This window comes from Phycisphaerae bacterium (assembly GCA_035275405.1).
Lineage (GTDB): Bacteria > Planctomycetota > Phycisphaerae > UBA1845 > UTPLA1 > DATEMU01.
Genome location: DATEMU010000015.1, coordinates 170,692 through 228,362, shown reverse-complemented (window position 1 = coordinate 228,362; position 57,671 = coordinate 170,692). Strand labels below are relative to the sequence as shown.

The window sequence follows — 57,671 nt, the reverse complement described above, 5'->3', positions numbered from 1 at the left end:
AATGGCTCCTTTTCACGGGACTCATCGCCTGCAACTGGTATGTCGCAATAAACGGTTTTCCGCTCCCCCAAGCCGCCTCATTCAATCCAAAGGACCCCCTCCACCTCTTTCTCGGAGCTTCGTGCGTGTTTTGGCTAGGGACGGTCGTAGTTGGGAGTTTCGATGCGATCGGGGCGCTTCTCACTGGGAACGCGTTTGTCGATATGGAGAAGAAGGGCCAGGCGCGCCCTGGTCGCGCGGTCAGGGGTCTGACGCTGTTAATCGGGATTTTCGCCATTGCTGCGGCGGCCATCTTTGTCAAAGAGAATAAGCCCGCCTCGGTAGGCGAGGCCATCGCCATGCTCAAATTCGGCAACTACCAACTCACGTTCGAGAATATCCAACAACTCGATCTCGCAGAGATTGCATCCGAGGGCAGCGCGCAACTTGTGGGCGTGGCGGTTCCGGCGGACATCATCCGACAGGTCCTGCCGACCACCGAACACAAGGTGGTGCTGGGTCGTCTGGTGTCGCACGGCGACGTCATGGGTATCTACAATTACCCGTATTATCTCCTGCTTACAACTGCGAGCGTGCCCGAAACCGAGCGGTTCGTTATTCGTCATGGGAAGACGCATGGTTACATCCTTGTCGACCACTCAGGCGGCGTTCGGTTCGAACCCTACCGTGTCCGCGATCCCAATTGGTCCTCGCCAAATCCCGTCGATTATGCGCTCGCGGTGGAGGTCATGCAGTGGGACGAGGAGTGGAAGGCTGGCGGCTCGCGTTCTACGGCGCGCGAGCTGTACTCAAGAACACAACAGGATTAAAAAGGAGACTCTCATGGCCGATTACATCCCTTGTTCGGACACCGAGTCCCACGCCCGGCAGTAGAGCTGTATGTCGAGAGGTTGTTAGCTCTGGGCGGGAGAGGTGCCGGAGAGGGCGGCAGCCCTCTCTGGCAAAAAGCTACCCTTTCTCCATAGGAATTCTACGTGGATGCTTCGCGCATTCGGCGGGGTCCAGGGGCAGCGGGCCCCTGGTGGCGCCCCAGAAAAGATAGGGGCCTTTCACCTCTTACACACTTTTGTCCCGCGCAGCGGAAGCCTACGGAATAACCGGCAGCGACGTCCCGCCCTCTGGGGGCGCGGTTGGCGGCGGCGCTCAGTCCACGTCGGGCGTTAGGCTGAGTTAACCCCTCGGCCCCTCAATCCCTTAATCCCTTCTCAAGAATCCGCGTGAAGGTCCCCGGCGAAACATCGTCCCAAGGGCATAAGACGGGCTGCCGCCCGCCGTAGTCAATTGGAGTTCCACGATGACGCTCGCCCATCATTTCCGCCCCATTGTGCTCCTCGCATTATTCGTATGTCTGACAGGGACCACGCCGGCCCGGGCGCAGTGTGCCGACTGGCGAGCCGGCCCGCTCGATGACGGGATCGCCCCCAATGGTACGGATGATGGTGTCACGGCCCTTTTGACCTTGCCGTCGGATGGGGTCGGCACGCCGGCGTTGGTTGCCGCTGGCTATTTCACCAGCATCCAGGGGGTTCCAGCCAACGGGATCGCCATCCGCGACGGCTCCAGCGGCCAATGGAACGCCTTGGGCAACGGTTTTGGGGATGGTGGGGTCACGTCGCTCACCGTCTACAACGGCGACCTCGTCGCTGCGGGCTACACGTTCGGCGGAGTGGGTGTCTCGAATGTGGTTAAGCGCTGGGTTCCTGCCTCGCAGGCATGGCAGACCCTCGCGTTCGCCGACGCCGGCATCCACGCCATCACCGTCTACGATGGTGACCTCATCGCCGCCGGCGGCTTTACCAGCATCGGGGGCGTCGCCGCGCGCCAAGTCGCCCGCCGGAACGGTTCAACGTGGCAGCAATTGGGCGCCGGACTCTCCAGCCCCGGCCAGCCGAACGTCCACGTCAAGACACTTGCCGTGTACTTGGGCGAGCTGGTCGCCGGCGGCAACATGTGGAGCAACCAGGCGGGCCACCTCGCCCCGATCGCCCGCTGGAACGGCATCACCTGGTCGTATCCCTGGGGCGGCCCCTACTCCGCCGCGTGGGGCGCATTCACCGAGTATGTGGATTTCACCGTCGATGCACTCGGCGTCAACCACAACCATCTCTACGTCGCCGGCGCCAACCGGATGGCCTTCTGGGACGGCTCGGCCTGGAGTGATTTCCCGTACGTGTCCGGCAGCGTCGGCGCCTTCACGCTCTACGGCGACGACGTGATCATGGGCGGCAGCTTCACCGACGCCGGCGGGGTAGCGGCAAATAACATCGTTGCGTGGAACGGTTCAGCGTTTTTCGCCCTCGGCGCCGGAATCGGAAACCCCGGCGGAGTCTCCGCCCTCACCGCGTACTACGACGGACTGAATTACGACCTCATCACCGGGGGGTTGTTTACCACCGCAGGCGGCAAATCGGCTAACCATTTGGCCCGTTGGAACGGCAGCGCGTGGATCAACTTCGGTGGAGGCACAGTCAGCGCGGTCAACGCGTTTGCCACGCTGGGGTCGCGCATCATCGCGGCAGGCGATATTTTCCAATCCACCAATGTTGCACAAGTGGCCAACAACGTCGTTGAGTATGATGGCGCGGAGCTTTCACCGTTGGGGTCCGGCCTGAACAGCGGCGCCTATGCGCTCAAAGGCTATTCTCCATCCGCCGACAATCACGAGCTGGTGGCCGAGGGGCGATTCACCATGGCCGGGGGCGTCTCCGCCAACTACATCGCCCGGTGGCTGGAAAGCTCGTTTATCGGATCTCCTCCCCCGCATTGGGAGGCCATGGGCAGCGGCTTCAATAATTGGGTGCTCGCGGTTGAAAGAATGACCAATTCGTACGTCGCCGGCGGGCTGTTTACGCAGTCCGGAGCGACAACGGCCAATCGCGTCGCCGTCTGGAATGAATCGACCGACACGTGGACCCAAATACAAGGCGGAACCAACGGCACGGTGCGGGCACTTAAGTCCTACCTTCAAACTCAACCTTTTCTGCAATACGTGCTGATCGCCGGCGGCGATTTCAGCACGGCCGGCGGCGCGACTGCGAACCGTATCGCCGTCTGCACCCAAAGCGCCTTCGGGGGCAGCTTCAGTGCGTGGAGCCCCATGGGCTCTGGGTTCTCGGGCGGAATCGTCTATGCCATCGAACGCCACGCCGGTAGCACTTATGCTGGCGGCTCCTTCACCACCTCCGGCGGCACGACGCTGAATCGAATCGGTCGCTGGACCGGTAGCGCGTGGGTACCGGTCGGCACCGGCGTCGGTTTCAATCAGCCCGTTTTTGTCCTGAAGTCGTCCGGCCCAAATCTCTACGCCGCGGGGGCGTTCACCTCCGTGGATGGAATCGCCGTGAACCGAATTGCCCGCTGGAATGGAACGAATTGGTCGGCGGTGCCCGCCGGGACTGAAAGCTCCATCATCGCACTGCACCTGTACAACGGGGAACTGCAAGTGGGTGGGTACTTCGACACGGTGAACAACGGCGCCCTTGTTTCTCCTTCCTGGGGACGTTACCTGGAAACCGGCACGCCCTGGATCGTCAGCCAGCCCATAGCGCAGTCTACCGACTGCGGCGGCACCGCGAACTTCTACGTCGAGCCGGCCCAGGGATACGACGCATTGAATTATCAGTGGCGCAAGGACGGTACGCCCGTGGTGCTCGGTGCGACGGCGACGGGTTCGGTGATTGCCTCGGATGGACCGACGCTGACCATTGCCGACGTGTCACACGCGGACGAAGGTACCTACGACTGCGTGATCTCAAACGTTTGCGGGGACGCTACCAGTACCGGCGCCAGTCTCACCGTATCCCTCGTCGCCGCCGACGGTGATGGGGACGGCAACGGCGCGGCCGACGGCAACGACATCGCCGGGTATATCCTGACCGTCCAGGGACTGACCTTCGGCCGCGGTCGCTGCGCCTACGACATGAACGTGGACGGCGTCATCGACCTCGATGACTTGCCGCTGTTTGCCGATCTGCTCGTGAACGACGACACGAACTGAACGCTATGACTTCCGGTTATGACGCGAGGTGCCGCCAAGTCGAGTCTAATGGTGAACGCAGGTCACATGAGCCTACGGAATGACCGGCAACGATGTGCCCCCTTCTGGGGCCGTCGGCGGCGCGGCGGCAGTTTCTTCGGCGGGCAGATCCTCGAAATACACGTCCTCGACATCGGTCAGATCCACCTCGCGCCGCAAGAGCAGGTAGATCACGGTACTCGCGGAGTAGAAGAAGCTGATGGCGAAGGCCGCCACGAGGGCCCAGAGCAGATAAACCCAACCTCGAACCAGGAGCTGCGCGAACCAGCTGATGTTCGCCAACTTCACTTCATCGAAGCTCCCCCAGAAAGAACCCTCGCCCGATAGAGTTGGCGCCTGCCAGATCGCATGAAGCTTGGAGACGTCCGTCGGCTGACCTTTTTCCACCGCGGCCGTGCCCCAGTTCATCGAAAAGCCCAGGAACAAACTCGCGGCCCAGAGCATGAGCCGCACGAAGAACTTCACAAACAGCAGACAAATCGCCCCGTAGCCGATCGCGACGAGCATATACAGGGCGGTCCGCCACGGCTTCGCATAGATGTAGCTGTACGTGCGGCTGAAGGCGTCGAAGGCGTCCGAGCCTTCCACCGCCACCGTGGGGAATGTCAGCGAACCACCGGCCGCCGCCCCGATGATCACAAACGCCAGGGCGAAGCCCGCCAGGAGCACCAGGAAAAAGAGCAGACCGACGATCACCTCTCCCACCCACGGAATCCACCCGATCAATCCGCCCAGGAACAGGAACAGCCCAATCCCCAGGATGACCATCAAGGGCATGAGCGGGGCGAAGAAGAAGTTGAGGAATCGGCCCTTGGCAAATGTCAGCGCCTCGCCCATACCGATCCGTTCGTCGCGCGTCGCGCGCAACGCCGCCACGCGGCAACACGCCCCGCCGAAGAGCGACCAGATCGCCAGCACCAGTATCCCGAAAAGGACGGCATATCCGAAGTGCATGGCGAACAGCCAGGCCGGCGCCAGGAACAGGGCGCTGACTCCGGCAATGACCCCCGTGAGGCTGAGGCCAACGACCGCCGCCAGGATGTGATTGACCGAAGTTCGCATTTGCTTCAGGAACATCTCGAAGACGCCGGACCGGTTGATCTTCTCAGGTTCCCCGAGCCCCTTGGTCCATTCCTTCACCGCCTGCCGGCCTCCGCCGGCAAAAACCTCGACCTCCAAAATGCTTCCGTCGGTGGAAACCGCCGGACTGCACGAGTTCGCCCACATCGCGTCCAGCAGCCGGCCGGAGCCGTAAGTCAAGACGACGCCGAAAAACGCGAGACACAGCGCCGGCCAGTGAATGGCCATCTTGAACGACCGAAACAGCCGGGTAAAACCGCAACACTCGGACCAGTCAATTCGTTTCAGTTCGTTGCTCGTCGCCTCGGACATGCACGGATCCCTTTTTGTCGGAGCGGCTTCGCGACCGTAGGACTCGAACCGGCGTCGGCCGTTCGAGCGTCTACTTCGCCTCGATACAAATCGCCCTCTGGAGGTCTGGGCCGCATTATAGAAAGGGGAAAATGTCCATCAAGTGCGGTTTCGCCGCCGTCCGGAAGTGGCCGCGGCATCGGTGAAAAACGCGTCGATCCGCAAATGGGTCTGGGGTGCCATGGTCTGACTGCGAAGCGGGCAGGCCGTGTGGGAAATGCACGCCACGGCCTCGCTGCTGCGAGACCTTGCCACCCGAACTGTCAATTGAGACGGACTATTAGTCCCCGACCCCCGTCGTGAACGACCAGACCCGACCCGGCACCACATGAGTTCCGTCGTCCGCAACGACCTGCCAGAAGTATGTCGTCTGCGGTGCAAGGGTCGGCGGTTGGCAGAAAGTCTCCGCAATGTCACTGCAGATCGGCGTGTTCGGCGGAGAACTGGTTCCGAACAACACGTCGAAGGTCAGGGGGCATGTCACCACCCACTCTTTCGTGACGATGTTGGACAGGCGAGTCTGTTCCTGTGAGTCCACGAACGACGCCTGGATCTGATCGATGCCGGGCCCGCCCGCGTCCGAATACGTGAAGCTCGCCTGGCCGCTTCCGTTCGTGTCCACCGTGCCACTGACGCCTTGATTCGGCCCGGCAATGACGCTGAACGTCACCGTTCGCTCGGCCACGGGCTGTCCCTGCTCATTCGTCACGGTGGCAGTTACCGTGTGCTCGGTCCCGACCGGATTCGTCGCGCCGGTCGGCCCGAGGACGATGCCCTCTCCGAGTACCGCCGCGCCGGAAAGGCCGAACGCACCGAAGAAGATATTGTCGTCGTTGGAAGGGTTGCCCGTGTGGACAGCGATTTGCGTATCTGCGCTGGTGATGAAGGGAAGGAGCGAATAAAGCTCGTCGTCCGTGCGGCAGTCTGCTGCGCCACCCATCGGATCGACGGGATTGTCGATATCGTCATCCAGCCCGCCGACCGTAACGAGTTCGCCATCAAGCCCGCTGCAGCCGGGCGGGCCGTCGTCCTGCCCGCCGGCTGATGAGGTCAATCGCTGGGAGTTAACGTCGACCAGGCTCACCTGGTTCGTCGGCTGAAATCCAAAGGAGATTCCCAGGCTCATGACCGCCACGGCCCCTGCCGACTCCGGGTTGATTGGCTCGGCCAGCGTGATCCCGAAGTCATCGCCTGCGAGAGCTTGCGCGCCGAAGAGAAGGATGACCGTGCGATCGGCCGGTTGCGCGGGATCGTTGAACACCACCGCCAGCACTTCGCCATCGATGGAGGTGGGGCCGACCTCCGAAAACGAGAACGCCATCCGGCCCGCCGGCGCGCCGTCGATGATCGGGGCCAGGAGCGTCGTCACATCGGCGAGATGATTGAAACTACTGATCGCGGAGGGAACAGAATCGCTCCACGTCACGCCCGCGTCCGGTGGAGTGATCCGAACGTCGCCGTCCACAAGCTGCCGACCGGAAAAGCCCGCCGACGCGGCCAATACAAAGGCCTTGCGAACCGTGGCCAGCGCACTGGGCTTTTGCACTTCGATGGTATGGGAAGTCGAATTGGATCCGCCGCCGTCAACGGACAGAAACACCCGCCCGACGGCGGAATAAAACTCCGACAGTGACGCGCTGGGCTCGCCACCGCGGGGGGTGACGTTTTCCACGACGGTGTAAACGGGTGACTCCAGCGTGGCGCGCAGACGCGCCGCAGTGTTCCACGACAATACGACATCCAGCGGGATGTCCGTGGCGCCGTCCATTGGATCGGGGTTGTCCACCGCATCCGGCGGAGAATCGCACTCATCCGGCACGCCGTTAATATTGCAATCCTGGCTGGTCCCTTCGGAAATGTCCTCGCCGTCCAGGATTCCGTTCGAGTTGCAATCCAGCTGCCCGGGACCCGGCGGCTCTGCCGGCGGCCCTGGTCGCGGGATGACAAAGACGACCGTTTCCCCTTCGGCGAAATCCTCCTGCCAGACAAACTCCCCCTGAGCCAGGACCGTCCCCGGCTGGACAAGAGCACTGTCCAGCGAGAAAACGGCTTGGCTCACGACTGCGACGACCGTTAACACCCGTGTCCGAGTCGGCAGTGCCTCGGCATTGGCTTCGGGCCCCTCCGCCGCGAGTCGGCGAACCGTCTCGCGGACATCGTTATCGTTGATGACATAGCGCGCGGTGACGACAACCGGCAGACCGGATTGGTTCTCCACCCGCAGGACGACGTTCCCGCCGGGGCCTACCAGCTCCAGTGTCTCCGCGAAGAATGGGCAACCCGCCGCACAAGCGATGAGCGCCGCGGACAGCACCGCGGCCGAAGTCCTTCCCCAACCGGATAGACGCATGGTAGACGCCCCTCAAACTCCGCGATCACCCTGAAACGTTGAATTGATTGACAATGCCGCCAAACCGGCCTGTCCCCCTTCGCTTACCCTTAATGGTAGACCGAGTATCGCCCAATGGCAAACGCGAGGGTCCGCCAACCGGCACGGTATGCGGACCATCAGACGCCGTTCAAATGGATCGGCCGGGCTTATTCGAAAAGGAGGGGTTGTTCGGGGATTTCGCCCGCGAGTTCGGCCCCGTTCAGGCGCTGCAAATAATCCGCTAACTCACTTTCGGTGAAGGCGATGAGAAATTCCGGACGTGCGGAGCGGTTTACTTCGCGGATCCGGCCGATCAACTCCTGTTTCGACATCACTTCATACTCCAGCGTCCCGGATGCGTGCATGGACTGTTTCCCAGGCGATGATTTTTGTGAAACCCGCGGCCGAGGGACCGTCCGCGAACTTCGGCGTCTGTCGTATCGACCCGCTTTCAGGGCGCCCTTTAGGGTCGCCTCCACGCGCTCGTGGCGACGAAACAAGAAACGGCCCGCCGGTCTTGCGCGTTGCCCGCGCAGGTTCCTCCACCAGCAATCGGCGGGCCTTGGTTCAAGGCCGATTTGAAATGAAGGGTCTTCGGCAACATTTACGGGGCGGGAGAGCCGGCCGCGGCCGGCGCCCTCAAAAAAAGAGTTGCCGTCTCGTCACAATGCAGCACAGTCCAAGCCTCGCTCGTGGTCAGATATTGGGCCATACGCGAACCCGTTCTGACCATGGCCAGGTCGATCTTGCGCGCCGGCGCCTCCCCTTCGATCTTGGAAGGGTTTCTTAGAAGGTCCACGAAGTGCAGGAGGAATTCGTCGCCGTACAACTCGCACCGATCGTCGATGTACACCTTCGCGGGAACCCGCTGGTAGATAAGGTAGCCCGCGAATAGCATATCGTTGAAAATCCGCGCTTCAGTCCCTCGGTCACGTAGATAGACTTTGGCCGCCCGCGTCGCCGCGATCGGCCAGTAGTCCGCATCGAGCCGCGCCCAGCCCGCCCCGATCAAAGGGATCCGCCACCCGGCCATTTGGATCAGGAGACTGGCGACAATGGGCAGCCCGCAAACGACAACACACGGCCACGATGCGCGACGCGTAGCAAGCGCCTCGCCAAGAAACCGCCGCCTCAGCGTCGGCCGCTGCATCCAACGGCAAACCGGCGCCATTTCCGCAATCACCACCGCTGCGGTCACGACAAAAAGCGGGCCATGCCGCACTCGCAGAAACGCCAACGGCAGCCAAAGGAGCGGAACCAGCCAAGTCACCCGGACGTCCGAGCGGTTGCAGCCCAATAGCATCGCCAGATAGATGCCCGCCAGCGCCCCGAGAATCAGACTCTCCGGACTCCCGAGAGCAACGCGACCGTGTTCGCTGATGATTGTCGGCAGGACTTTCGATGTGCTCAGCGCAGTCCAAACCCGGACCATCTCGACGCCGTACGGATTGACAAGTATGGAAGCCCCGCAAAGCGCGGCAATGACCACACAGACCGCCGGTCTGATTCCTGTTGCGCCGACTTTGTCCTTGGCCTGACTTCGTAGCGACAAGATAGCCCACGCCGTCAACACGACGATCGTCGTGAGAACGCCCGCCAAAGCCCCGCCGTGTACGTTCGTCCACAAAACCATGATTGGCGGCAATGCATACAACCATCGCGCGGAGCGCCCCCCCGACTCGATGTCCACCAGCAGCCCCAGCGTCCACGCTGTCAGTGCGATGGTCACTAGATGCGGTCGCACATGAAAGTGATAGCTGCAGCCCGCCAGGAACAGGGCCAGAAGCAACGCAGCCGCGGGCGCACGAAACCCCCCGCGGCGCAGGCGACCGTAGAGCCAGGCAAACGTCGCGGCGATCAGCATAGCCCCGACGAGCAGGAGCCCGTCCAGCCCCGCCGCGCGATGGACTACCGCCATCACACACTCGCCCAACCACTGCTGGGCGATCCACGGCCGCCCTTCAAAAGTAAAGCTGAACGGATCCGTCGTGATCAGCCTATGGCGCTCGAGAATCCGTTCGCCGACGACCGTATGCCAGAACGTCCCCGGATCGCGGAGCAATCGCTCAAAACCAAGGGCCAACAGGGTGACCCAGAGGATCAGAAAGCACGACAGCGCGGGTGTCCAACCGCGGAGGCGATTTCGGCTGACTTCATCCATGTTACAGTCGTATCGGCCATCGGACGGACCGAGTTTGCGAAACGGACATAATCGTAAATCGAACGAGGATTCGAAACCCGCCGTGCCGACGCCCGCTAAAGCGAGACGTGCTCAGGCTCTCGAGGCGACGGCCATTCGCTTCAGCCCATTGCCCAGCGCAATGCCCAGCGAATCAAACACCAGCCCGGTATGCGCGTTGCGCCCAATTTGGTACTCCGCCGTTCCCGCGGCCCGGATCGCTGCAATCATCGAGCGTGGGTCGACTCCCGCGGCCAATTCGCGGATGACCCCCTCGTCCGGGAGCGCCGCCGGCTCGTATCCGACCGCGACGCGCTGAATGTCGCGGAGTATCGTCGCCGTCATCGCGATGACCAGAAGTCGCGCCTGCCGCGCGACGTTGGCGTCCGCGTCCACCATCACTTCTTCCTCGTCCTCCTCTTCGACATCCTCCTCCACCGTCTCCACGACGGTGCGCTCTTCGAGGTCCTCGCTCAACCCCTTCGCCAACTCCGCCAGCGCCTTGCCGCAGCCCAGGGGATCACGTGCGGCCGAGCCGATCGCCTCGAGGACCGGTGGGACCCGCTCGAACACCTTGGCTTCAACGTAGCGACCCGCCGGCCCCAGGCTTCCCTGACACAGTTCCGCCAGAAATCGCGCCGCTTCCGGGCTCGCGCCATGTCGCTCAAGAACCTGCGCCACCACGAAGTCGAGTGGCAATCCCCGGAACGAAATGTGCTGGCAACGTGACCGAGTTGTCGGCAGGAGGGCGTCAGGAGAGGCCGCCAGAAGGATGAGATATCCGGGACCGGGCGGTTCTTCCAGCGTCTTGAGCAGGGCATTCTGTGCCTGAGCGCTCATTCGCTCCGCCTCCACCACGACGAACACCTTTGCCCGCCCGCGCGACGGTCGTTTGGCGATCTCGTTGATGACGAAATGCCGGACCACATCGACACTCAGATCAAGCGCCTTACGCTTTTGGACTTTGGTATCGGGATGAAACCGATTGAGCCGCCGGTAGATGCGATGAAAGTCCGGATGATTGCCGGCGGCAAGTAACGTGCAGTCCGTACAAGCGCCGCACGCGTCCGTCCACGATTCCGCCCCGCCATCTAGCGAAGCAATCTCTACCGGCGATGCGCAAAGCAGCCGCGCCGCGAACCGCGAGGCGAGCATCTCCTTGCCCACCCCGGGCGGGCCGCTGAACAGGTACGCGTGCGGGACACGCCCGGACGCCAGCGCCCGTTGCAGGCGCTTCTGGGCAGACTCCTGGTGCAGTACGTCAGAGAGCGGCATGCGCGATGGCTTCCATTACGCGGGCCTGAACCTCATCGACCGAGCCCACGCCGTCCACAATGGCCACCGGCGCGGGATAATATTTCGGCAGCTCCAAAAACAACTCCCGCACTCGCTGGTGAAAATCCATCGGCCGGGACTCCATCGCGTCCGGATGCACGTCGTGAAAGAGCGTTGGGTGCCGATCGCCGGTCGCCTCGCTTTTCTTGTTGTTGACGGGCCGCTTGGTCCGCTCCAACCCCGCCGCCAGCGGGACATCCAGCACGATCGTCAAGTGCGGCCACTGGTCCCCGATGGCAAACTTCGCCAGTTCTACTACTCTCCGCGGGTCAAACCCCGCCGCGCCCTGATAGGCACACGTCGCCGACACAAATCGATCGCCCAGGCACGTCTTCCCCGCCGACAGCGCCGGCCCGATCACTTGCGTGACCAGTTGCGCCCGCGACGCCATGAACAAGAACGCCTCGCAGCGAACATCCATCGCCGACAGGTCGAAATCTAATAGCACGTGCCGAATCCGATCGCCGATCGGCGTTCCGCCGGGATCGCGCGCCAATATCGTCTCGATGCCGGCATCGGCAAGTTGCTGGGTGAGTCGCGCGAGCTGCGCCCCCTTGCCGGCGCCATCGATGCCGTCGAAGACGATGTATTTGCCGCGCAGCCGAACCAGCGCCTTATCCGCCATGCTCGCCCCCCCGCCTCAGGCCGATCGCCTGATACACGTCCGCCGCGTTGTAGCTCGAACGCACAAACGGTCCCGACGCCACCGACCGGAACCCCAACGCGCGCGCCTCCTCCGCAATCTCGTCGAACTCCTCCGGCGGATAGAAACGCGCCACGGGCGCATGGTCCTCCGACGGTCGCAAGTACTGCCCGACGGTCAGAATGTCCACGTCCGCCTCGCGCAGGTCGCGCATCGTCCGCGACAACTCCACCCGCGTCTCCCCCAGTCCGACCATCAACCCGCTCTTGGTGAAAATCTCCGGCCGCATCGATTTAACCTTGCGCAGCACGTCCAGGGTCCGGCGGTATTTCGCCTGCGGTCGGATGGAAGGCGACAGCCGTTCCACCGTCTCCTGATTGTGGTTGTAAATGTCCGGACCCGCTTCGCAAAGCGTCGCCAGCAGCTCATCCCGCGCGTGAAAATCCGCCGGCAGTACTTCGATCGCACAGTCCGGGACGGCGCCGCGAATCTCCCGCACGCACTCCGCAAAATGCCCCGCCCCTTCGTCCGCCAGATCGTCCCGCGCGACCGCCGTAATGACCACGTGTCGAAGGTCCAGCTTCGCGACGGCATCGGCCAGTCGCTTGGGCTCCGTCGCGCTCGGTGGGTCGGGCCGCGCCGTCGCGACCGCGCAAAAGTGGCACCGTCGCGTACATTTATCGCCCAGAATCATGAACGTGGCATGTCGGTGCGACCAGCATTCGCTCAAATTCGGGCACCGCGCCTCCTCGCACACCGTCGCCACGCCGCTGTCCGCCACGATCCGCCGCGTTTGCAACAGCACATCGCCCGTCGGCAGCGGCCGCTTCAGCCAGGAGGGCAATCTCCGCTCGCGTGGCGCTGAACTGGGTTGCACGACCGTAAGTTGCATAGAATCCTTGTGGTCCCGGCTGCGAGCCGTTGGAAACCCCCCAAAGGGGATAACAGCTCAGTATAGCCGGTTTACGCCGATCATCGAACCGCGTAGGGTAAGATGCGGAGGCTCGGTTCGTACGGCCCGCTCACAACTGCGAGGTGTGCCATGATTCAGCTCCGCCGAATCCTGTTTCCCACGGACTTCTCCGAACTCTCCCTCCACGCCCTGACCTACGCGCGCTCCTTTGCGGAGGCGTACAAGGCCGAGCTACACGTCTTGCACGTCGTGGACGAGGCCTATCAATACTGGATGGCTACGGCCCCCAACGCCATGCCGATCGGCCCGTCGCCCGCCGACATCGCCAGGGATGCCAAGGCGGAACTGGACAAGTTCGTCAAGAAAAACCTCTCCGGCGTCACGACACCTCTATCCTCGACGATGATCGTTGGCCGGCCGTTCCTGGAGATCATCCGCTACGCCCGCGACAAGGAAATCGATCTCATCGTCCTCGGAACACATGGCCGCGGCGGCCTCAGCCACGTCCTGCTCGGCTCCGTCGCGGAAAAAATCGTCCGCAAGTCCCCCTGCCCGGTCTTGACGATCCGCCACCCCGAGCACGAATTCGTGATGCCGTAGAGGTAGAGCTGGCTCAGCCCGCCGCCGTGCCACGACCACGTAAGTGCCCGTTATGGCACCATCATCGCGGCCAAATCCGGCGGCTTGAAGGCCTCGGCCCCGCACAGCGACCCCTGGTGAATCTCGATCGGTCGATTCGTGGACTCTCCCGCTTCCTGAATCGCCTCGGCCAATGCCGCTCGCGCCCGCTCGTCGTTGCGCATCAGCACGACCACTTCGCCTCCGGCCCCCCCCCCGGTCACCTTGGCCCCAAAGAGCCCTGCTTCCGCCCCGCGCCGTCGAACGCACTGCGTAATCCGATCCGCTTCCGCCCCGCCAATTCCACAGCGCTGGCTGTAGCTCCAATGGGAGGCATACATCCGCTCACCCGCCTCAATCAACGCACTGGCTGCCCCGGTCCGCCGGGCCAGGGCGATGAACGACACGAATTCCTGTACGCGCTGGTTTTCGTAGATGTGGTGTTCCAGCCGCGAGCGTACCTTGTAAACGGCTTTGCCATTCGCCTCCCCGTCCAACCCGCGAAAGTCCCCGAACGACGCCGTGAAGGCCTTTCCGGAGATCTTCAATGGCAGGCGGTTGCGATAGTTCTCAACATAGTCGACCGGCGAAATCGCCGCCAGGAGCGCCTGGGCCTTCTCCGGAGACATCCCGTCGCGCGCGCGGAGCTGGTGGATCATCCGCTCGCCCATCTCCGCGCACAACTTCGTTTCCAGCAAACGTTCGCGTTTGGTCGGCCGGTCTAATTGGGTTCGTACGACCGCCATCGTCACGCCATTGGGAAGGGTGAGCGGTTCGCACTCGGGTTGGGGACGGAAGCGCATCTGCATCAGCGCGCCGTCTCCCTTTCCGCAAAACGCCGTCATGGCCGCTCGAACCCGGCGCAGTCCTGTGAGCGGCATGGCCGCTTCGGAAGCCATCGTCGCCCGCTTCCAAGGCTCAACGGTCTTGCCATAAAGTTTGCAGAGCCCGTCGAGCACAGCCGTCGCCGTCGCACACGGCCGGCCCAGGTCGGCGTCCGCCGGAAAATCGGATTGCAACAGAATTGTGAGGCCGGCGGATGGTTGGGGGAGGGTCTTTTCAGAAAACGCTCGATGCATCACCAGGCAGGCCGGAGCCGCCCACTCTGCTCCGGCAAGCCGGCAACGCTCGCTGAGACTCCCCGAATCCGCATCAGGAGCGGCGAAAGCAGAAACGCCAAACTTGATTTCGCTGGCGGTATCCCCATTCCCAGGAGAATCCAACCGGAGGCGAACCTCAGACCCGCCCGACTCCCACACAACCGCCCGGATCGCCAGGGCCAGCGTGGTCGTCAGGACCAGCGACCCCCGGTCTTCACAAAGCCCCCCCATGACATCCACGGCGCCCGGCGCCTGGGCCATCTCGATGCGGCCCTTCGGCTGACCGTGCGCGGCGAACGCGGCTCGCAGAGCCTCGCTCAGTCGATGCAGCGACGCACCCTCGTCCATCGTTTGACCCATGCGACCGACCAGTTCTGATGCGTCCGCTGAAGCGCCGGCCCTATTCAGGCTCGGCCGACTTCGCGCAGGACGTGTTCGTTGACGAAAATCGGAGTCTCGCTCGCCACGCCCAGCGCAATCGCGTCCGAGGGGCGACTATCCACCTCGATCACTTCACCCTGGGCCCGAATGACCAGTTTCGCGTAGAACGTATGTTCCTTCAAGTCGTTGATAACGATTTTTTCCAGCTCGCCGTGCAGCCGCTCGATGATGTCCGCCATCAAGTCGTGCGTCATCGGCCGCGGTCGCTTGTAGCCTTTGAGCCGCCGATCGATCGCGCACGCCTCTGAGTCCCCGATGACGATGGGAAATTCTCGCTCGCCGCCACGCTCTCTCAAAAAAATGATCTGCTGGTCGTGCGCATCCTGAATCACGATCCTCGCGAGATCCATCCGCACTTCCATGACCGCCTCCGCCCAAGTTCGAACTAGAGCGTACCCAACTGCGCCGGAGTTTGCAACATGCCCGAATGTGAATCGCCGAATCAACGAGACAACGACGTCTCATTGGCGAGCCTCTATGGGCCTAAGGGATTTCCGCTATGTGGCTTTCAATCAAGCGAATTTGTCCGGCAAGGTCGGTGACGCGCTGCCGGGCCTGCTCGACAACCGCGGGATCGGCCCGTTTCACAAAGTCCTCGCTCCCTAAGCGGGCCTCCTCGCGTGACTTGGCGGCGCGCAGCGATTCCAGCTTCACTTGCTCCGAACGTTTCACCTCTCCGAGGTCGACGAGAGTTCCGACCGGCGCGTAAACCTGGATCGAGCCCTCGATTCGGCTCATCGCCCCTGCCGGTTTGGCAGCGTTTGGCCCGACTTCCAACAAATCACAGCCCGCCAGCGGTCGAATAAATTCCCGATAGCGATCCACCAATTGGCAAACCACCTCATCCGCCCGGATCGTCGCGCTCGGCAAGCTTCGAATAGACGGGGCCTTAGCCTTGCCCCGATAGTCGTTCACGTCGCTGCGGATGTCGCGCAGACTGCGGATGATGGCCTGGAGGCTCTGCATCTCCTTTTCCGCCGTCTTATCGCGCAACCCTGGCTCCTGCATCGGCCATGCAGCGGTAACGAGCATGGACTCGGCCTGTTTTGGCTCGCGCAGCCCGCGGAAGGGAGCGGCCCTGTTCAATTCTTCCCAGATCGCCTCCGTCACAAACGGGACGATCGGGTGCAACATCCGCAACAACCGGTCGAGAACGAAAACGAGGACCTGTTGCGCGACGGCGCGTTCTCCCTCTCCCTCGGGAGAGGGTTGGGGTGAGGGCGATCCGAGCCGCGGCTTGGTCATCTCGATATACCAACTGCAATACTCATCCCACATGAACCGATACACGCACCCGACTGCTTCGCTGAACCGATACTTGTCCAGCGCCGCGTTCATCTCTTCCTCGCACGCCGCCATCCGCGACAGAATCCACCGATCCACCAGCCCGAGCGACTTTGGATCAAGCGGCTTGGTCGCATAACCGGCGAGGTTGGGAAGTACAAACCCCGTCGCCGCCTGCCACAGCTTGTTGCAGAAATTCCGCCCCTTCTCAAACTTCTCGCTGACGTTGATCGTCCGCCCGTCCGGCAGCTTCTTCGGCTTGACCGGCAAACGGATGTCCTGCGTCTCCGTCGCCAGCTCCGCCAGCGTGAACCGCAGCGCATCCGCCCCGTATTCGTCGATGATGTCCACCGGATCAACGCCGTTGCCTAGGCTCTTGGACATCTTCCGCCCCTGCCCGTCCTGGATGACCGGATGGATCACCACCTCCCCAAACGGCACATCGCCGACGTTGTATAGGCCGGTAATGACCATGCGCGCTACCCAAAGCGTGATGATCTCTCGCGCCGTCGAAAGCACGCTCGTCGGATAGAAGTTTCCGAGCAAATTGTCGTATTTCTCCGGCTCCGGCCACCCTAACGTCGAATGCGGCCACAGGGCGGAGGAGAACCACGTATCTAGGACGTCGCGGTCCTGCTCCGGCAAGTCGGCAATGCCCAAGAAGTCCATCGCGATATTGAATGCACGCTCGTGAGCGGCGCTCTTGTAAGTAGTTCCATCACTTTGATGAAAGAACTCATCGTCGCAAGTTGCAAACAACCACGTGACTAACGCGTCAAAAGCTTCTTTCGGTTTTTCGCTCCGAAGACAAACATACGTATTCGATGATTGCTGATCCGCCTGAACTGCTACTTCGTCGGAGAGTCCAAGCGAAGTAAAGTACTCGCGGAGTTTCTCGACGAAATCCGAAGGAGATGGCGATTTCGTTCCATCAACCAACGTCGATGGTTCAATGCACCACACCGGTATCCGATGCCCCCACCAAAGCTGCCGGCTGATGCACCAGTCCCGCTTCTCGCTCAGCCAATCGACGTAGGAATTCTCGTATCGCGGAGGATAAAACCGCACATCCCCGCGCTTCACCGCATCGATCGCCATCTGCGCGAGCCCCGGCGCCTTGTGCCGCAGCCCCTCGATCCGCGCCGCGTGTTCCGGCTCCAGATCGCCCATCCGGACGAACCACTGATCCGACAGATACGGCTCAATCGGCTGATTGCTCCGATCCGAATGCGCCAGATCGATCAGCCGATCCTCGATCTTCTCGACCAGCCCGCGGGCCTCCAAGTCCTCGACAACCTTCTTCCGCACGTCGGGAAACTTCATCCCCTTGTACGCCCCGCCCTGCTCGCTCACGCGGCCGTCGGGCGTCATCACGTTGATCATGGGCAGATCGTGCCGCCGCCCGACGTCGTAGTCGTTCGCATCGTGCGCCGGCGTGATCTTCACGCACCCGCTGCCCAGGTTCGGCTGCGCCCACTCGTCGCAGATGAGCGGAATCTCCCGCTCCATCAGCGGCAAGATCACCTTGCGACCGTCGCGGGCCATGTCGCGAAGTTTGATCAGCGTCGGCAGCAGCGTCCGCCGCCGCTCGCCGATGTCATCGATCTGCGCCTGAATCCCCGCCCGCTCCTTCTCCGCGCACTCCGCCAGCCTCCCCCGAAGTTCCTTCTCAGCTTTGTCCAGCGCCCCCGCCGGGTCCGGATGCACCGCCACCGCCGTATCACCCAGCATCGTCTCCGGTCGCGTCGTCGCCACATGCACGTGCGCGGGCTCGCCGGGCTTGGGGTCCTTCACAGGGTACTTGAAGTGGTAAAAATGCCCCTTCACCTCCTCGTGATACACCTCATCATCCGCCACGGCCGTCTGCAACTGCGTATCCCAGTTCACCAGCCGCTTTCCGCGGTGGATGAGTCCGTCGCGAAACATCTTGAAAAACGTCTCGCGGACGGCCTTCGCGCAGCCCTCGTCCAGCGTAAATCGCTCGCGCGAATAGTCGCACGAACAGCCCATCAGCCGAAGCTGTTCGATGATCCGCCCGCCGAACTTTTCCTTCCACTCCCAGATGCGCCGCACCAGCTCCTCGCGGCCCAGATCGCGCCGGCTCTTGCCCTCCTCCTTGCGGATCGTCTTCTCCACCATCGCCTGCGTGCCAATCCCCGCGTGATCCGTCCCGACGAGCCAGAAGGTGTTGAACCCTTCCATTCGCTTGCGGCGGACGAGGATGTCCTGAAGCGTGTTATTCAGTGCATGGCCCAGATGCAGCGCCCCCGTCACGTTCGGCGGTGGAATCACCATGCAGAAGCGCTTCTCCCGCGGCCTGTCGTCCGGCACTGCGCGAAACGCCCCGGACTCCTCCCAGCGCGCGAAGATGCGCTTTTCAACGGAAGCAGGCTCATAGGATTTCGATTCCTTACCCATCCAAATCACGCTCGTAGTGAAAACAAAAGATTATCAAGGACCTGAGGCTAAGTCGCAAGCCGACGATCGACTAACACCTTGGTAGCATGGCGAAGAATGCAAAGTCCCAGATGACGGATGCAATAAGCAGTATCAAACCAAGAACGGACAGTAACTTTTCCCACCAGCGGGCTGTTTCCATTCGTGCTACACAAACACAAAACAGCCAAATTGCCGCAATGTGCTGCATAGCCCAAAAGGGGATCACGATATTGCCGTACCCATAGAGTCCAATTGGCATCAACGGCCCGATCGACGAGACCAGAAAACATGCTACGGCTGGCGGCTTACTGCGAACTAACGACCTCGCTACGATCGTCTCCTTGATACACGTTCCACATTCAGGGCAGCGGCCACATGGCCGAAGCCCGCGGAGGTTATACGCGCATTTGATGCAATTCAGATCGCTATCGATTGATTCGTTTTGTACAACTTTTGTGCCCGCTGCGTCCACGGCACGATTATACACCAAAGCCGGTATAGCTATTGCGGCAAGTGACCTTTCATGATCTTTACGCCGCACCTCACGCCCCATTCGGCCGCGTCTCCTGATCCAGCTCAAACGCCGTATGCACCGCCTTCAGCGCCGTCTCCCCGTCGTCCTGCTTCACCACGCAACTGATCACGATCTCGCTCGTGCTGATGTTCTCGATATTCACGTTCGCCTGGTGCAGCGCCTCGAACATCCGGCTGGCCACGCCCGAATGCGTCCGCATCCCCACGCCGACGACTGACACCTTCGCCCGCCGGTCCTTGATTTCCATCATCATTCCCGGCATCTCGGCAGCGAGTTGGTTTCCCACCGCCCGCGCCGTCTCGATCGCCTCGGCGTCGATCGTAAAGCTGATATCCGCCGACGAACCGCCTTCATGGATGACCTGGATGATGTCGTCCACCATCACTTCGCGCTCCGCCACGCGCCGAAATATCTCGCTGGCGATGCCCGGCCGGTTGGGCACGCGATTGAGTTCCACCCGGGCGAGATTCTTCTTCAGCGCCGCCCCGCGCACGATGACCTGTTCCAGATCGGAGGAAACCTTCACGATGTCCGTTCCTTTCGCATCGGTAAAGCTGCTGCGGACGTGAATCCGCACGCCGTAGTTCTTGCCCAGCTCGATGCTCCGCGAGTGCATCACCTGCGCCCCGAGCGAGGCCATTTCGAGCATCTCGTCGTAGAAAATAAAATCCAGCTTGCGGGCCTTCGGCACCATCCGCGGATCGGCGGAGTAAATACCGTCCACGTCGGTATAAATCTCGCACACGTCCGCCTTGAGTGACGCCGCCAGCGCCACGGCCGTCGTGTCCGACCCGCCACGGCCCAGAGTTGTGATGTTCGCCGACTCGTCCACCCCCTGAAACCCCGCCACGATCACGACGCTGCCCTGGTTCAGGAAGCCCATAAGCCGCCCGCGCTCCGTGATCTCCCGAATCCGCGCCCGCCCGAACGATCGGTCCGTTCGCAGGCCAATCTGCCCACCCGTCAGGCTGATCGCATCGTGACCGGCATGGTGGATCGCCATCGCCATGAGCGCGATGGACACCTGTTCACCCGTCGCCAGGAGCTGGTCCATCTCCCGGCGGCTGGGCCGATCGGTAATCTGATACGCGAGGTCGATCAGCTCATCCGTCGTCTGGTCCATCGCCGACACGACCACCACGACGTGGTTGCCGTCCTGTTTCGCGCGGATCGCCCGTCGCGCCGCGCGGTGAATCTTCTCCGCGTTGGCCAGGCTCGTGCCGCCGAATTTCTGAACGATCAGTCCCATTCGCACCCTCTCTCCTTCCGTGAGGAGAGGGACATCCCCGCGAGTGATTATGAACGGGCCGCACCGAGCGTCAACGCCACACCAGTCGCCCCTCGCCGCGCCGGATCGTCCCAATGCGATAGACCGCCTCGCCGTGCCGCTTGAGCAGCGCCGCCGCGCTCTTCGCGAAAGCCGGTCGCACGATCAAGACGTACCCGATTCCCATGTTAAACACGCGGTACATCTCCTCCTCCGCGACGCCCGCCTTCTGAATCAGCTTGAAAATGGGAGGAATGGGCCAGCTCTCCCGAGTCAACTGCACGTCGCAGTTCTTGGGAATGACCCGCGGCACATTCCCTTCCAGCCCCCCGCCCGTAATATGCGCCATCGCCCGAACGATCCGCTTGCGGCGGTATTTTTTGAGCAAAGCCAGCACCGGCTTAACGTAGATACGCGTTGGTCGCAGCACCGCGTCCTCCAGCGGCTCGCCCAGATCGACCGGGAGGTGCCCGCGCTTTTTCAACTCCGCCAGGGCCTTTCGCACCAGCGCGTAACCGTTCGAATGGACCCCGCTCGATGCCAGCCCCAGCACGGCGTCCCCCGGCTCGACGTCACGCCCGTCGATGATCCGCCGCCGCTCCACCACACCGACGCTGAAGCCCGCCAGATCGAAATGCCCCGGCGCGTACAAATCCGGCAGCTCCGCCGTCTCGCCGCCAAGGAGAGCGCAACCTGCCAGCATGCAGCCGTCTGAAATCCCCGCGACGATTGTGGCAATCTCTTCCGGCTCCAGCCGGTGGCACGCCACATAGTCCAGAAAAAAAAGCGGCTCAGCCCCGCAGGTCAGCACGTCGTTGACATTCATCGCCACGAGATCGATGCCCAGTTCTCGCACCCGGCCGTACTCAATACCGACGAGCAGCTTCGATCCGACGCCGTCCGCCCCCGCCGCCAGCACCGGCTCCTTGTACCCGCGCTTGAGCAGCGCTTCCCGGAAATCGATCCGCATCAACCCCGAAAAGGCATTGTGCCGCGACATCACGCGCGGATCGTACGTCCGCCGCAGACTCTGCTTGATCCGCTCCACCATGCGATCGTTGGCGGTGATATCCACCCCCGCGGCCGCATAGGTGAGATCGTGGCGACCGTTCTTCGTCTTCACAGCCATGAAAAACTCGAGTGAGACCGGGCGCATCCGCGATATTGTCGCCGCCGGCGCGCTTCGACTCACCTTATCGTCGCGTTCATAGCCTGTCGACCAATCGTGTCGCCACTGCGCCTCGCAAAAGCGACTCGCCAGGGAACGACATGACTGGAGGTTGGAACCCGGCACCCTCGCCCGCTCGGCCGAACGAGTCGCGAGGCGGTACCGCAGCCATAACTAGTGGCATTATAATGCTTTACAACCGAAACGTGAATGAGGTTTTTTGCGGGCTAATGGCTGCGAAACGGCTGAGCGCGCTCGTACAAGTCGCGCCGCATCTTGAGTTCTTCCACCAGCGATTTTTCGCCGGACGGCTCGGCCAATTCGATCGCGCGATCCAGCGTCGACCGCGCCTTCTCAAAATTACCGACCTCCGCGTACGCCGCCGCCAGCGTGTCCAGTCGGTTGGCGTCGTGATGATCCGCCAACATGCTGTTTCGCTCCGCCAGCGCCAGCGCCCGCCGACCGTCACGAAGTCGCGAATCCGAGGATGTCGCCAGAAGCCACGCCAGGTCGTTGACGATGTTCGCATCATCCTCGAATCGCTTCGCCCCCCGGTCCAGTATCTCGATCGCCTTCGCCGTCTGCTTCAGTTCCAGCGCCACCCGCGCCGCCGATCGATACGCCGCTTGCTGCTCCGGCCATTGGGTCAACACGCGGTCGTAGGCCGCCAGGGATTCCTTGGGCCGGCCGGCCTCGTGTAACGCACCGGCCAGTTGAAAGTGCGCCTGTGGGCGATCCGGCGCCAACTCGATCGCTTTTTGCAGTGCGTCCACGGCCTCGGAAGCGCGCTTCAACGCTCGCAGCTGTGACGCCAGAACCACGAATCCCTCGACTATTTTGGGGTTGCTCTCGGTCAAACGCTTCAGTACTTCGATGGCCTTTTCCGGCTGACCTTTGAGCGAATAGCATCGGGCGAGTTGACTCGCGAGGATCGTCTCCTGCGGAAGAAGCTCGACCGCCTTCGAGTAATGTTCGATGGCGTCATCCACTTTGCCCTCTTCCAACAGGATCAGCCCTATTCCGTTCTGGGCCCGAAGCACCTTCCGGTCAATTCCCAGGGCTCTTTGGTACTCGGCCATCGCCGGCTCGAATCGCTTGGCCACGCGATGGACCTCGCCGATCATGGCGATAACCGGTGCCAATCGGGACGAGAGCTGGTCTGCTTTCGTCAGCGGAGACATCGCTTCCTCATGGCGTCCCTGGAATAAGAGGACGGCCCCGAGGTTGCCCCATGCAGAAGCGTTTTGAGGATCCAGTTCGGTCGCTTTTCGTGACGACGCCTCGGACGCCTTGTATTTCTTCAGGATGGCCTGAACGCCTCCCAGGCGGGCCAACTCCGCGGCGTCATCCGGCGCCAGTTGGACCGACCGTTGAATCACCGTCTCCGCCTCTTCATACTTCTTGAGCGCCGCCAGAGCCGTGCCGAGGGAACTGGCGACCATGGCATGATCCGGAAGCAGCGCGTGGAGCCGCCGCAACATTTTTTCGGCTTCTTCAAAGTAGCCGAAGCGAAGGGTGCCCAGTGCTCCGCACATCAGCTCCATTTCTTCCACGTGTTCGCGCGGGTTGACTCCCCGCGGCTCGAATCGATCCAGTTCGGTTCCCGATGCGAAATCGTCCAGCGCGGTCGTCGAACCGATGTAGCCCAGGGCCCGCAACGCCGTCAACGACTTCTTGTCCGCCGCCTGAATCGTCGCCCCTTCGCACGCCGGGCTCGGCGAATCCTTGATGACGTTCCAAAGCTGCTGGCGCATCGCCATGGCGAGATCCGACCGCTCGCCGCTGACATTGAATAACTCCAGGCCGTCGCCTTTGAGGTGGTACAGTTCCGGGACCGGGGCCAGGATGTACTTCCACTCCTGCGTCCGCAGTGAGCGCAGCGGCGAAAAGCCGTACGTCGTCTTGGGGACGATCGTGTCCGAGTAACACATCAGGTTCAAATCCAGGCGTGGATCGGACAGCAGCGGCGCCAGACTCGTCCCCTGCATTTGCTTCGTTCGGGCCGCGCCCAGGCCGGCCAACTCCAGAATGGTCTCCGCCAGGTCGACCAGACGCACCTGCGACTCGACCACCTGCCCGGCCGGAATGAGCCCCTTACAACGCAGGACGAGCGGCACATGCAGCGTGGCATCGTACAGGAAAGAGCCGTGCGTGAACTCTCCATGTTGACCCTTGCCCTCGCCGTGATCGGACGTGAGGATCACCAGCGTCTTGTCGTCCAACCCCAGCCGACTCAGCGCGTCCAGCATCCTGCCCAATTGCGTATCGAAATAAGAGAGTTCGGCGGAATAGGGATCATCGGGAAACAGCTTGGCGAAGGCCTCGGGGGCGCTAAACGGCCAATGCGGGTCATAACAGTGCACAAAGAAAAAGAACGGCTTGGATCCTTGTGCCAGCGATTCCAGACCTTCAATCACCTGATCGGCGACCTGTCCCGCGGTCCGCTCGACTCCAAGGTATTGCTCATCCACCTTCATCGGTTGACTGGTCGCGGTAGGGATCGGCGAGTCGCGCTTTCCGAACGCTGCTAATTCCACCTGCTCCTCGGACGGCGCCGCAACCTGGCCATAATGCTCGAAACCCTGGTCCGTTCCGTATTTCTTGTCGAGAATGACCGTGGCGACCTCCGCCCGCGTCGCGTAGCCGCGATCGCGAAGGACTTCGGCAAGCGTTTGATTGTTGTCGCAGAGCGAAAAGATGCCGTTTTCACGGGCGCCGTGCACGTACTGATAGGAACCGGTCAGCATCGTACAGTGTGATCCCAGCGTCAGCGGCATCGAACTGATGCACGTCGCGAAGCGCGTCCCCTCGGCGGCCAGACGATCGATGTTGGGCGTCTTTGCAGTGGTGCGGCCGTAGCACCCGAGATAGTCGGGGCGCGTGGTGTCGACCGACACAAAAAGCACATTGAGACCGGGCCGCGCAGGCAGCGCGAGCCGAGCGGTCGAGACCGTCTTGGCTCCAGGCGCGGTCGAGGTCGGGCCGTTCGCACCTTCGGCGGATGTGCCGGACTCGTCGCTCGGCTTACACCCCACGGCCCAGCAAAGGACCATTGCGGCCAACGAGGCCAACAGGATCAGGGATCGCTTTCCGCTCCTCAGCATCACAAAGTTCGGTCCTGTATCATGCGAGCGCTGTGCGGGAACCGCGGCCCCGGATCGCCCAGGTCCTACTCACGGTTGCGGCGAAGCGCTGGGCTGGCTGGTCGGGGGCGCCGTCCCTGTCAGGCCCGGCTTATTACCGCTCATCGGGGAGATTCCCCGCCGCTTCATCTCGCGATAGATCGCTAATAGGTCCTTGAGGTTGGCCACCAGGACGGGTCGTTCCTTTTCCTGGGCCAGGGCCAGTCCCTTTTCTGCCACGCCGATGGCTTCGTCGACTCTAAACAATTCCGCATAAACCATGGCCAGCGTTCGCAGGTATTCAGGCGTCTGATAGCCCGTCTCCTCGCAGAGTTTTTCCATCATCACGGCGGCCTCGATCATCGGCGCGTCCGGGAGCTTGCACATGATGATCGCATAGGCCAGATTGTGGGTCAGATCGTTCTGGCCCGGGTGCCGCTTGAGCCCCTCGCGCATCAACACGATGACTTCTTCACACTTTTTCTGCTCCAGCAGCAGTCCACAAAGTGCGTTTCGCACGGCCAACAGATCGGGGTTTTGTTGCAGCCGCGTTCGCAGGTGCGACACGGCCTCCTCCAGCCGGTTCGACCGGGCCATCGCCATCGCCATGGCCTCGACGCAGGATTGATCCGTCGGGCTGAGCACAAACGCCTTAAGCAGGTGATCGACCGCAATCGCCGGCTGGTTCCGCGATAAAAGAATCCGTCCCAGCTCTAGGTGCGCCGCGACGAGGTCCGGACTCGCCTTGATCGCCTTGTCATAATACTCGATCGCCTGTTCCACGCGGCCCGATTTGAAATGCGCACGGGCAATGTGTACCAGAGGAAACGGAATATCCGGGTGGATCTCCAGGCACCGCTCCAGCGCCTTGAGCGATCGCTCGTGGTCCTTGGCATCCAGCAAAAACGTCGCCAGGAGTCGATACCCGGCGTAGAAGTCCGGCGCTTCGTCGACGATCTCCTCCAGGTGCCGGACCGCCGCCTCCACCCCTTCCGCCTGGGAAATCTCCCAGGCCTGTTCGCAGCGCTTGATGAGCCGGACGACCGATTTCGGATCCGGCAACGAGCCCTCTCCGGGGACCAGCGCCCCGCCCAGGCTGCTCCCCGCATAGCCCAGCGCCTGAAGCTGGCGAATCTCGTCCGGCGAAAGCTGCTCGGTGTTCTTGATGTAGGCCGCCTTCGCCAGGTCGCCCCCATGATTCTGCTCGAGAAGCTTCCGGAGTTTCGCCGCTACCTCGGGCTGTTCATCGACCAGGTTGTGTTCCTCATCCGGGTCCGCCAGGACGTCATAAAGCTCCGGTTCGGGGGCATAGATGTATTTCATCCCGCCCTGCCGCAGAGTGAGGAGGGGCGCCACCGCGTATTGATCCAGCCCCTCCAATGTCTCTCCGAGAATCGCCCGATCAGCACCGGCCGGCGACTTCGTCAGGTCCACCCCGTCCACTCCCGCCGGGGCCGCAACGCCCAGGAGGGACAGGACCGTCGGCATCACATCGACCCCGGAGACTTCCCGGGGAATGTGCAATCCGCCGCCCTTCCACCCGCCCCACGACATCACGAACGGTACGTGCAGCGTGGAGTCATAGACGAATAAGCCGTGGGTCAATTCGAAATGCTGGAGAAACCCCTGTCCATGATCCCCCATAACGACAACGATCGTCTTGTCCGCCACCTTGAGATCTTTGAGCGCCTGCAGGAGCCGACCGATCTGCGTATCGACGAACGCGATCTCGCCGTCATAATAGAACGGATACGCATCAGCGAATTCCTGGGGAGGCGTGTAGGGCTGGTGCGGATCAAAGTAGTGTACCCACGCAAAAAACGGCTGGTCGCTCTTATGCTCCAGCCAGGCGATTGCCCGGTCGGTGGTATGGTTCGCCCGGCGCTCCGGATCGCGCAGCGTGGCGACCCGATCCAATTTCTCCTCCACCTTGTCGTCATATTCATTGAAGCCCTGGCCGATCCCGAACCGGGCATCCAGCACGAACGCCGACACAAATCCCCCGGTCTGATAGCCCTTGGCGCCCAGCACTTCGGCGAGCGTGGTCTTGTCGTTGGGCAATCGCGTGAAACCGTTGGCCCGGGCCTCGTGGTGATGGGGAAAGAGCCCTGTCATCATGGACGAGTGGGATGGAAGCGTCGTCGGGCCGACGGCAATCGCCCGTGAAAAAAGGACGCCGTTCTTCGCCAGGCCGTCGATAAAGGGCGTCTGGATCGCCTCGTTCCCGTAGCACCCGATACGGTCGGCTCGCGTCGTATCAAGCGTAATGAACAACAGGCTGTAGCCGGCCAATGATCCGGCCTGGGCAGGAAGGGCGCTCGCCTCGGTCATTCCATCTGGAATTCGTAGCGGAACCGTCTTAAGAGCGCCAAGCCGAATAAACCAATCCGGCATGCTCGAACGAACCCACCGAAGCGCAAAAGACCAGACCGCCACCCCGATGAGCAGGAGTCCGATCACCCACTGCCACCAGGCCCGCGGTTTTCGTTTGGTCTTAGATTTCTTCGGAAGGGCAACCGTTTCGGACATTCATATTACCATTCGGTATTTTCGAGGGTGGTTCACGAAACGGGGAAGTTTAGCCCGCAACAACCGTGCCATCAACGCTTCCTCTCACTTGCCGACGTCCGGGCCCATTCAAAAGTTCGGATACTGATCGGCTTAGACCAACAATCCCTTAAGGGCTATGGATAATGTAATCGGCAAGCCGTCTCCGAAAAAAAACCCGCTCCGGAACCTTTCGGGACCGGAGCGGGTTGATAATCACATTCGTTTCGAACGGGAATCGTCTCGATTCCAAATTCGAAGGGTCTTAGGCGCGGCGGCGTCGCAGAGCGACGAGGCCGACCAGACCGAGCAAGGCGGCCGTCGCGGGCTCAGGAGCTCCACCGAGGGCCATGTGCCAGTTGCCGACTTGACCGGCGCCACCGGCAAACGTAAACGAGGACATCAGGCTCGCCGAGCCGATGCCGACGCCGTAGCTCGAGGCATAGACGCCCGAGCCGCTGCCGATGTAGAACGAAGTCGGGGTGCCGTCACCGGGATTGCCGTTGACTTCATTGCCGCTGACGTTGCCGGTGCGGACGCGGAAGGGCTGGGTGCCCTGCACGCACGCCCAGATGGACGTCGTCGCGCCTACGTTGGCGGAAATCGCGCCCAAGCTGAACTGGAACAGCGTCGGGCCAGCGCCACCGAAGGGCATGCCACCGACGACGTACCAGGCACTGAAGCCCAGCGACTGCGTCGTCAGGAAGGAACCGATCGGGGCCGCGCCGCCGACGTCATTGCGGAACGCAATGGACCACGTCCAGGCAGCCGTCGCCGGCCGCTGGTCGAGGACGATATGGATCGAGGAGATCGAGGTCGCGCCCGGCTTGAGGTGAATCAGGTTGCAGAACGCGCCCGAGGCGGGGTTCTGGGTGACCTGATACGTCAGGTTCTCCGGACCCGCGACTTCGGTTGTCATGCCGTCATACACGTGAGCGGCATCGTTCGGCGCGTACGCAGGCGACCGAAGGCTGGCATTCATGCTGACCGTGTTCAGCGTCGTACTCGACGCGGGCTCCGGGGCCAGACCGGCAAACGCGGGGGCGGCAACCATGCCGACCAGTGCTGCTACCATCAAAAACTTCTTCATAACTCTTCCTCCTGTCCTTTCTCGCATCCGGTCGGAGCCTTCAACATCTTGCACTCGGTCATCCGGAGACCGCCCGCTCGCGTTGAATACCTAACCGTGCTGTTTCCCTTTAAAACTTCTCCACAAAAACTGTTTGAGCGAGTTGGACTTCAAGCCACGAAAGCCACGTTTCCCCGGATCAAAGTGACTGGCAGTCCTACTTTCCCTCGCCCGACTTTCACAAGCCGAACACTTCCTGGGGCACGCCTCTATGATGTGCCCCTCCTATACAATAATCATTTCTACCAGAAACGACCTCCCTATGTCAAGGGTTACAGCCGTTGAATTTCATTGTTTCTTCGCAGGTTCTAAGACGCTGCCCCTCCCCATTGGGTCCATTCGCAAATACTCCAACGGCATGGCGCACGGCGATTTCGAGGCCTGGAATAAATGTAACTAATTGCTAACAAGTTAGTTACAACCGGCATATGTTTTTGCCATCTTGGCAGGGACGCTAGCGGAGACGAATGGGTCCGTAACGTCGATAGAGTGTTTCCGCTACTATCAACCCGACCCAAAATAGAACGCCAATGTCTCTTTTATTGTTGTTATGACCCAGTTTCGCCTCACCACCGACCTTACCCCCGCCGGCGATCAACCCGCCGCGATCCGGTCGCTGATGACCGGTTTCGACAAAAAAGGCCGTAAATTCCAGACCCTTCTCGGCGTGACCGGCTCCGGCAAGACGTTTTCGATGGCGCACATGATCGCGGCCCTCAACCGCCCCACCCTCGTAATCTCCCACAACAAGACGCTCGCCGCCCAGCTCTACGAGGAGTTCAAGGATCTCTTCCCCTACAACGCGGTCGAATACTTCGTCAGCTACTATGACTATTACCAGCCCGAGGCCTACATCCCCGCCCGCGACATCTATATAGAAAAGGATTCCTCCCGAAACGACGACCTCGACCGCCTCCGCCTCGCCGCGACCAGCGCCGTCGTCTCCCGCCGCGACACCATCGTCGTCGCCAGCGTCTCCTGCATTTTCGGACTCGGCTCCCCCGACGAGTATAAAGCCAGCGTCATCAACCTCGTCGTGGGCCAGACGGCCCCGCGCGACGACCTCCTCCGCCGCTTCGTCGCCCTCCAATACACGCGCAACGATGTCGACCTTCAAAGGGCCAACTTCCGCGTCCGCGGCGACGTGATCGAACTCTACCCGGCCTACGAAGAGCTGGCCTATCGCATCGAGCTGTTCGGCGACGAAATCGAAAAAATGTCCACGATCAACCCCCTGACCGGTGCCGTCCTTGAAAAGCACGATCAGCTCTATATCTATCCCGCCGTTCACTATGTCATGCCGGAGGAGCGAATCGAGGCCGCCGTCGCCGGCATCAAGGCGGAATTGGAGCAGCGCCTCCAGGAATTCCGCCGCCAGGGCAAGCTCCTCGAAGCCCAGCGCCTCGCCGCCCGAACCAAATACGACATCGAGATGATCCTCGAAGTCGGCTACTGCTCCGGCATCGAGAACTACTCCCGCCACCTCGTGGGCTCCCCGCCGGGGTCCAAGCCCTACACCCTCGTCGACTATTTCCCCAAGGACTTCCTGCTCATCGTGGACGAGTCGCACGCCACCATCCCCCAGATCGGCGCCATGTACAACGGTGATCGTGCCCGCAAGGAAGTCCTCGTCGAGCACGGCTTCCGCCTGCCCAGCGCCCTCGACAACCGCCCCATGAGATTCGAAGAATTCGAGGCCATGTGGGACCAGGTCCTCTTCGTCTCCGCCACGCCGGGGCCCTTCGAGCTGAAGAAATCCGGCGGCGAAGTCATCGAACAGGTCATCCGCCCCACCGGTCTGCTCGACCCCGTCATTACCGTGAAACCCGCGCGGGGCCAGGTGCCCGATCTGCTGCACCAGATCCAGGCCCGCACCGCCGCCGGCGAGCGCACGCTCGTCACCACTCTGACCAAGCGCCTCGCCGAAGACTTGGCGGCCTATATCCAACAGGCCGGCATCAAGGGAGCCTATCTGCACAGCGAAATCGACACGATCGAGCGCGTTCAGGTTTTGCGAGAGCTGCGCGACGGCAAATACGACGTCCTCGTAGGCGTCAACCTGCTTCGCGAAGGTCTCGACCTGCCGGAGGTCTCGCTCGTCGCCATCCTCGACGCGGACAAAGAAGGCTTCTTGCGCAGCGCAACGAGCCTGATTCAGACGATCGGCCGCTGCGCGCGAAACGTCAACGCCGAGGTTTTCTTCTACGCCGACAAAGTCACGACCGCCATGCAGCAGACCATCGACGAGACGATTCGCCGCCGCGTATTGCAGGAGGCGTACAACAAAGAGCACGGCATCACACCGGAAACGGTGAAAAAGGCCATCCGCCGCGGTCTCGAAGATCAGATCGCCGCCCGAAAAACGGCCCGCGAGGCCATCAAGGCCAGTGAAGAGGCGTTCGACCTCACCGAATCCGTCGCGGACCTGGAGCGCCAGATGTTCGAGGCGGCCGAGGCCCTCGAATTCGAAAAGGCCGCCCAACTCCGCGACCGGATCCGAAAGCTCAAAGAATCACCGACCCTCTTTTCAGTGGGCAGTCCGAGGAAATAGAAACCGCGCAGGTTCAGGAATCTGGACAATATCGCGTGCACGTTTCTAGTCTGAGCGAATTGCTCCGCCGGTAGCCGGCCGAGTTCAAACGGAGCGCCTGGGTGTCACAGGAACTGAAAGCCGACATCGACTTGCTCGACGACCTGCTGGCGGACGTCGTTCGGACCTTCGAAGGCCACGAGACCTTCGATCTCCTGCACGAACTCCGCGCGGCGTGTGAACGCGAACCCGCGGTCCATGATCCAGCCGCCGTATCGCCCGCCGTCGCACGCATTCACTCTTTAGGTCTCGCCCAGATCGGCGCCGTCATCCGCTCCCTGACCCTGCTCTTCCACCTGCGTAATCAGGCGGAAAAACTGGAAATCATCCGCATCAACCGGCGCCGGGAGCGAAATGCCCGCCCGGATCGCCCGCGCAATGAGTCCATCTCCGAAGCGGTCCATCGCCTCCGACGCGCCGGCGTCGACGCCCCCCGGCTCATCGAGCTGTTGGCCCGCATCGACATCCAGCCGACGTTGACCGCGCACCCGACCGAGGCCCGCCGCCGTTCGATCCTCGTGAAACAAAAACGGATCGCCATTCTCATGCAGCAACTGCGCGACCCGCAATTGACGCCGAGCGAGCAGTCGCGCATTCGTTCGGAGCTGCACCAACTCATCGCCCTGATGTACGCGACCACCGAAGTCCGCGCGGAACGCCTCCGCGTCCTTCAGGAAGTCCGAAACGGTCTTCACTTCCTCGTCAACTCGATCTGGCAATCGGTCCCCTTGCTTTACCGCGATCTTCTGGAGGCCCTGGAGTCCTCTTTTCAACAACGCCCGGACCTGCCGGTCTTCCTGCGCTACCGGACATGGATCGGCGGCGATCGCGACGGCAATCCCCAGGTGACTCCGGACATCACCCGCCGCACGTTCGACATCATGCGGAGGGCCGCAATTCGCCGCCACCTTCGCGCGCTTCGACCCATGCGCCGGCTCCTGAGCATTTCGAGCGAACAAGTCGATATCCCCGCCGAGTTGACCGCGTCAATCGAAGCCGACACCCGGACCGGCCTGCTCCCTGCACCCGAAGTCGCCCGCCGTCTGCCTGAGCCGTTCCGGCTCAAGCTCGAATTCATGATCGCCCGGCTTCATGCGGCCCTGCGCGACGCGCGCGCCTACTCCGCGGACGCGCTGTGCGACGACCTCGACGTGCTGACCCGTGCGCTCGTATCCACCGGACTCGACAGAGTCGCAAGCGACGGAAGCCTGGCCGATCTGCGCATCCAGGCGCGGACCTTCGGCTTTCATCTCGCCGCCCTCGATGTCCGCCAACACAGTGAAGTACACGAATCCGCCGTGGCGGAATTGCTGCGAATCGCGGGTATCACGGAGAATTACGCGGCCCTTGAGGAAACGCAGCGGATCGAGCTGCTCGAGCGCGAACTCGCCGGCCCCCGCCCTCTGCTGCCGCGCGACTCGCAGATCTCCGATCCAACGCGCGAATCGCTGGAAGTGCTCTCGATTCTCAAGCAGGCATTGGACCGCGATCGCCATTCGGTCGGAAGCTATGTCATCAGCATGACCCACGCGGTCAGCGATGTGCTCGAAGTGCTGGTTTTGATGAAGGAGACGGGCCTGTGGCACGTGGACGGTGACGAGCGGCACGGCGACCTCGATGTCGTGCCGCTTCTTGAAACGATCGACGATCTTGAAACCGGCGCCACTTGGATGACCGACCTCCTCCAGAACCGCCTCTATCGATCGCACCTGCGCCGGCGCGGGGATTTCCAGGAAATCATGCTCGGCTATTCAGACAGCAACAAGGATGGCGGTTATGTCATGTCCAATTGGGCGTTGCATCGCGCCCAGTCGGCGCTCGCCCGGAGTGGCCGCAGCGCCGGCATCGACCTGCGCTTTTTTCACGGCCGCGGTGGAACCGTCGGACGCGGAGGCGGCCGGGCGAATCGAGCGATCCTCTCCGCCCCGCCCGAAAGTCAAAATGGCCGCATTCGCTTTACCGAACAGGGCGAAGTGATCTCCTTTCGCTACGCCCTTCCGGCCCTCACCCGACGACACCTCGAACAGATCGTCAACGCCATGATCCTGTCGGTCGCTGCGGGCTCCACCGTTCAGCAAACCAATCTTCACGCGGGCCCGCCCGCCCAACCGGTCGAGGCGCTCATGGATCAGCTCGCGTTGAGATCCCGACAGGTGTATCGGGAATTGATTGACGACCCCGACTTCTGGTCCTGGTATGTGGAGGTCTCTCCAATTAAGGAAATCAGCGGCCTGCCCATCGCGTCACGGCCGGTCTCCCGCGCTGCCGCCCGCGCCGATTTCGAAAATCTCCGGGCGATACCCTGGGTCTTCGGCTGGACGCAGATGCGATACAACGTCCCAGGTTGGTACGGTCTGGGAACCGCCCTGGCGGACCAGGGGCCCGGCTCGCTCAGCGTCTTTCGCGAGGGGTATCGACATTGGCAGTTCTTCCGAACGCTCATCGACAATGCGCAACAAGAGATGGCCCGGGCCCGACTCCAGATCGCGCGCCATTACGCCGCTCCAGACGAACAAGGATTTCATGCACGAATTCTTCAGGAATTCGCAATCACTCGACAGTGGATCCTGGACATTACGGAACAAAAAGAACTCCTGGACAATCACCCGACGATCCAGGCCTCCATCCACGCCCGGAACCCCTGGACAGATGTCCTGAATCTCCTTCAGGTTGAGTTGCTCAATCGAAAGATCAAGAAAGGCGAACCCGAAGATCGGAAACTCCTCCAGGCGATCCTCTATTCAAGCGTCGACGCGATTGCCGCCGCAATGCAGAGCACGGGATAAGTTCCTCCCATGATCGTCGGGGGACGGAGCGTGGGTCGATGGACTGGCTTCAAGTCCCTTCGATTCATACGCTTAGGCGCCGAACACCGTCTTGACACCACTGCGTCTCCCCACTACATTGTTTGGTTCGGCATGGAAACATATTAGTGCGGTCGCGTCGATGAAGTAGCATCGTCGTCGTTCCCACAGGACACAGGTGACAAGACATGGTCCCGGCAAGACGTAGCTCCAAGTCAATGACCCGCACCCGCAGGGCCCATCATGCCCTCAAACCGATCAACCTCTCCGCCTGTCCGAAGTGCGGAACGGCCAAACGGCCCCACTGTGCCTGTGGTAACTGCGGATACCACACGTCCAAAGTATCCATCGAGATCAAGGCCGAGGAGAAGTAGCCCCGATCATGCGGATCGCCATCGATGCCATGGGAGGCGATCACGCGCCCGCCCAGATCGTGCGCGGCGCCGTGGAAGGTCTCGCCTTTCTCGGCGCCGGCGACGAACTGATCCTGCTCGGCCGCGAAGACGCGGTTGGCGCGCACCTGCCCGCGGATGCCTCCGTCCGTCGGCGAATCTCCATCCATCATTGCTCCGAGACGATTGAGATGGACGATTCCCCCGTCGAGGCCCTTCGCCAGAAGAAAGACTCCTCCATCGTCGTCATGGCCAAGCTGGCCGCCGAAAAACAGGTCGACGCCGTTATCAGCGCCGGCAACACCGGCGCCTGTGCCGCGGCCTGTCAACTCAAGATGCGCACGCTGGGCAACGTCCAGCGCCCCGGCATCGCCGTCATTATCCCTTCGTTTTCCGGCCCGCTGACCATGTGCGACGTGGGCGCGAATATCGCCCCCAAGCCCCATCACCTGTTGCAATACGCCCAGATGGCCAGCGCCTACGCCGAGACCATCCTCAAGATCCACCGCCCCCGCGTCGGCCTGCTCTCCATCGGCAGCGAGGAGGTTAAGGGCAATCCCCTCGTCAAACAGACCCGCGAATTGATCAAGCAGGATGCCTCGATCCACTTTGTCGGCAACGTCGAGGGCCGCGACCTCTTCGCGGGGGCCTGCGAAGTCGCCATCTGCGACGGCTTCGTCGGAAACGTCGTCCTGAAACTCACCGAGGGCCTGGCCGATGGCCTCTTCAAGACCATCAAACGCGAGATCGTCTCTGAGCGACCGGACCTGATCAAGGATTTTGAGCCGGTCATCAAGGCCGTCTGGGCACGCCATGATTACAGCGAGTACGGCGGCGCCCCCTTGCTCGGCGTCGATGGAATCTGCATCATTTGCCATGGCAGCAGTGACCATCGCGCCATCAAGAACGCCGTCCGCGTGGCCGTCGAATACGTCAAGACCGAACTGAATCGCGTGATCACCGAACGTCTCACGGAGGAGCCGGCCAATGCGTAATCGGCTGGGAGTCAAAATCGCGGGGACCGGGCGCGCGCTTCCCGAAAAAGTGCTGACCAATCAGTTCTTCGTCAATCGCCTGGACACGACGGACGAATGGATCCGCGAACGCACGGGCATTCTCGAGCGCCGCGTCGTGAGCGAAGGCGAATCCACCGCTACGCTCGCCACCCAGGCCGCCAAAATCGCCCTGGAGGACGCCAAGCTGACGCCCGCTGACCTCGACATGATCATTGTCGCGACCATCACGCCCGAATGTTTCTTTCCCTCGACGGCGTGTTTCGTCCAGCAGGCCCTGAAAGCCCCGCCCATCCCCTCCTTCGATCTTGCCGCCGCCTGCTCGGGATTCATCTATGCCTTCATGAACGCGACGTTTCTCCTTCAGGGCGGGTTTCACAAGAACATCCTCATCATCGGCGCCGAGACGATGTCGCGCATCACCGACTACGAAGACCGCGCGACCTGCATCCTTTTCGGCGACGGCGCGGCCGCCGCCGTGCTCTCCGCCAGCCCGGACCCGAACGGCCCCGGCGTCCTCCATTACAAGCTCCATGCCGAGGGCTCCGGCACGACCATGCTGACCGTTCCCGCCGGTGGCTCGCGCGTCCCCGCCTCCATCATGACCGTCAACGAACGCCTGCATTACATCAAGATGCAGGGCCGCGAGGTCTACAAGCTCGCCGTCAAACGCAATCTCGAACTGATCGACGAGACCCTTTCCGAGGCCGGCATCAGCCCCGAGGACATCGCCATCGTCATCCCGCACCAGTCCAATCTCCGCATTATCGAATCCGCACGCCTGCGATTGGGCTTGCCGACGGAACGCGTTTTCACCAACATTCAGCGTTACGGAAACACCTCCGCCGCATCAATTCCGCTCGGACTCGATGAGTGCCGTCGCAGCGGCCGCATCAAGACCGGCGACATGATCCTGCTGGTCTCGTTCGGCGCCGGACTGACCTGGGGTTCAAGTCTGATTCGTATCTGATACCCGATCCAATGCGGAAAGGACGCCGCGAATCCAAGACGACATGAGGCCGACACCTTGAGCAAGACCGCTATCATCTTCCCCGGACAAGGCGCCCAGCACCCCGGCATGGGCAAGGATGTCGCCGAGTCATCCGACGCGGCGCAATCTGTCTATTCCCGCGCCAATGAAATCCTCGGTTGGGACATTGCTGAGCTTTGCTTCAACGGTCCCGCAGAAAAGCTCAATGGCACCGACATCCAGCAACCCGCGATCTTTGTCACGTCCGTGGCAATCTGGAAGGCCTTGGAGGCCAAGGGTATTACACAGTCTCTCGACCCCCAGGCCATGGCCGGCCTGAGCCTCGGCGAATATACCGCCCTCCATCTGGCCGGCTGGCTGGACTTCGCCGACGCCCTGCGCCTCGTGGCGGAACGCGGCCGGCTTATGCAGTCCGCCGCGACCCAATCCGCCGGCGGAATGGTCTCCCTCATGGGCCTCGATGAACCGCAAACCGTCGCTCTTTGCAACGAAGCCGCACTGGGCGAACCCCTCGGCCCCGCAAACTTCAATTGCCCCGGTCAGATCGTCATTTCCGGGGCCAAGGCCGCCTGCCAAAGAGCCTTGACACTCGCTGAAAAACACGGTGCCAGAGCGGTCGCGCTCGACGTCGCCGGGGCATTCCATTCCCCCCTTATGGGACCCGCCGTGACGGGACTCGAAAAGGCTCTGGCTGATGCTAAAATCGCCCCAGGCAGGATTCCTGTAGTCTCCAACGTCTCCGCCCGCTATCATGGCGACCCCAGTAGCGTTCGGACCCTGCTTCGGGAGCAGGTGGCCAAACCTGTGCGCTGGCAGGCGTCCATTGAAGGCCTGATCGCCCAGGGGTTTGACCGGTTCGTCGAAGTCGGCCCCGGACGGGTACTGACGGGCCTGATGAGAAGGATCAATCGTTCGGCGACCGCCCTCAATTTCTCGACGGCGGCGGCCATCGACAAAGGAATCGGATAGGTGATCATGGCGGATCTCGTGGACAGAGTGGCGATCGTTACCGGCGGCTCGCGCGGCATCGGCCGCGCCACCAGCCTGGCCCTCGCTCGTGAAGGCGCCACCGTCATCGCCTGCGCCCGCAATGCCGAACGGCTCTCGGCTCTCTCCTCGGAAGCCGCCGACCTTCGCTGCCCCGGCAAGATCGTCGCCCGCACCTGCGACGTCACCGAAGGCGACAAGATTGAAAAATGGGTCGACGACATCGTCGCTGATTTCGGCCGCCTCGACATCCTCGTCAACAACGCCGGCATCACCCGCGACGGTCTCGTCATGAACATGTCCGACGAGCAGTTCGACGAAGTGATCGACACCAACCTCCGCGGCGTCTTCGTGATGACCCGCGCCGCCGCGAAGCACATGGTCCGCGCCCGCTGGGGCCGCATCGTCAACATCACCAGCATTTCCGGCATGATGGGCAACGGCGGCCAGGCCAACTACGCCGCCAGCAAGGCCGGCGTCATCGGCCTCACCAAGTCCGTCGCCAAGGAATTGTCCCGCCGGGGCGTCACCTGCAACGCCGTCGCCCCCGGATTCATCAATACCGACATGACCAACGTCTTGTCCGAAAAGGTCAAGGAGCAGGTCCGACCGTTGATCCCCCTCCAGCGATTTGGGGAGCCCGAGGAAGTCGCCGCCGCGATTGCCTTTCTCGCCTCGCCCGCCGCCGGTTACATCAACGGTCACGTCCTCGTCGTGGACGGCGGACTGCACATGTGAAACAGGAAGATAGGTCCGATGGGACCTATAGGCCCCAGGTTCCAAGAAGGGAGACGCGAGTGGCAGTGGCAACATCCGAAGAGATCAAAGAAAAAGTCATCAAGATCGTCAGCGACCAGATGGGCGTCGACAAATCCGAGATCAGCATGGAGACCTCGTTCGTCAACGACCTCAATGCCGACTCCCTGGACACCGTCGAGCTGGTCATGGAATTCGAAGACGAATTCGAGCTGTCCATCCCTGACGAAGAGGCCGAAAAGATCCAAACCGTCGGCGCCGCGGTGGAGTACATCACCAAGGCCCAGGGCACCAAAGGACAACAATAGGTCCTGTTGGACCGATAGGACCTGTCTCCCATGCGTCGGCGAATCGTAGTCACCGGAATAGGTGTAGTGTCCCCTTTGGGAACCACCGTCGACCTCTTTTGGGAACGCCTCGTCGCCGGTGAGAGCGGCATCGCCCCGATCCAGAATTTCGACGCCTCCAGGATCGATGTCCGCTTCGGCGGCGAATGTCGCGAATTTGACCCGCTGAAGCGCCTCGACCGCAAGGAAATCAAGCGCCTCGACCGTTTCGCCCAAATGGCGATGGTCGCCGCCCTCGACGCCTTCCAGGATTGCGGCCTCGAGAAAGGCGCCGGCGATCCGACCAAATTCGGCGTCATCACCGGCTCAGGAATCGGCGGCCTCCTCGAATTGGAAGAGCAGTGCCTCCGCCTCCATCAAAAAGGCCCCGACAAAGTCTCCGCCTTCACCATCCCCAAGCTCATGGTGAACGCCGCGAGTGGAAACATCTCCATCGCCCTCGGCGCCAAGGGCCCTAACACCGCCGTCGGCACCGCCTGCGCCTCCGCCACCAACGCCATGGGCGACGCCGTCTTCGCCATCCGCCGCGGCGACGCCGATGTCATGATCACCGGCGGTTCCGAAGCCGCCCTCACCGGCCTGGGCCTGGCCGCCTTTGCCGCCATGAAAGCCCTTTCCACCCGCAACGACGAGCCTGCCCGCGCCTCGCGTCCCTTCGATCGCGACCGCGACGGCTTCGTCATGGGAGAAGGCGCCGGCATGTTCGTCTTCGAGGAATACGAGCACGCCAAAAAGCGCGGCGCCAAAATCTACTGCGAAGTCCTCGGCTTCGGAATGAGCGGCGACGCCAACCACATCACCCAGCCCGACGAGCAGGGCCGCGGCGGCGCCGCCGCCATGCGCTACGCCCTCAACGACGCTGGCGTCTCCCCCGACAAGGTCGACTACATCAACGCCCACGGCACCGGCACGCCCCTCGGCGATGTCGCCGAGACCGTCGCCATCAAGTCCGTCCTCGGCCCGCATGCCAAGAGCGTCCGCATCAGCAGCACAAAAAGTTCCATCGGTCATCTCCTCGGCGCCAGCGGCGGCGTCGAACTCGTCGCCACCATCATGGCCATCAAAAACAGCGTCATCTCCCCCACCATCAACCTTGAAAACCCCGGCGACGGCTGCGACCTCAACTACACGCCCCTCAAGCCCCAGGACGCCCGCGTCAACATTGCCATGAGCAACTCCTTCGGCTTTGGCGGTCACAACGCCTGCCTCGTCGTCGGCAAAATCTGACCTGCCATAGCCCCTATCCGTCCTATAGGTCCCATTCTCCCTTCGTCGATAAATCCCCCATGCCCGCATCAGACGACCTCGACGCCGTACTGGCCGACGCCAAGAACGCCGTAGACACCCTCGCCGGCGACCTGAGCCGCCTGACCGGTGTAGACGCGCCGGTGACAGCACAACCTGGCTTTCAGTCCCCCGGCCCCTCGACCCCTCAATCCCTTAATCCCTCAATCCCTCAATCCCTTCCTCCTCACCTCCGCCGCATCCTTCGCCTCAAAGTCCCCGTCAGCGTCCGTGTCGCCGAGCGGACCATGCCCGTCGGCGAAGTCCTCAAGTTCGGCCCCGGCCGCATCGTCGAATTCGACCAGCCCGTCGATGCCGAACTCGACCTGCTCGTCGCCAACCAGCAGATCGGCACGGGCGTCGCCGTCAAGTACAATGAGCACTTCGGGGTTCGGGTGAACTTCATCGGCGACGTCCGCCAGCGCATCGAATCCCTGATATAACCCCGGGTGGCACGGTCTGGCAGCAGCCAGGCCGTGGTGGAACACCGCGACTCCGGCCCAAGCGCGACAATCGGCCTATGGACAATCGCATGGAATTGGCTTGCCGTTTGGCAGATCGCCCCCACCACATTGGCCCCTACCCTCGACGGGCCGCACATACCTGCTAACCTTTCACCATGCGTACCCTCGTCACCGGCGCCGCCGGATTCCTCGGCTACCACCTCTCCCGCCGCCTCCTCGATGCTGGCCACGAAGTCATCGGCCTCGACAGCATGACCACCGGCAGCGACACGAACGCCGCCGACCTCTCGAAGGAAAAGGGCTTCTCCTTCATCCGCCAGGACATCTGCGCCCCGCTCAAAATCGACGGCCCCCTCGACCGCATCTACAACATGGCCTGCCCCGCCTCGCCCGTCGATTTCCACGACAAGGCCGTCGAGATCATGCTCACCTGCAGCGTCGGCATGAAGAACCTCCTCGACCTCGCCCGCGCCAAGTCCGCCCTCATCCTCCAGGCCTCGACCAGCGAATGCTACGGCGACCCCCTCGTCCACCCACAGCCCGAGACCTACCGCGGCAACGTCAACCCCCTCGGCCCGCGCGCCCCCTACGACGAGGGCAAGCGCTTCGCCGAGGCCATGACCATGGCGTATCACCGCAATTACGGCCTCCGAACCCGCATCGTCCGCATCTTCAACACCTACGGCCCGCGCATGCGCGCCGACGACGGTCGCGCCCTCCCCGCCTTCATCAAGGCCGCCCTCGCCGGCGAGCCGGTCACTCTCCACGGCGACGGCTCGCAGACCCGCTCGTTCTGCTACATGGATGACCTGATCGAGGCGATCCTGCGAACGGCCAACTGCGACTTCTGCGAGCCGATCAACATCGGCAACGACGTGGAGATCACCGTCCGCCAGGCCGCCGAGAAGATCGTCGAGCTGACCGGCGGCAAAAGCCCCATTGTCTGCGTAGACCGCCCCATCAACGACCCCGACCGCCGCCGCCCGGACCTGTCGCGCGCGAAGGAAATCCTCGGCTGGTCCCCGAAAGTAGATTGGCAAACCGGCTTCGCCCGCACCGTCGATTACTTCCGTGGAGCGGGCGTCCCTTCCCGCTGACGTAGCGTCCGGCGCCCTGCCGGACGATCCGAGCCCCGAGCGCAAGCGAGCGGGTTGCCCGTTGGTGCGATCCCGGCGCGCCGGGATTCTCGCACCCCTCCGCGGGAATCCCTTTTCTCCTGCTCTGTTCCCCTGCTCCCCTTCTCCCCTTCTCACCTTCTTACTTTCTCACTTTCTCACCTGCTCTCCTGCTCACCTGCTCACCTATTCCCCTGCTCAGCTCCTCACCTGCTCTGTTCTTCCCCTGTTCCCTGTTCCCAGTTCCCTGTTCCCTATTCTTCCTACTCCGCCTCCCCCCAAGCCCGCGCCTCCCCCTCCGCATCGATCTCCACATGAATGACATTCGCCCGGCAGCACACCGGACAATCCTCCACATACTCCTGCCGCGCCCCCGCCGAAGGATCGACAGGGATCACAATCCGCTCCCCGCACGCGCCGCAAGTGTAGGAGGCTTCCTCTTTCATGCGGAGTATTATCGCCGATCGCAGGCCCGACGGAACCCGCCGCGACCCACTCTTGTGAGAATCCTCCCTCGATGCCCCCACTGGTTGGGTTGCAGAAAAACCTCGGAATGCGGTACGATACGCACCATAAGGAGGGCCCGCCTTGTTATTACGACCTGATTTTCGTTTGATGCCTGGTTACGTCCTTAGCCCTCTTTGCGCCTTCTTGATCGCAGCTTCAACTTCGAATCCGACTAATGCCCAATGTCCGTTCCAATGGCCATTGGACCCTGCAATCGAGGATATCAATGGTCCCGTTCGCGCGTCAGCAACGTGGGATCGCGACGGTCCCGGTCCACTGGCAGAACTTCTTGTTTTGGGAGGCAGTTTTACGATCGCGAACGGCCGACAGGTAAACGGAATCGTTGCCTGGGACGGAACAAATTGGGAGCCGTTTGGAACCGGAGTGACTGGGGGATATCCCACGACTGATGTTTACTGCCTCTCGGTTTTCGAAGGCGACCTGATAGCGAGTGGGACCTTCACGAGTGCAGGCGGGATTAGTGCAAACCAGGTTGCACGATGGGACGGTGTTAATTGGAATCCTCTTGGGGATGGAATTACGGGATGGGTCAATTCGAATCCCCCTTTTGTTTATGCGATGACCACGTACGACAGTGAATTGATTGTATCTGGACGCTTTGCGACAGCAGGCAACACATCGGCAAGCTGCATCGCTCGTTGGAACGGTTCGATCTGGCAGCCGCTGGGCAGCGGAGTGGCATTTCCGGCAGCCACACCTGCCGTTTATTCTCTAATTGTCTTTGGTGAAAAGCTAATAGCGGGCGGGGGCTTTCAGACTGCTGGAGCAGCAGCGGGGCCGAACATTGCAATCTGGAACGGCACCGATTGGGAGCCCATCGGAAACAACATAGGTTCGGGGTGGGTGCGCGCTTTGGCGATCTACAATGGGGAGCTGGTAGCCGGAGGGAGTTTCTACAACCCATCGTCCGGAGACTATTTCATTGCCAAGCGCCTCGATGGTACAAGTTGGGAGCCACTTGGCGAGGATATACACGGCCTAATTCCCGTTGTAAATACTTTGGCTGTTTTCAATAACGAACTTCTCGTCGGCGGCTTATTTACCGACCCGGGGCAAAACGTAGCTCGCTGGAACGGGGTAGATTGGCAGCCCTTTTCCTCCGGAACGAACGGAAATGTCTATTCGCTCGCGATTCATGGCGATCGCTTAGTAACAGGCGGGGCCTTTACGTTGGCAGATGGCCTTATCTCCAACTATGTCTCCTGGTGGACAGGTACGAATTGGCAGGCTTTTGCCAAGGGCATGAATAGTTTTGTCACCGCATTAACCAACTTCGACGGAAACCTTGTTGCGGGTGGCACATTTACAACGATCGACAACGATTTCGCAAATGGGGTAGCACGTTGGGATGGAATTTCTTGGACGCCATTAGGCTCAGGCATCGTGGGCCAGGTCGACGCTCTAGCGTCGCAAGGCGCGGTCCTCTTTGCCGGAGGGTTCTTTTCCTCCGCAGGTGAGGCAATTACAGAAAACATCGCGCAATGGAACGGCGTTCAATGGCTGGAGGTAGGCACGGGGATGAATGGCGCGGTTCTCGCCTTCAAGGAATTTGATAACAACATGATCGCGTCGGGAGAGTTCACCTCCGCAAGCGGCATAAGTACGAATCGAATCGCGAGATGGGACGGCGCGGCTTGGCACCCATTTGGTTCGGGCATGAACGACGACGTCTATGCTTTGACCATTCATTCCGGCGAGCTTATTGCGGGTGGACGGTTCACGGTCGCGGGAGGCATCGGTGCGAATCGCGTTGCCCGCTGGGACGGGGCGGCGTGGCAACCTTTAGGACTTGGCTTAAACGGAACCGTACACGCTCTGACTACCTTTGCTGGCCAACTTGTCGCCGCCGGCGCTTTTACTCACTCGGGCGTCACCTTGGTGAAGGGAATTGCTCGCTGGACAGGCACAGCCTGGCAACCCCTTGGAACAGGAGTGGATAACGTCGCTTACGCGCTTTGCAATTACAATGGGCAACTTGTCGTCGGAGGTACTTTTTCATTTGCCGGCGGCCAGGGCGCGAGTTATTTTGCCCGATGGAACGGATTCAGTTGGCTAACAACAAATGCCCCCTTCAACAACACGGTTCGTACGCTTTGCCCGCGAGACTCCCGACTATTCGTCGGCGGTGAGTTCTCGAGTTCCGACGTCAGCGTACCTCGCTACCTGGCTCAGTGGATCCCAAATTGTCCCCGAGGTGATATGAATTGCGATCAATCGGTCGACGTCAATGATCTCGGGCCATTTGCCAGCAGCCTGACGAGCCTCTCGCCCCCCACCGCCTGCAATGCCTTTACCGCAAATGTGAACGAGGATGTCGACTCGGCCGGAGTATCCAAGCTCGACGGGCTTGACGTCCCTGTATTTGTAGATTGCCTGATTTCAAACAACTGTCCCTAGCCCTTCTTCGGTTCCAATGCTGAGCACGACCCGGTCGCTCATTTTCTTGAAACCTTATTCGTGCCTCTGCTCGCCGGCTGCCCCGGCGTCGAAAGACCGCGTCGTTGCCCTACAACTTCAGCTCGCTCTCGCATTCACCGGAAATGTCAGATCAGAGGTGTGTGAAGCACTGATGAGTTCGGCGGCGTCGCAAAACAAGAACACCAAGAACCAACGAGCTAATCGTCGCGGGCTCCGGCATGCCCCCAAGGGCCATGTGCCAGTTGGTGGGATTATTACTGCCCGCGCCATCAAAGGAAAAAGACGACATCAAGCTCGCCGAGCCGATACCAATGCCGTAGCTTGAAGCATAAATTCCAAAGCCGCTACCAATGTAAAGCGAAGTAGGGGTGCCACGGCCGGGCTGGCCGTGGGTTGAAGGGCCTAAGATCCAATTGCCCCCCGTGCGAACTCGGAACGGTTGGTTGCCCTGCACACACGTCCAAATCGCGCCCTGCGTTACATTCGCCGCCTGCGCACCAAGGTCGAACTGGAACAGTGTCGGACTGGCTCCTCCGAATGGCATTCCGCCGAATACGTACCAGGCGTTAAGGCCCATCGACTGCGTCGTCAGAAAGGCACCGATCGGATAGTTGAAGGGCCCCGTATCGTTCCGGAACGCAATCGAAAACGTCCAAGCGGCTGTCGCTATTCGCTGGTCGATCACGATGTGGATCGAGGAGATCGATGTCGCTCCCGGTCGAAGATGAATCCTGTTGCAAAACCCCCCCGTCGCGGGCTGCTGGGTAATCTGGAACTGCAGGTCGTCAGGTCCACCGTACGTAAGGCTCATCATGTCGTAGACATGATCCGAATCGTTTGGCGCGTACGCCCCGGAACGCGATACACCGTCGGTGGCAGGAACCATCCCGCCAGAATCCAGCGCTTCCGGCGTCAACCCGGCCATGGCCGACGACGCGGCCATAGCCATGCACACCGCCGCCAGGAACACTGGCTTCATGATTAAGCCTCCTGCGCTGCAACGGGAAGACGCGGCGTCTTCCACTCCCATAGCGCCAAGTTGAGAGCGGTTACCGATGCGCCGGCTTTCGCGACCAATCGGCCGTCACTTTCATTCTAACCATTCCCGATTCCCGACTCAATGAGAATGCGCCTAGTTCTCGTTTCGCCTTGCCCCATCCTGTCAATCTTGTCAATCATGTCCATTCACCGGACCCTCGTTTACAATTCAACTGCGACCACGGACGCTCACGGAAGGGAGCCGCTTCCAATGCCACGCACGACCCAATCGCTCATCCTCTTCGCAATCCCCTTTGCGTCTCTCATCGCCGGCTGCCCCGGCGTCGATAACCCCGCCGACCTGCCTACCAAGCCCGTCCTGCCGGAGCCGAGTGACATCCCCGCCGGAACCTACTCAGGCTCGCTCGAGGTGTCCGTCACCGTCGAAGAGGACGGCGTACCCGCGACCGACATGCAATCGGTTTCCTTCTCGATCGTCATCGATCAGGACGGCCGGCTTCTGGACGGCGAAGGAAATCCTTTCCTGATCCGCGGAACTTATCAATCCAACGCGAATCCGTACATGAGTACATTGTTCGCCAACTCCATCACGGTCACCTCTCATCAAATTGTGCTTCGCTTTGACTTGACGGTCGCGGCCGACCTCGGCGACGTCAGCGGCGAGTTCACGGGAACCCAGACCGACAGGGTGATCTACCACCCCAGCACGGGCAATATCGAGTTTGTTCGCAGCCAGGAGTACGGCGGCCGGGACTCCGCCGGAACCCTCGTCACCTTCGACATCGAAGCCCACGCCGACCTCAGCCCAAGTTAAACGGCCCTCCCCAGTTCTCCGTTCCCGTCACTCCCCTGTTCACCTGCTCCCCTGCTCTCCAGTCCTCCTCCTTCGTGACTCAGTGCTTTCGTGCCTTCCGACCTGTCACTGGCCCCTAATCCCCAGCCCCTGGCCCCAGGATTACAGGGAGCGCTGAGCAAGGTTGGGGTCGGTAGGAAAAAAGAAAGGCAGGCCGCGCGTCCCGTCGAATCTCCGACGCCCGCGGCCCCGGACGGTCCGCGCGATGACGGCGAATTTCAAGCGATTCAGGCATTTTCAACCTCGCGCCCTTCGTCGCGCCGCCGCACTCGGGCTTCGTTCCGGCCTGTTCCGCCTCGTTCCACCAAACAAAAACAATCTCTGTGCTTCTGTGGTGGATGTCCTCCAATTCCGAATTCGCCCCAATCTTGTCCATCTTGTAAATCGTGTCCATTTTTTCGCTCGTTTTCGCCCCCCACCCCTCCCCTTCGTTCACCTGTTCACCTGTTCATCGGCCCCCTTGTTCGCCCGCTCCGCCATTCCGCATTCCCTCAAGCCTCAGGCCTCACGCCTCAGGCCTCGCCGCTTATACTCGCCCCCTCGAAATGTACCTCTCCCTCCTCTTCTGGCTCGCCCTCGCGCTACCCGGCTATGCCTTCGTCCGTCGCTATTGGACCGACGACCTCCATTCCGGCCTACTGGGAACGATCTCCGTCTCCTATCTCGCCTCCCTCGCACTGCTTTCACCCATCTCGATCCTCTGTTACCTCCTCCGCGCGCCGGTCGCGCTCTTTTCCATCGCCTGCGTCCTGCTCATCGTCGTCGCCGCGCTCGACATCACCCTCCGCAAAGGCTGGCGGCCGCTCGGTTCGCTCTTTCTCGCCGCGGTGGGAATCGAATTGCTCATCGTCCTCGCCGACGTGGCGCTGGGCGCGTGGACCGGCTCCTTCTTCGGCGGAGACGCCAAGGCCCACCTCGGTCGCATCCGCTTCCTGCTCGATCGCGGCTTCTCCAACAACGATCCCTCCATCGCCGTCCCCTACTTCTTCCCGATCTACCACACCAACCTGCACCACGCCCTCTTCGCCGCCTGCGTGCAGATCACGCGCCAGGACCTCTTCGGCGTCTGGTTCATCAGCCTCGCCTGGGCCAAGCTCCTCGTCGTCTCCGGCGTCTATTACCTCGCCTGGACCGTCTTCGACCGCCACTGGCCCGCCTGGGTCGCCGCCCTCGCCTGCATCGGTCACCGCGGGCCGGTCAGCTTCCTCATCTACCCCAACCAGCTCTCGCCCTTCTGGCTCGCCCCACTGGGCCTCGCCTTCGCGATGCAGGCCTGCCGCAGAACGACCTGCGACACCTCTACCTCTTCCCCTGTTCCCCGTTCCCTGTTCCCTGTTCCCTTCAAGCTGGCCTGCGTCTCCCTCGTTTTGGGCCAGTTCCACGGTCTCTATGTGCTCTTCCTTGCGGTGGTGACCGCCCCGCTATTGATTGGCGGCATAGCAACCGCGCTATGGAGACGCCGCCGGGCAGACGCGCTCCTCCGCGGGATCTGTTTGGCGTCCCTGGCCGTCGGTCTGCCGTTTATTCTGATTTCCAAGAGAGGCAACACCGCCGCCGAAGCCCTGCCCGCCCACCTCGCGGCCCAGATCAAGGACCCCGAGCATTACTTCATCTCAGCGGAAAGCGGTGGACGGGTTCGCGACCCCGCCAACGTCCTGAACCTGTTCGGCGGCGGCGCCTGGGGGACGCTGGCCGTCGCCGCCGGCCTGATCGCCGGACTCATGGAGCGGCGGCGACGCGAGGTAGCAATGCTCCTCGTCGCTCCCGCGCTCGTGGCGATCATGCTTTACACGCCCCCGATCTGCTCGTTCCTCCTGCACCACGCGAAAGAAGCCTGGGTATTGCAACGCATCGAGTTCATCTTTCCGATCACCTTCATGGTCCTCTGCGCCCCTTCCATTGCGTATCTGGTCGAGTATCGGTTCCCCGCGCCTCGCGACGCGGCAAAGTCCTTTAGGTCGTTTTGGTCCCTTAGGTCCCTTTCCGTCCACGTCCTCCGCGGCGTCGTCGCACTCGGCGCGCTGTTCCTCGCCATCCCCTTCGCCGAACAGACGCACCCATGGACGTGGGATCGCCTCAAGGACGATGCACGGCTCCCCTACCAGGAACGAATCAAAAACGTCCGCGAGATCCGCGAACTGGCCGGCTTCCTGCGCGAGAGTCTGCCGCCCGGCAGCACGGTCCTCGCCGCGCTCCCCATGGCCCGTGATCTGATCATGCTGACGGACTGCTTCGTCATCTCTTCAGCCAGCGCCAGCAACGGAGTGACCGACTGGGTGGAGCGCCGCAAAGACCTCATCCTCCTGCTGCACAAGGACACGCCGTGGGACCAGCGCCGCGAGTTGTTCCGCAAGTACGACGCCCGCTACTTTTTCCCCACGGCCGCCGCCGATTGGGCTCGCGGCCACGTGAAACGATCGTGGTGGCACGGGAAGTATCTCCTGTGCGAAATGAAGATTGAAGATGCGCCTCACGCAGAGGCGCAGAGGCGCTGAGTCGGAAGCGTGTGATGGTTCGCTTCCCACCCCTCTGCGCCTCCGCGCCTCTGCGAGAGATTCAGGAGGCGCGCGGTCGAATATACCGCACCGCCACGACGCGGTACGCAATCGCCAGCCCCAGAACGATGATCGCAACCTGAATCGCCCGCCACGTCGCCCGGTCGGTGCTCTCGGAGAGTACGTTGTCAAACGACTTCGACATTTCCTCCAGACGTTGGGTGACCCGATCCGACTCGGTCAGACCGCGCAGATCCGCGATCAGCACCTGCAACTCTTTGGCCGTCTGCGTCAGCGCTTCGGCCGTCCGGCGATAGTCATTGATGTCATAAGGCGGCGTCTCTTTTTTTACGCTCGGCTGCGTGGCAGGTTTGGGTTGCCCCGGTGCCGGGGTGCGAAACGACGCCACCATCTCCTGAATCGCCCTGGCCGTACCCGCCCACGCATCGCCCGCCGTCGCCACGCTCTGGCCCGCCGGCTTGAGCGCATCGACCAGCTCGCGAGTTTCGCCGACCGTCTTGCGGACTTCCTCGTGCATCGGCCCCGGTTCCTCGAGACCACCCGTCAGCCGCTCCGCCGAAGTGGCCAGCCGATCGGCGCTCTTCGACGCGCGATCCAGGCTCGCCACCGTCGACTTGACCGTGTCCAGATCCTCCGTCTCCAGCAACAGGAGCTGGGTTTGAAGCCGCGCATCGGCGGCCAGACCTTGCACGACATCCGTCAGGCGGCTGGCGACGACAGTAAAGCCCTTGATGGCCTGGGCCCCTTCATCCACGCCGCCCAGCCAGCGAAACGGCGTGAGCGGAGCTTCGAGAATGGTCTGCAAGACTTTGTCCTGTTCCCCGGTCTGCAGGGCCGCGCGAACCTCGCCGCCGCTGAACTCGCCGCGCAGGGGATGTTCCTTGGCGACGGCCTGTACGCGATTCCGCGCGCTGGCGAGCACGTCCCGAGAAAGGACGGTCCGGCCGATGTTTTCGATCTCGGTCTCACAATGAAGAGCAGCCTTGGTAGCGATGGCCTGGTTCTTGCCGAAGAGGCCGCGGCCCTCGCCCTCGGTCAGGAACTGGCGCATGCGGACGCAGAGGGTCCAGCTGTCCAGAAAGCCGCCAAGGGCGTTGTCCTGGGAGAGGGCATCGCGCATCATCGGGACCATGCGCATCTGCCAGATGAGGACGAGGCGTTTGACGCGCCGCGTGTTCTCCGCGCGGACGAGATCATCACCCGCCTGCGCCAAAACGGCCTCAAAGAGGTCTTCGAATTGATCGAGCTTGTCGTGCAGCTCCTCCTTGGTGGAGGTGAGGTTGAGCGGCCGATCGGCACCGGTCCGCGGCGCCAGGGCATCCGAGAATGCGCCGGCGTCTACGCAACCGCCGATCATTCCGCCGACCAACACCGCAACCACGCCGCCGAATGCTGTCGACGATTTGAGGTGAATCATGGAGTTAACCCTTTCCTTTGGCCCCAGCCCATGCATCGGAGGCTGGATCGACCGCACCCATTAAATGCGCTTTTTCAACCTTGGGAAATGCGCAAGATTACAACGGCTTAAGGTAGATCGCGGTATCCGTGACGCCGCTGGTGGTCCAGACGCACTGCCAGTTTCGAGTCGCCTCGTGAAACCGGCCCCATTCCGACGAAACGGGGCCTTGCGAAGCCCGCCTGCTGTTGGGGGCGTGGGAGGAACAAGGCAGATACCAGTTGATATTGTCCACCGCCAACATTCCGCCGGGCCGGAGTTTCGGGATCACGCGAACGGCGCAGGCCGAGCGATAGATACCATCGACGAGTACGAAGTCCAAGCTCTTATCCGCGAATCGGTCGATGCATCGCACGTAGTCGGTCCGGTCGGCCCCTTCGTCGCCCTGGTCCGATTCGCACAGATGATACTCGACGTTGGTCAGGCCCTCGGCGGCCAGTCGCGGCGCGACCTTTTCGTACCAGGCGCGATCATGCTCGATGCTGGTGAGGTGCGCGATCCGTCCGGCGAACCAGGCCGTGCTGCGGCCCGAGCCGAACTCCAATCCTACGTCGGATTTCTTGAGATGCGCATCCAGGAAACCAACGGCCGCGGGCGTCAGCCACGGCGCATTGGGGTGCAGAACCTCATAGACGCCCAGACGGAATCGATTGATCAGATACCTCGGCGTCCAGTGTCGAAAGGTCCGCATGACGACAAACCCGTCCCTCACGCGGTAATATCCGATCCGATGACAATGTCCGCAACAGAGGCGCCGCTCGTCAGCATCGTGATCCCCACCTGCAACCGCCGGGAGGTCCTGGCTCGCTGTCTCGCAGCGTTGGCCGTTCAATCGTACCCGCGATTCGAGATTATTGTCGTCGATGACGGATCGACTGATGACACTCCGGCCATGCTGGCGGATTTCGCCGCCCGGCATGAGCACGTTGACGTGCGACCTTTCAGTAACGAGCGGCACGCCGGCGCCAACGTCAGCCGCAATCGCGGCATCCGCGAGGCCCGCGGCGACATCGTCGCCTTTCTGGACAGCGATTGCATCGCCGAGCCGGATTGGCTGGAGAAGCTGATCGCCGAATTCGCCGATCCGCGCGTGGCCGCCGTGACTGGGCTCGTGATCGATCCCCCGTCGCACAATATCTACGAATTGATTCTACGCGGCATCGCCCGCGTACACGGTCGCGGCGAGGCTCCGCGGCTGGTCGGCGGAAACATGGCCGTGCGGAGGGAGCGGCTGACCTCGCTGCGATTTGACGAAGATGCCCGCTGGAAATCCCATCGCTCATCCGCCGCGGTCGCCTCGCCCGTTTGCGATGAAGAGAGCATTTTTCTTTCGCTCCGGGCACGGGGCTGGTCCCAGCGCGTCGCTCCCCAGGCGGTCGTCCTCCACGACCATCACTACGATCGAGTGTCTTTTTTTCGCCATGCGTGGGCGGGAGGAAAAGCCGCAGCCTTCATGGTATATAAATACTTCCTGCCGCCGCGGTTGGATTTGCTGCCGCTCTTACTGACCTACGTTAGCATTCCATTGGTCGCTTTCGATTCGCGGCTGTGGGCTCTTCCTTGCGTATTCGTGCTGGCGACGGTCGCCGCGCTGCTCTACAACGAAATAGCACGCAAAGCCAAGTCGCCGGGCGAGGCCCTGATGGGTTTCCCCCTGCTCCTTGTCTATTATCACGTGCGGCTTGCGGGATACCTGTTTGAAGCGTGCCGTCTGCGACTCGGAATTCGCAAGGCCGAGCGTGTTCGACTGGGCAAGGAATGAACCCTGCTTCGAGCTTTCCATCGATTTGCCAATGGCTGGACGGAGCGGGCGTCTCCTACCGCACCGTTCATCATGAGCCCACGCATACGTCGGAGGAATCCGCGAAGGCCCGTGGCGAGGAAGTCCGCGTCGGCGGGAAGGCCCTGCTGGTCAAGACGGGCGAGGAGTTTCGACTCTTCGTGCTCAGCGCGGCCTGCAAACTCGATTCCTCCGCGCTGAAGGCTCGCTTCGGCGTCAAAAAGATACGCTTTGCATCGGCACAGGAACTCGCCGATCTGACGGGTCTCGTTCCCGGCTCTGTGCCGCCTTTCGGCCGCCCGATACTGCCGTTCGAACTTTTTGTCGACGAATCGATCGTGAAGAATGATCGCATCGCCTTTAATGCCGGAAGCCTCACGGACTCGATCGTCATGCCCACGGAGGAATACCTGAAGGTCGCTTTGCCTGCCATCTTCCTATTCTCCGAATAATTCGATGAAAAATCCCCGCACTCTTGACCGACCGGCCCTTTTTGCCTACCACTAAGCGCAACCCGCAAGGGCAGATACGCTAATGACCCCACCCGCCGTCAGCATCATCATCCCGACCTACAACCGCCCGGAACTGCTCCGCGAGGCACTGGACTCCGTCGCCGCGCAGACGTTTCGCGATTACGAAGTCATCGTCGTGGATGATGGCTCGACGCCGCCGATCGCCGACGCCGTGGAGGACCATCCGGTCCGGCCGAAGATTATCCGCCAAAACCGCCAGGGCCCCGGCGCGGCGCGGAACCGCGGCATCGCCGAAGCAAAAGCCGAAATCGTGGCGTTTCTTGACAGCGATGACCTGTGGATGCCGACCAAGCTCGAGCGCTTCGTCGGGGCGCTTCGCGACAACCCCGCCGTCTCGATTTTCTACGGACCGATGACGCCCATCGACGCTTCGAGACAGGAGGTGTCCGGGCGGACCAAACCGCGCCACTCCGGGCGTATTACCGAGGCCTTGTTCAATAGTTGTTTCGTCGACGTTCCGACCGTCGTTTGTCGGAAGAACGTGCTGAAACGCGCCGGAGGCTTCGATGCCACGCTGCCCGTCTGCGAGGACTACGACCTCTGGCTGCGCGTGAGCCTGACCGAGCCCTTTGGTTTGATTGAGGAGCCGTTGGCCAAGCGGAGGCTGCACGATGATCGGCTCAGCAAGTCCACCATGGGGCGGAACTTTGCCATTCGTGCACAAACACTCCTGCGATTCTATGAAAACAACAAGCGAAGCGGCGCGTTGAGCGAAGGCACAGCGCACCCTCGTCTGGCACGGGCATTCTTCGTAGCCGGGCGCGCCGCCCTACGAGAAGGGGATTACTCACAGGCGATCGACATGTTCCGCACGAGTCGCTCGTTTAGGCGCGGCGCGTTGCGACCGCTCATGCTGCAAATTGCTGCTAGCGCCTGCTTTCGGTTCGCGGGTCCATCCCCCAAACCTGAACTAGCCGCAGCCCCGGCGCCTCTACTCGATAAGTAGAAACTCCTTCATGTGCTTGTCGTACATCTCCTGCGCCTGCGGGTCGAACATCGGTAGGCGAAGCTCGTTGATCACCTTCGTCCCCATGCCGACCCATTCCTTCCAGCAGGATTCGCAGACCGTCGCCAGGATCTTCTCGCCGAGTTCGCCTTTGAACGGCCGTTCTTTGAGTTTGGGCCCGCCGCCTCCGCAGCGGCGACACACGAAGCCGCCAGGCCCGGCCGCCATCGTCGTCGGCTCTTTTTTCTCGGCCACGCTGGGCACCGGCGCGCCGAGTTCCTTCAGCATTGTTTCCATGCCCTGCATCGGCATCATGTCGCCCTTGCGATGGGCGACGCGATAGCCGTCCATCAGCGTCCGCACCGCGAGGTCGCGATGCCCTGTCGCGATCTGTACCTTGCCCAGCAGCTCATACGCCTTGGAGTTCTGGCTGTTGAGGGCAAGCACGCGCTGCAGATAGGGGCCGGCGTCCTGCGCCTGTCCCGCCTCCAGGAGCGCTGTACCCAGCGAAAAATGGGCCATCTCGTCGCTCGGGTCCGCCTCCGTCATTCGCCGCAATTTCTCAATCCGATCTTGATCGGCCATGTCGTTACCTCGTTATTTTCCTTTGATGCCCTCGTTCAAGGGTAATCCACCTTCGTAAAACCGCAATCCGTATTCGTCATGCCCCTATCGCGACGGTTTCCTTGCGCTCGACTCGCTCTTCTTTGGGCCGACTCTTCCATCGCCGGTGCATCCACAAGTATTGCTCCGGGGCGACACGAATGAACTCTTCCATCGCCCGCGAATATTCCTGGGTAATCCACATAAGGGGATCCTCGCGATCGCGCCATTCCTCCGGCCGGATGATGCGGTTCACGCAAAGTTCATACCGGTATCCTTCGCCGATTCTCCGCGCGCATCCTACGATAATGGGAACATCGTGTTCCATCGCCAATAGCCCGATGGACTTGTACGTGGAGGCCTTGCGGCCGAAAAAGTCGACGAACAGCCCCTTTGATCCGGCGTTCTGATCGGCAATGAAGCAGAGCGCCCCCCGCGATTGAATAACGTCGCCCGCCGATTGGGTGGCGCCTTTCTTGTAGAGAAGGCGCAGTCCGCCTTGCTCCCTCCGATCGAGCAAGAAGCGATTCAGGTATTCGTTGTCCAGCGGCCGCATGACGGCGACGATCTCGAAGCCCAGCGTCGCCAGCGTGTACCCGAGCAGTTCCCAGTTTCCGTAATGGCCGGTCAGCATAATGCAGCCACGGCGGCCCAGGAGCACGCGCACCGCGTCATCGAGCCTTCGCAGCTTGATGTAATGCGCCCACGTCCACGGCGTGATCATTCGCGGCGTCATAAGCACTTCCACGGCCAGCATGGCCAGGTTTTGCATCGAGGCGAGAGCCATTTTCGACACCGCCGCGTCGCTCAAATGGGGGAAAGCCAGGCGGATGTGCCCCTCGGCCCTGTTGCGATGTTCGCGAAACTTCAGGAGGAGCCTGGAGCGGCCGGGAATTGCGTGGGGTAATGTGAACCACAGCCAGCCGAGCCGGCGCATCACGCGCAGGCTCGCCTCCAGGGGGGAGACGGCCAGCATCATGGCCGCCGACCGCACCACCAGGTAAATCAGATAATCCAGCCACTTCCGGCGCGCTTTCATCGACTCCGATTCTACGTCGGCGCGCGCCAGTTCGCGAGGCTGCAACGCGGAACAATCTCCCTTCGCTATTCGAAATACGACAATCTCTCTATGATGCCGCCATGGCCTGGAATCGATTCCAACCGACGCGGGGCGGCGTCTTTACCCTGCTCCTCGCGCTGTCGGCGATCGCACTATTCCTTCCCCCGGCGTGGACGGATTCCCTCAAGCATGTGGCCCAGCTTCTTGTGCCGGCCTCCGACCTGGCGAGGAGCGCCGGCGATGTCGCGCTGCAGCCCTTGCGCAGCACCGCGTCCGGAATGGATGCCGCCGGCGATACCGAGGCATTGATCCGCGAATTGGCGTCGGAACGGGCGTTGACCGCCCAGCTTCGGGAAGAGAACGACCGCCTCCGCGCCCTGCGCGACCAACAGCTCCCCCCAGCGATCCCGCTGCTCGACGCCAAGATCATCGCCCGCGACGTCGCGCTGTGGCGCGACGCGATGCTGGTCGCGCGCGGCTCGACCCGCGGCGTCCGACGCCACGACTGGGTCGCCTCGCGGCTTTTTGTTAATCGCGGCCGGGCCAGCGGGGTTGACGAGGGCCAGGCCGTCCTCGCACGCCAGTGCCTTCTCGGCGTCGTCGAGCAGGTCAGCCCCTATATGTCGCGCGTGCAACTTCTCTCCGACATCGACAGCCCGCGCGTCGAAGTGCGCGTGGCCCGCGTCAACAAGGGCCGCGTCCAACTTTTTGATTACGCGTGCAGCCTGCGTGGAGCCGGTCGGGGCCGCATGACCATCGAAAACGTCGAGGCGCAATACGTTCAACCGGAGGCCGCCGAACCCGAAGGGAAACCTATGCGGATTTCCGTTGGCGACTTGGTTCTGACCGCACCCGGTCAACTCGGATTGCCCCTCCCGCTGACCATCGGCAGGATTGCCGCGATCGAAGAAAATCCCAGCAAGCGACTCGTTTACCACTTGAGCGTCGAGCCGCTGGTTGACATGGGCGAACTTCGCGATGTGTTCATTGTCCCAATCGTGCCACCGGAGCCGAACACGGCTCCCTGAATCGAAGCAAGCCAATTCCGCCCTTTGCCCTTAAAATATCCGCCATGAGCAGACGATCTTTTCATGACGATGAGTTTCCTTCCGACGAGCGGGGTTCGACCGATCAATCCTACCGGCGAAAGGGCTCGCTTCTGGCGGAGGTGCTCCACGCCGATGCCGAACTGATCGTGGTCAACAAGCCGCCCGTGGTCGAACTCTTGGCGACTTTTCCGGATGAGCCCTCGGTGGAACTGCAACTCCGTCGTACGGGACACCTCGCAGCGGATGACTCGGCGACCTCTCTGTATCACCTCGATGCCGCGTTGAGCGGGTTGGCGGTTTTAGTCCGCAGTGCAGATGCGTCTGCCGTGTTGCAAGGACAAATCGCGGCGGGCGAGTTGACGCTGACCTGCCTGGCGCTGGTTCGCGCGTACGTCTCCGGCGCCTCGGGTCGAATCGACATGCCGCTCCGTCCGCACCCCCGGGGAGAGGAACTGTTGCAAGCCCAGGCAGGTGGCAATCTTCAGGCGGTTACGCAGTGGCGCGTTCGCGATACCTTTGTCGGCTTTGCCCTCGTGGAGTGCATGCCGAGTCTGGCCGTGCCCAATCAGGTCCGCGCGCACTTGCCCGCCGCAGGGATGCCGCTGGTCGTCGATCCGCCCCATGGCGGCGCTGAATCCCTGATGCTCTCCTCTTTCAAGGCCGGCTATCGTCCCAGCCGCCGCCGACCCGAGCACGCCCTGATCGACCGCCCGACGCTGCATGTCCTGCGGCTCGTGTTCGAGCACCCGACAACACATCAGCCGCTTTCCTTCGAGGCCGAACTACCCAAGGATTTCCGCGCGACGCTGCATCAGCTCGATCGGTTCGGCAGAGTCCCAGGTGGGAAACGGGAATGACGAATGTCGAATTACGAATTACAAAGAGAAGAGCGCCCGCGTCGCCCCGACATTCATCATTCGTTATTCGTTATTCGTAATTGTTGCTTGACGGCTCGGTGGTTCCCAATTAGAAACTTACCCGCTTCGACAAGAGGCCTCCGCCCATGAGCAATAAATCCGACCTCCCGCCGCTCAAGACTGTCTTTGCCGACGAAGCGCTCCTCCTGCGCGGTCGCAAGGCGGTGATTGACGGCGTGCGTGCCCGGCGAGCCCGCGTCCTGCCCGATGAACGCGGTCGGCTGGGCGAGATCATCCGCGCCGACGATCCCTGGTTCGAAAAATTCGGCCAGGTTTATTTCACGACGACCTTTCCCGGCGTGGTCAAGGCTTGGCACTACCACAAATTGCAGACCGACCACTTCTACTGCCTTCGGGGCACCATCAAGTTGGCGATGTACGATGCCCGCGACGGCTCGCCGACGATGGGTGAGGTCAACGAGGTTTTCATGAGCGAGCATCTCCCCTCGCTCGTTCGGATCCCTCCCGGCGTTTATCACGGCTGGATGAATGTGTGCGACGTCGAGACCATCGTGGTGAACATGACGACCGAGTGCTACAACTACAAGAACCCCGACGAATTCCGCGCGCCGCCGCACGACAACGATATCCCGTACGATTGGACGCGGAAGGACGGTTGAGCCGCGCGGTGCGCTCAAATTCCCGCGACCCTTCTTAATTCGCAGTAACCCGTGAAGCAATGCCCATGATCGGGTATACTCACGCGGGCATG

Annotated in this window: 44 protein-coding genes; 23 read left to right on the top strand and 21 right to left on the bottom strand. The window is 61.9% G+C overall.

Annotation, left to right across the window (positions count from 1 at the left end; all coding sequences use genetic code 11):
- Positions 1–203: 203 nt before the first annotated feature.
- Both VJZ71_18690 and VJZ71_18685 read left to right on the top strand, forming a co-directional pair.
- Positions 204–809 carry a hypothetical protein gene (locus VJZ71_18690; GenBank protein ID HKQ50111.1) on the top strand — a complete coding sequence of 202 codons (606 nt, stop codon included), beginning with the start codon at positions 204–206 and terminating at the stop codon, positions 807–809.
- 485 nt (positions 810–1,294) lie between these two features.
- Complete coding sequence (locus tag VJZ71_18685) at positions 1,295–3,997, top strand: immunoglobulin domain-containing protein (protein HKQ50110.1); 2,703 nt, start codon at positions 1,295–1,297, stop codon at positions 3,995–3,997.
- Positions 3,998–4,069: 72 nt separating this feature from the next.
- Here VJZ71_18685 and VJZ71_18680 read toward each other — a convergent pair whose 3' ends face one another.
- The 7 genes from VJZ71_18680 to lipA form a co-directional block, all read right to left on the bottom strand.
- Entirely contained in the window at positions 4,070–5,428 is a 1,359-nt protein-coding gene (locus VJZ71_18680) for a hypothetical protein (GenBank protein HKQ50109.1), read from the bottom strand.
- A gap of 319 nt (positions 5,429–5,747) precedes the next feature.
- Complete coding sequence (locus VJZ71_18675; protein HKQ50108.1) at positions 5,748–7,817, bottom strand: Ig-like domain-containing protein; 2,070 nt, start codon at positions 7,815–7,817, stop codon at positions 5,748–5,750.
- Between the two features lie 188 nt (positions 7,818–8,005).
- A complete protein-coding gene (locus VJZ71_18670) occupies positions 8,006–8,203 on the bottom strand; it encodes a hypothetical protein (protein ID HKQ50107.1) in 198 nt (65 codons plus the stop codon).
- Positions 8,204–8,442: 239 nt separating this feature from the next.
- Positions 8,443–9,999 (bottom strand): hypothetical protein, encoded by a 1,557-nt coding sequence (locus VJZ71_18665; protein ID HKQ50106.1) that lies wholly within the window; start codon positions 9,997–9,999, stop codon positions 8,443–8,445.
- A gap of 111 nt (positions 10,000–10,110) precedes the next feature.
- Complete coding sequence (holB, locus tag VJZ71_18660; protein ID HKQ50105.1) at positions 10,111–11,292, bottom strand: DNA polymerase III subunit delta'; 1,182 nt, start codon at positions 11,290–11,292, stop codon at positions 10,111–10,113.
- A complete protein-coding gene (gene tmk, locus VJZ71_18655; protein HKQ50104.1) occupies positions 11,279–11,977 on the bottom strand; it encodes a dTMP kinase in 699 nt (232 codons plus the stop codon). Before tmk ends, holB begins: the two co-directional genes overlap by 14 nt.
- Positions 11,967–12,887 (bottom strand): lipoyl synthase, encoded by a 921-nt coding sequence (gene lipA, locus VJZ71_18650; protein ID HKQ50103.1) that lies wholly within the window; start codon positions 12,885–12,887, stop codon positions 11,967–11,969. The genes tmk and lipA overlap by 11 nt, the downstream gene beginning before the upstream one ends.
- 150 nt (positions 12,888–13,037) lie before the next feature.
- Here lipA and VJZ71_18645 point away from each other — a divergent pair, with 150 nt between their 5' ends.
- Entirely contained in the window at positions 13,038–13,508 is a 471-nt protein-coding gene (locus tag VJZ71_18645) for a universal stress protein (GenBank protein HKQ50102.1), read from the top strand.
- A gap of 50 nt (positions 13,509–13,558) precedes the next feature.
- Here VJZ71_18645 and VJZ71_18640 read toward each other — a convergent pair whose 3' ends face one another.
- The 8 genes from VJZ71_18640 to VJZ71_18605 all read right to left on the bottom strand — a co-directional run bounded on the left by VJZ71_18640 (position 13,559) and on the right by VJZ71_18605 (position 28,519).
- On the bottom strand, positions 13,559–14,986 hold the full coding sequence (locus VJZ71_18640) for a hypothetical protein (protein ID HKQ50101.1): 1,428 nt from the start codon (positions 14,984–14,986) through the stop codon (positions 13,559–13,561).
- Between the two features lie 44 nt (positions 14,987–15,030).
- Complete coding sequence (locus VJZ71_18635) at positions 15,031–15,429, bottom strand: bifunctional nuclease family protein (protein ID HKQ50100.1); 399 nt, start codon at positions 15,427–15,429, stop codon at positions 15,031–15,033.
- Positions 15,430–15,550: 121 nt separating this feature from the next.
- Positions 15,551–18,769: a valine--tRNA ligase gene (locus VJZ71_18630; protein HKQ50099.1), complete on the bottom strand. Its 3,219-nt coding sequence runs from the start codon at positions 18,767–18,769 to the stop codon at positions 15,551–15,553.
- 563 nt (positions 18,770–19,332) lie between these two features.
- Positions 19,333–20,574 carry an aspartate kinase gene (locus VJZ71_18625; protein HKQ50098.1) on the bottom strand — a complete coding sequence of 414 codons (1,242 nt, stop codon included), beginning with the start codon at positions 20,572–20,574 and terminating at the stop codon, positions 19,333–19,335.
- 70 nt (positions 20,575–20,644) lie between these two features.
- A complete protein-coding gene (gene purM, locus VJZ71_18620; GenBank protein HKQ50097.1) occupies positions 20,645–21,721 on the bottom strand; it encodes a phosphoribosylformylglycinamidine cyclo-ligase in 1,077 nt (358 codons plus the stop codon).
- A gap of 266 nt (positions 21,722–21,987) precedes the next feature.
- On the bottom strand, positions 21,988–24,864 hold the full coding sequence (locus VJZ71_18615; protein HKQ50096.1) for a sulfatase-like hydrolase/transferase: 2,877 nt from the start codon (positions 24,862–24,864) through the stop codon (positions 21,988–21,990).
- 69 nt (positions 24,865–24,933) lie between these two features.
- Positions 24,934–27,411 carry a sulfatase-like hydrolase/transferase gene (locus VJZ71_18610; protein ID HKQ50095.1) on the bottom strand — a complete coding sequence of 826 codons (2,478 nt, stop codon included), beginning with the start codon at positions 27,409–27,411 and terminating at the stop codon, positions 24,934–24,936.
- A gap of 283 nt (positions 27,412–27,694) precedes the next feature.
- Positions 27,695–28,519 carry a PEP-CTERM sorting domain-containing protein gene (locus VJZ71_18605; GenBank protein HKQ50094.1) on the bottom strand — a complete coding sequence of 275 codons (825 nt, stop codon included), beginning with the start codon at positions 28,517–28,519 and terminating at the stop codon, positions 27,695–27,697.
- Between the two features lie 589 nt (positions 28,520–29,108).
- Between VJZ71_18605 and uvrB the strand changes: the two genes are divergently transcribed.
- From uvrB to VJZ71_18550, 11 genes are all read left to right on the top strand, one after another.
- A complete protein-coding gene (gene uvrB / locus VJZ71_18600) occupies positions 29,109–31,109 on the top strand; it encodes an excinuclease ABC subunit UvrB (GenBank protein HKQ50093.1) in 2,001 nt (666 codons plus the stop codon).
- A gap of 101 nt (positions 31,110–31,210) precedes the next feature.
- The gene (gene ppc / locus VJZ71_18595; GenBank protein ID HKQ50092.1) at positions 31,211–33,934 is read left to right on the top strand and encodes a phosphoenolpyruvate carboxylase; all 2,724 of its coding nucleotides are present in this window, start codon (positions 31,211–31,213) and stop codon (positions 33,932–33,934) included.
- 206 nt (positions 33,935–34,140) lie between these two features.
- Positions 34,141–34,326: a 50S ribosomal protein L32 gene (gene rpmF, locus VJZ71_18590; protein HKQ50091.1), complete on the top strand. Its 186-nt coding sequence runs from the start codon at positions 34,141–34,143 to the stop codon at positions 34,324–34,326.
- Between the two features lie 8 nt (positions 34,327–34,334).
- The gene (gene plsX / locus VJZ71_18585) at positions 34,335–35,339 is read left to right on the top strand and encodes a phosphate acyltransferase PlsX (GenBank protein HKQ50090.1); all 1,005 of its coding nucleotides are present in this window, start codon (positions 34,335–34,337) and stop codon (positions 35,337–35,339) included.
- Positions 35,332–36,327, top strand: coding sequence for a beta-ketoacyl-ACP synthase III (locus tag VJZ71_18580; protein ID HKQ50089.1), 996 nt, complete (start codon positions 35,332–35,334; stop codon positions 36,325–36,327). Before plsX ends, VJZ71_18580 begins: the two co-directional genes overlap by 8 nt.
- Positions 36,328–36,384: 57 nt before the next feature.
- Positions 36,385–37,317, top strand: coding sequence for an ACP S-malonyltransferase (gene fabD, locus VJZ71_18575; protein ID HKQ50088.1), 933 nt, complete (start codon positions 36,385–36,387; stop codon positions 37,315–37,317).
- A gap of 6 nt (positions 37,318–37,323) precedes the next feature.
- The gene (fabG, locus tag VJZ71_18570) at positions 37,324–38,073 is read left to right on the top strand and encodes a 3-oxoacyl-[acyl-carrier-protein] reductase (GenBank protein ID HKQ50087.1); all 750 of its coding nucleotides are present in this window, start codon (positions 37,324–37,326) and stop codon (positions 38,071–38,073) included.
- A gap of 65 nt (positions 38,074–38,138) precedes the next feature.
- Positions 38,139–38,399, top strand: coding sequence for an acyl carrier protein (gene acpP / locus VJZ71_18565; protein ID HKQ50086.1), 261 nt, complete (start codon positions 38,139–38,141; stop codon positions 38,397–38,399).
- Between the two features lie 30 nt (positions 38,400–38,429).
- Positions 38,430–39,665 (top strand): beta-ketoacyl-ACP synthase II, encoded by a 1,236-nt coding sequence (gene fabF / locus VJZ71_18560; protein HKQ50085.1) that lies wholly within the window; start codon positions 38,430–38,432, stop codon positions 39,663–39,665.
- Positions 39,666–39,724: 59 nt separating this feature from the next.
- Entirely contained in the window at positions 39,725–40,165 is a 441-nt protein-coding gene (locus tag VJZ71_18555; protein HKQ50084.1) for a FliM/FliN family flagellar motor switch protein, read from the top strand.
- A gap of 176 nt (positions 40,166–40,341) precedes the next feature.
- On the top strand, positions 40,342–41,283 hold the full coding sequence (locus VJZ71_18550) for a UDP-glucuronic acid decarboxylase family protein (GenBank protein HKQ50083.1): 942 nt from the start codon (positions 40,342–40,344) through the stop codon (positions 41,281–41,283).
- A gap of 281 nt (positions 41,284–41,564) precedes the next feature.
- On the opposite strand, the gene VJZ71_18545 is transcribed toward VJZ71_18550, so the two are convergent.
- Positions 41,565–41,747 carry a CPXCG motif-containing cysteine-rich protein gene (locus VJZ71_18545; GenBank protein ID HKQ50082.1) on the bottom strand — a complete coding sequence of 61 codons (183 nt, stop codon included), beginning with the start codon at positions 41,745–41,747 and terminating at the stop codon, positions 41,565–41,567.
- A 640-nt stretch (positions 41,748–42,387) separates the two neighbouring features.
- Here VJZ71_18545 and VJZ71_18540 point away from each other — a divergent pair.
- Positions 42,388–44,226, top strand: a complete 1,839-nt coding sequence (locus VJZ71_18540) for a hypothetical protein (protein ID HKQ50081.1) — start codon at positions 42,388–42,390, stop codon at positions 44,224–44,226.
- A 151-nt stretch (positions 44,227–44,377) separates the two neighbouring features.
- Here the strand turns inward: VJZ71_18540 and VJZ71_18535 are convergent, their stop codons facing one another.
- Entirely contained in the window at positions 44,378–45,226 is an 849-nt protein-coding gene (locus VJZ71_18535) for a hypothetical protein (GenBank protein ID HKQ50080.1), read from the bottom strand.
- 270 nt (positions 45,227–45,496) lie between these two features.
- On the opposite strand from VJZ71_18535, the gene VJZ71_18530 reads away from it, so the two are divergent.
- A complete protein-coding gene (locus VJZ71_18530; GenBank protein HKQ50079.1) occupies positions 45,497–46,060 on the top strand; it encodes a hypothetical protein in 564 nt (187 codons plus the stop codon).
- A 584-nt stretch (positions 46,061–46,644) separates the two neighbouring features.
- A complete protein-coding gene (locus VJZ71_18525; protein HKQ50078.1) occupies positions 46,645–48,594 on the top strand; it encodes a hypothetical protein in 1,950 nt (649 codons plus the stop codon).
- Between the two features lie 61 nt (positions 48,595–48,655).
- Here VJZ71_18525 and VJZ71_18520 read toward each other — a convergent pair whose 3' ends face one another.
- Positions 48,656–50,032 carry a hypothetical protein gene (locus VJZ71_18520; protein ID HKQ50077.1) on the bottom strand — a complete coding sequence of 459 codons (1,377 nt, stop codon included), beginning with the start codon at positions 50,030–50,032 and terminating at the stop codon, positions 48,656–48,658.
- A 97-nt stretch (positions 50,033–50,129) separates the two neighbouring features.
- Complete coding sequence (locus VJZ71_18515) at positions 50,130–50,783, bottom strand: hypothetical protein (GenBank protein HKQ50076.1); 654 nt, start codon at positions 50,781–50,783, stop codon at positions 50,130–50,132.
- A gap of 24 nt (positions 50,784–50,807) precedes the next feature.
- On the opposite strand from VJZ71_18515, the gene VJZ71_18510 reads away from it, so the two are divergent.
- The 3 genes from VJZ71_18510 to VJZ71_18500 all read left to right on the top strand — a co-directional run bounded on the left by VJZ71_18510 (position 50,808) and on the right by VJZ71_18500 (position 53,330).
- Positions 50,808–51,833 carry a glycosyltransferase family 2 protein gene (locus VJZ71_18510; protein HKQ50075.1) on the top strand — a complete coding sequence of 342 codons (1,026 nt, stop codon included), beginning with the start codon at positions 50,808–50,810 and terminating at the stop codon, positions 51,831–51,833.
- On the top strand, positions 51,830–52,303 hold the full coding sequence (locus VJZ71_18505; GenBank protein ID HKQ50074.1) for a YbaK/EbsC family protein: 474 nt from the start codon (positions 51,830–51,832) through the stop codon (positions 52,301–52,303). Before VJZ71_18510 ends, VJZ71_18505 begins: the two co-directional genes overlap by 4 nt.
- 82 nt (positions 52,304–52,385) lie before the next feature.
- Positions 52,386–53,330 carry a glycosyltransferase gene (locus tag VJZ71_18500; protein ID HKQ50073.1) on the top strand — a complete coding sequence of 315 codons (945 nt, stop codon included), beginning with the start codon at positions 52,386–52,388 and terminating at the stop codon, positions 53,328–53,330.
- Here the strand turns inward: VJZ71_18500 and VJZ71_18495 are convergent.
- Positions 53,316–53,915, bottom strand: coding sequence for a Fe(2+)-trafficking protein (locus tag VJZ71_18495; protein HKQ50072.1), 600 nt, complete (start codon positions 53,913–53,915; stop codon positions 53,316–53,318). The genes VJZ71_18500 and VJZ71_18495 overlap by 15 nt on opposite strands.
- A 76-nt stretch (positions 53,916–53,991) precedes the next feature.
- On the bottom strand, positions 53,992–54,972 hold the full coding sequence (locus tag VJZ71_18490) for a lysophospholipid acyltransferase family protein (GenBank protein ID HKQ50071.1): 981 nt from the start codon (positions 54,970–54,972) through the stop codon (positions 53,992–53,994).
- Positions 54,973–55,073: 101 nt separating this feature from the next.
- Between VJZ71_18490 and mreC the strand changes: the two genes are divergently transcribed.
- From mreC to VJZ71_18475, 3 genes are all read left to right on the top strand, one after another.
- Positions 55,074–56,021: a rod shape-determining protein MreC gene (mreC, locus tag VJZ71_18485; GenBank protein ID HKQ50070.1), complete on the top strand. Its 948-nt coding sequence runs from the start codon at positions 55,074–55,076 to the stop codon at positions 56,019–56,021.
- Between the two features lie 44 nt (positions 56,022–56,065).
- Positions 56,066–56,899, top strand: coding sequence for a hypothetical protein (locus tag VJZ71_18480; GenBank protein HKQ50069.1), 834 nt, complete (start codon positions 56,066–56,068; stop codon positions 56,897–56,899).
- A gap of 146 nt (positions 56,900–57,045) precedes the next feature.
- Positions 57,046–57,579, top strand: a complete 534-nt coding sequence (locus VJZ71_18475; protein HKQ50068.1) for a dTDP-4-dehydrorhamnose 3,5-epimerase family protein — start codon at positions 57,046–57,048, stop codon at positions 57,577–57,579.
- Positions 57,580–57,671 lie beyond the last annotated feature (92 nt).

What these genes read in the sequence shown, in the direction of transcription:
- VJZ71_18535 (HKQ50080.1), bottom strand. Translation starts at nt 45,226, where the DNA reads ATGAAGCCAGTGTTCCTGGCGGCGGTGTGCATGGCTATGGCCGCGTCG.
- purM (HKQ50097.1), bottom strand. Translation starts at nt 21,721, where the DNA reads ATGGCTGTGAAGACGAAGAACGGTCGCCACGATCTCACCTATGCGGCC.
- VJZ71_18500 (HKQ50073.1), top strand. Translation starts at nt 52,386, where the DNA reads ATGACCCCACCCGCCGTCAGCATCATCATCCCGACCTACAACCGCCCG.
- fabG (HKQ50087.1), top strand. Translation starts at nt 37,324, where the DNA reads ATGGCGGATCTCGTGGACAGAGTGGCGATCGTTACCGGCGGCTCGCGC.
- VJZ71_18475 (HKQ50068.1), top strand. Translation starts at nt 57,046, where the DNA reads ATGAGCAATAAATCCGACCTCCCGCCGCTCAAGACTGTCTTTGCCGAC.
- plsX (HKQ50090.1), top strand. Translation starts at nt 34,335, where the DNA reads ATGCGGATCGCCATCGATGCCATGGGAGGCGATCACGCGCCCGCCCAG.
- uvrB (HKQ50093.1), top strand. Translation starts at nt 29,109, where the DNA reads ATGACCCAGTTTCGCCTCACCACCGACCTTACCCCCGCCGGCGATCAA.
- VJZ71_18495 (HKQ50072.1), bottom strand. Translation starts at nt 53,915, where the DNA reads ATGGCCGATCAAGATCGGATTGAGAAATTGCGGCGAATGACGGAGGCG.
- VJZ71_18580 (HKQ50089.1), top strand. Translation starts at nt 35,332, where the DNA reads ATGCGTAATCGGCTGGGAGTCAAAATCGCGGGGACCGGGCGCGCGCTT.
- VJZ71_18635 (HKQ50100.1), bottom strand. Translation starts at nt 15,429, where the DNA reads ATGGAAGTGCGGATGGATCTCGCGAGGATCGTGATTCAGGATGCGCAC.
- VJZ71_18505 (HKQ50074.1), top strand. Translation starts at nt 51,830, where the DNA reads ATGAACCCTGCTTCGAGCTTTCCATCGATTTGCCAATGGCTGGACGGA.
- holB (HKQ50105.1), bottom strand. Translation starts at nt 11,292, where the DNA reads ATGCCGCTCTCTGACGTACTGCACCAGGAGTCTGCCCAGAAGCGCCTG.
- VJZ71_18510 (HKQ50075.1), top strand. Translation starts at nt 50,808, where the DNA reads ATGTCCGCAACAGAGGCGCCGCTCGTCAGCATCGTGATCCCCACCTGC.
- rpmF (HKQ50091.1), top strand. Translation starts at nt 34,141, where the DNA reads ATGGTCCCGGCAAGACGTAGCTCCAAGTCAATGACCCGCACCCGCAGG.
- VJZ71_18645 (HKQ50102.1), top strand. Translation starts at nt 13,038, where the DNA reads ATGATTCAGCTCCGCCGAATCCTGTTTCCCACGGACTTCTCCGAACTC.
- VJZ71_18520 (HKQ50077.1), bottom strand. Translation starts at nt 50,032, where the DNA reads ATGATTCACCTCAAATCGTCGACAGCATTCGGCGGCGTGGTTGCGGTG.
- lipA (HKQ50103.1), bottom strand. Translation starts at nt 12,887, where the DNA reads ATGCAACTTACGGTCGTGCAACCCAGTTCAGCGCCACGCGAGCGGAGA.
- mreC (HKQ50070.1), top strand. Translation starts at nt 55,074, where the DNA reads ATGGCCTGGAATCGATTCCAACCGACGCGGGGCGGCGTCTTTACCCTG.
- VJZ71_18625 (HKQ50098.1), bottom strand. Translation starts at nt 20,574, where the DNA reads ATGGGACTGATCGTTCAGAAATTCGGCGGCACGAGCCTGGCCAACGCG.
- VJZ71_18490 (HKQ50071.1), bottom strand. Translation starts at nt 54,972, where the DNA reads ATGAAAGCGCGCCGGAAGTGGCTGGATTATCTGATTTACCTGGTGGTG.
- VJZ71_18550 (HKQ50083.1), top strand. Translation starts at nt 40,342, where the DNA reads ATGCGTACCCTCGTCACCGGCGCCGCCGGATTCCTCGGCTACCACCTC.
- VJZ71_18690 (HKQ50111.1), top strand. Translation starts at nt 204, where the DNA reads ATGGAGAAGAAGGGCCAGGCGCGCCCTGGTCGCGCGGTCAGGGGTCTG.
- VJZ71_18545 (HKQ50082.1), bottom strand. Translation starts at nt 41,747, where the DNA reads ATGAAAGAGGAAGCCTCCTACACTTGCGGCGCGTGCGGGGAGCGGATT.
- VJZ71_18665 (HKQ50106.1), bottom strand. Translation starts at nt 9,999, where the DNA reads ATGGATGAAGTCAGCCGAAATCGCCTCCGCGGTTGGACACCCGCGCTG.
- VJZ71_18480 (HKQ50069.1), top strand. Translation starts at nt 56,066, where the DNA reads ATGAGCAGACGATCTTTTCATGACGATGAGTTTCCTTCCGACGAGCGG.
- VJZ71_18555 (HKQ50084.1), top strand. Translation starts at nt 39,725, where the DNA reads ATGCCCGCATCAGACGACCTCGACGCCGTACTGGCCGACGCCAAGAAC.
- VJZ71_18685 (HKQ50110.1), top strand. Translation starts at nt 1,295, where the DNA reads ATGACGCTCGCCCATCATTTCCGCCCCATTGTGCTCCTCGCATTATTC.
- VJZ71_18670 (HKQ50107.1), bottom strand. Translation starts at nt 8,203, where the DNA reads ATGCACGCATCCGGGACGCTGGAGTATGAAGTGATGTCGAAACAGGAG.
- VJZ71_18675 (HKQ50108.1), bottom strand. Translation starts at nt 7,817, where the DNA reads ATGCGTCTATCCGGTTGGGGAAGGACTTCGGCCGCGGTGCTGTCCGCG.
- VJZ71_18640 (HKQ50101.1), bottom strand. Translation starts at nt 14,986, where the DNA reads ATGGGTCAAACGATGGACGAGGGTGCGTCGCTGCATCGACTGAGCGAG.
- VJZ71_18630 (HKQ50099.1), bottom strand. Translation starts at nt 18,769, where the DNA reads ATGGGTAAGGAATCGAAATCCTATGAGCCTGCTTCCGTTGAAAAGCGC.
- VJZ71_18530 (HKQ50079.1), top strand. Translation starts at nt 45,497, where the DNA reads ATGCCACGCACGACCCAATCGCTCATCCTCTTCGCAATCCCCTTTGCG.
- VJZ71_18525 (HKQ50078.1), top strand. Translation starts at nt 46,645, where the DNA reads ATGTACCTCTCCCTCCTCTTCTGGCTCGCCCTCGCGCTACCCGGCTAT.
- tmk (HKQ50104.1), bottom strand. Translation starts at nt 11,977, where the DNA reads ATGGCGGATAAGGCGCTGGTTCGGCTGCGCGGCAAATACATCGTCTTC.
- VJZ71_18680 (HKQ50109.1), bottom strand. Translation starts at nt 5,428, where the DNA reads ATGTCCGAGGCGACGAGCAACGAACTGAAACGAATTGACTGGTCCGAG.
- VJZ71_18605 (HKQ50094.1), bottom strand. Translation starts at nt 28,519, where the DNA reads ATGAAGAAGTTTTTGATGGTAGCAGCACTGGTCGGCATGGTTGCCGCC.
- VJZ71_18610 (HKQ50095.1), bottom strand. Translation starts at nt 27,411, where the DNA reads ATGTCCGAAACGGTTGCCCTTCCGAAGAAATCTAAGACCAAACGAAAA.
- VJZ71_18540 (HKQ50081.1), top strand. Translation starts at nt 42,388, where the DNA reads ATGACCACGTACGACAGTGAATTGATTGTATCTGGACGCTTTGCGACA.
- VJZ71_18615 (HKQ50096.1), bottom strand. Translation starts at nt 24,864, where the DNA reads ATGCTGAGGAGCGGAAAGCGATCCCTGATCCTGTTGGCCTCGTTGGCC.
- fabF (HKQ50085.1), top strand. Translation starts at nt 38,430, where the DNA reads ATGCGTCGGCGAATCGTAGTCACCGGAATAGGTGTAGTGTCCCCTTTG.